The following is a 56,862-nucleotide window of genomic DNA, read 5'->3' as shown; positions in this document are numbered from 1 at the left end:
CCGAAAGCATCGGCAACCTGGCGAAAATGGCCAGTCAGTTGCGTCGTTCGGTGTCCGGTTTCACCTTGCCGGATGCCAAGGCGCAGGTTGTGGACAAAGCTTGAACCGCCCATGGGTATCTGAATTGTGATTGGAGTGGTTATGGGTGATCGGCACGACTATGTGGCCCTCGAGTGGGTCAAGGGCGAGATTGCCGAAACGCTGAAACAGGCTCATCACGCGATCGAAAACCTGCTCGATGACCCGCAGGCGACGCAGGCGCTGGATGATTGCCTGGCGTGCATCCATCAGGTCCACGGCAGTCTGCAGATGGTCGAGTTCTACGGCGCGGCGCTGCTCGCCGAAGAGATGGAACAATTGGCCATGGCCTTGCAGGGTAACCGTGTCAGCCATCGCGACGAGGCGCTGCACCTGCTGATGCAGGCCCTTGGGCAACTGCCGATTTATCTGGACCGGGTGCAAGGCGCGCGCCGCGACTTGCCACTGGTGGTGTTGCCACTGATCAACGACCTGCGCAGCGCCCGGGGCGAAAGCCTGCTGTCGGAAACCAGCCTGTTCAGCCCGCAATTGCCCGAGTTGCCGGCGCTGGACGCAGAAACGCTGGCGCAGCTGGAACCGGACGAATTGCCCAATGTGTTGCGCAAGTTGCGGCAAATGCTGCAGCTGGCGCTGGTCGGATTCCTGCGTGAGCAGGACAACGACACCAACCTCGATTACCTGGCCAAGGTCTTCACCCGCCTCGAAGCGCTGTGCGGCAATGCGCCCCTGAGCCCGTTATGGCAGGTGGCATCGGCGCTGGTCGAAGGCATGCAGGGCGGTGTGATTGCCAATAGCCCGGCCTTGCGCAGCCTGTTCAAGGATGCCGACAAGGAACTCAAGCGCCTGCTCGAACAAGGCATGCACGGCATCAACCAGCCGGCCCCGCCGGAGCTGCTCAAGAGTTTGCTGTTCTACATTGCCAAGGCCGAACATCCCACTGGGCAGATGCTGACCATGAAAGAACGCTACTCACTGGACGACGCGCTGCCCGACAGCGCGATGGTCGATGAAGAACGCGCGCGGCTGGCCGGTCCCGACCGCGACGCCATGCGCTCGGTGCTGGCAGCGCTGTGCGAAGAGCTGGTGCGGGTCAAGGAACGTCTGGATCTGTTCGTGCGCAGTGACCGCCAGCGCACCTCCGACCTCGACAGCCTGTTGGCGCCGCTGCGGCAGATTGCCGACACTCTGGCGGTCCTGGGCTTCGGCCAGCCGCGCAAGGTGATCATCGATCAATTGGCGGTGGTACTCAGCCTCGTTCAGGGCCAGCGCGAACCCAATGATGCCATCCTCATGGATGTTGCCGGGGCCTTGTTGTACGTCGAAGCGACGCTGGCCGGCATGGTCGGTACCGTGGAGCCGGAGAGCCAGGACGACAACCGCCTGCCGACTACCGACCTGACGCAGATCCACCAGATCGTGATCAAGGAGGCCCGCATCTGTTTGCAGCAGGCCAAGGACATGATCGTCGACTACATCGACGCCGATTGGGACCGCCAGCATTTGCAGGCGCTGCCGGCCTTGCTGACCCAGGTGCGCGGCGCGCTGGCGATGATTCCGCTGAGCCGCGCGGCGAGCCTGGTCGAAACCTGCAATCACTTCATTCGCGAGCACCTGTTGCTCGAACCGGGTCAACCGGGCTGGCAGGAACTGGACAGCCTGGCCGACGTGATCACCAGCATCGAGTACTACCTCGAGCGCCTCAGCGACGACCCGCAAGCGCAGGGCGAAAACCTGCTCGATGTTGCGGAAAAGAGCCTGGCGAGCCTCGGGTTCTTCCCCAGTGAGCAGCATGTGCCAGTGCTTGATGATGTGCTCAACCCGAGCGAAGCGCAGGTGATGCAGATGATGCAGGAGCTGGATGATCCACAGATCGTCCAGACTCTGGCCGATGTGCTCGCCAGCCCGGTTTCGAGCCTCAACCCGCCCGCGCTGAACACCCCGGGCAGCCTGCTGCCGCCGCCTTCAGGCGAAGAGCCGGTGGACGAGGAACTGCGCGAGGTGTTCCTCGAAGAAACCGACGAAGTCCTGGAAATCCTGCGCGAGTACTTGCCACGCTGGTCGGTCAACCCTGACAACCGCTCGGCCTTGAGTGAGCTGCGCCGCGCCTTCCATACCCTCAAGGGCAGTGGTCGCATGGTGCGCGCCCTGGTGCTGGGCGAGCTGGCCTGGGCCGTGGAAAACCTGCTCAACCGCGTACTGGAAAACAGCGTGGAGCCGGGCGCTACGGTGCAGCAACTGATCGGTGATGTGCTGCATCTGCTGCCGGAGCTGGTGGCAGAATACGCCGCCAATGCCCAGCGCCAGCGCAACGATGTCGACCAGTTGGCCGCCCGCGCCCATGCCCTGGCCAAGGGCGAGGAACCGGTGTCCGATGAGGATACGCAAGATGTCGCGGCCCTCGACCCGCTGTTGCTGGAGATCTTCCGCAAAGAGGCCGAAACCCACTTGGGCAGCCTCAATCGGTTCCTCGATCAGGCTGCCGAACATATGCCGTTGCAGGCCAGCGACGAATTGCAGCGCGCCTTGCACACCCTCAAGGGCAGTGCCTACATGGCCGGTGTCCTGCCGATTGCCGAACTGGCCGCCCCGTTGGATCAGCTGGCCCGGGAATACAAGGCGCACCTGATCACGCTGGATCTGGATGAAGTCGAGTTGCTGCTGGAAGCAGAGGGACTGTTCCGCCTCGGTTTGCGTCAGCTCAAGAAAGATCCGCTGGCGGAAATTCCCGGTGCCCGGGGTTTGACCGAGCGAGCCAGGGCGCTGCTGACCGAGCGCCTGGAAAACCTCCTGAGCACACCGAACACGGGGCTGCGGATCAAGCGCGACCCACAGTTGATCAACAATTTCCTCGCCCAGGGTATGGACATCCTGCTGGACGCCGAAAGCCTGTTGCAGCGTTGGCAGCAGCACCCCGGCGAACGTCAGGAGCTCAGCGCGCTGCTGGACGAATTGACCACCCTCGGCGAAGGTGCCCATCTGGCCGATCTGCACCCGGTGGACGAGTTGTGCGAAGCGTTGCTCGACTTGTACGGTGCCGTGGAAGAAAGCAGCCTTGCGGTCAGCGAGCGGTTTTTCCATGAAGCCCAGCATGCCCACGAAGCGCTGATCAACATGCTCGATGAATTGGCCGCCGGCCAGGAAGTCAGCCCGCAGCCGCAACGGATCAGGGCCTTGCGCGAGCTGCTCGACGAGAGCCTTGACCCGTCGGCCATGGGCCTGATCCGCAGCGATGGCAGCCGGAGCCTGAGCATCCGCGAACTGGGTTCTGCCACCGAGGAACTTGAGCGCACGCAACCCCCTGTAGGAGCGAGCTCGCTCGCGATGGACTCAAATGCGCCGCGCTTATCCAATGACAACGCGTCATCGTTAACGCCCATCGCGAGCGAGCTCGCTCCTACAGGAGAGGGGCGCGAGCTGGACGATGAAATTGTTGCGATCTTCCTGGAAGAAGCGGTGGATATCCTCGAAAGCGCCGGTCAGGCCTCGCAGCGCTGGTTGCGCGACTCGGACAACGCCGCGCCGCTGTCATCGCTGCAACGGGATTTGCACACCCTCAAAGGCGGCGCGCGCATGGCCGGGGTCGGACCGGTCGGCGATCTGGCCCATGAACTGGAAAGCCTTTACCAAGGCCTGCTGGACCGTCGTTACGCCTTCAGCGATTCACTGGCAGTGCTGCTGCAACAGAGCCATGACCGACTGGCGTTGTACCTTGAACAGTTGCACCTCAACCAGCCGCTGGACGATTCCCGTGAGCTGATCGAAGCCATTCGTGCCTACCGCCAAGGTCATGCGGGAGTCGCCGAGGCGGCCCGGCAAGCGATCGACAGCGACTCGGCTGCGCACGATCCGGAATTGCTGGAGATCTTCCTCGAGGAAGGTTTCGACATCATCGAAAGCTCCGGGGCGGCGCTGGAGCGCTGGCAGGCCCAGCCTTCGAATCGCCAGGAAGTGGAAACCCTGCTGCGCGACCTGCACACCCTCAAGGGCGGTGCGCGCATGGTGGAAATCGCCGCGATCGGTGATCTGGCCCATGAATTGGAGTTCCTCTACGAAGGCCTGTCCACCGGTGTGCTGCAACCGACGGAGCCGTTGTTCACGCTGTTGCAGCGCAGCCATGACCGCCTGGCGCAGATGCTCGACGCAGCCCGCGCCGGTGAGCCCATGCCGCCCGCCGACCGCTTGATCGATGCGATCAAGAACTTCAGCCACCCGGTTGTGCCCGAAACCCCCGCGCCGGTGGCGCCGTCGACCACGCCCAAGGCCGAGCCGCTGGCGCCGCCGTCCGATACCGGGGCGGACATGGTCAAGGTCTCGGCGGAGCTGCTCGACGATCTGGTCAACCTGGCCGGTGAGACGTCGATCTTCCGGGGGCGGATCGAACAACAGGTCAACGATGCACACATCGCCCTGAGCGAGATGGAAACCACCATCGAGCGCATGCGCGACCAGTTGCGCCGTCTCGATACCGAAACCCAGGGGCGGATCCTCAGCCGCCAGCAAGTCGACGCCGAACGTCTGGGCTACGAAGAGTTCGACCCGTTGGAAATGGACCGCCACTCGCAGTTGCAGCAACTTTCCCGGGCGTTGTTCGAATCGGCCTCTGACTTGCTTGACCTCAAGGAAACCCTCGAACGCCGCAATCAGGATGCGGAAAACCTGTTGCAACAGCAGGGCCGCATCAACACCGAATTGCAGGAAGGCCTGATGCGCACGCGCATGGTGCCGTTCGAACGCATGCTCCCGCGTTTGCAGCGCATCGTTCGGCAGGTGTCCAGCGAACTGGGCAAGGAAGTGGATTTCATCGTCGATAACGCCGAAGGCGAGATGGATCGCAACGTCCTCGAACGCATGGCCGCGCCGCTGGAACACATGCTGCGCAACGCCGTCGACCACGGCCTGGAATCCGTCGACGTGCGGCTGGCGGCGGGGAAACCGGCCAAGGGCAAGATCACCCTCGATCTGCTGCGTGAAGGCGGCGACATCATTTTCGACATCCGCGACGACGGCGCCGGTGTGCCGCTGGACGCGGTGCGGCGCAAGGCGATCAAGCGCGGCTTGCTGGCCCCGAACAGCGTCATCAGTGATCACGATGTGTTGCAGTTCATCCTGCAACCGGGGTTTTCCACCGCCGAGAAAATCACCCAGATTTCCGGTCGCGGCGTCGGCATGGACGTGGTGCACGAAGAGGTGCGGCAACTGGGCGGCACCATGAGCATCGACTCGGTGCCCGGGCAGGGCGTGCATTTCCGCATTCGCCTGCCGTTTACAGTATCGGTCAACCGGGCGCTGATGGTGCAGTGCGGTGAGGACCAGTACGCCATCCCGCTCAATACCATCGACGGCATCGTTCGCGTCCTGCCCAACGAGCTCGAAGGCTATTTCCGTTTCGATTCGCCCACCTACGAATACGCCGGGCAACGTTACGAGCTGTGCTATCTGGGTGAGCTGCTGAAAACCGGCCCGCGCCCGAAACTGTTGGGCCAGAGCCTGCCATTGCCGGTGTTGCTGGTGCAGTGCAACGAGCGGCATATCGCCGTTCACGTGGATGCCATGGCCGGCACTCGCGAGATCGTGGTCAAGAGCCTCGGGCCGCAGTTTGCGGCGGTGCAAGGGGTGACCGGGGCGACGATTCTCGGGGACGGCCGGGTGGTGTTGATCCTGGATTTGCTGGCGCCGATCCGCGCCATGCAGGCCCGTATCCCCCAGCGTCCGGCGGGCCAGGAAGTCGAAGCCGAACCGCATCGTCCGCTGCTGGTGATGGTGGTCGACGACTCGGTCACCGTGCGCAAGGTCACCAGCCGCTTGCTCGAACGCCACGGCATGAACGTGCTGACCGCCAAGGACGGGGTAGATGCCATGTTGCTGCTGGAAGAACACATGCCCGACCTGATGCTGCTGGACATCGAGATGCCACGCATGGATGGCTTCGAAGTCGCGACCCAGGTGCGCAACGACGAACGCCTGCAACACCTGCCGATCATCATGATCACCTCGCGCACCGGACAGAAACACCGCGATCGCGCCATGGCCATCGGCGTCAACGACTACCTTGGCAAGCCGTACCAGGAATCGGTGCTGCTCGAAAGCATCGCCTTGTGGAGCAAGACCCATGCTTGAGCACCGCACCAGCAACCTCACCGGCCTGCTGTTGCCATTGGCCGACCGCAATCTGATCCTGCCCAACGTCGCCGTGGCCGAGCTGATCGATTACCAGCAGCCGGGGACTTTCGACCTCGACACACCGCCGTGGTACCTGGGGCTGGTGACATGGCGCGACCGGCAGATTCCGCTGCTGAGTTTCGAGTCGGCATGCGCACAGAAAGTCGTCATCGGCGAACGCGCGCGGATCGTCATCCTCAACACACTCGGCGGGCGACCCGAGCTGAAATTCATCGCGCTGCTGGTGCAGGGGATTCCGCGCTCCTGCAAGCTCGATAGCCAGTTGAGCTACGTGGATGTGCCGTTGTGTCCGCTGGAGCAGGCGGCGGTGCAGGTGGGCGAGCAAGTGGCCAAGGTACCGGATTTGTTGGCTCTGGAGAACTTGTTGGTGGATGCCGGGTTGATCGACTGATCCCGATTCAGCGGTGATCTGACTGACGCCTTCGCGAGCAAGCCCGCTCCCACAGGGTTTTGTGTTCACCACAGATCAACTGTGGGAGCGGGCTTGCTCGCGAAGAGGCCAGCATGAACGACGCCAATCTTGATCATTAACCTGAGCGTAACGATCCACCGCTCTGCTTGATTGATGCCCCCACTCAACACTCCTAAGGTGACTCCCACGACAGCGAACCCGTGGAGTGGTCATGACAACAACAATATCCCCCGACTCGCGATGGACGCGGCGGCGCAGCGAAAAGCAGCGACGCCTCGAGCTGGTGCGAGGTCTTGCCGACGGCGTGGTGTTGCCCACCGACAACATCGTCGCGGCGCTGGAGGCGTTGATCCTGCCCGGCGACCGTGTGGTGCTCGAAGGCAACAACCAGAAGCAGGCGGATTTCCTTTCGCGTTCCCTGGCCAAGGCCGACCCCGCGAAGCTGCATGACTTGCACATGATCATGCCCAGCGTCGGCCGCGCCGAGCACCTGGACCTGTTCGAACGCGGCATCGCCCGCAAGCTCGACTTCTCTTTTGCCGGCACCCAAAGCCTGCGCATCAGCCAGTTGCTCGAAGACGGACTGCTGGAAATCGGCGCGATCCACACCTACATCGAACTCTACGCACGGCTGGTGGTGGACCTGATTCCCAACGTCGTGTTGTCGGCCGGGTTCATGGCCGACCGCGCCGGCAACATCTACACCGGGCCGAGCACCGAAGACACCCCGGCGCTGATCGAACCGGCGGCCTTCAGCGACGGCATCGTCATCGTCCAGGTCAACCAGTTGGTGGACGACGTCAGCGACCTGCCGCGCGTAGACATTCCCGCCTCCTGGGTCGACTTCGTGGTGGTGGCCGACAAGCCGTTCTACATCGAACCGCTGTTCACCCGCGATCCACGGCACATCAAGCCCGTGCACGTGCTGATGGCGATGATGGCGATTCGTGGCATCTACGAAAAACACAATGTGCAGTCCCTCAACCACGGTATCGGTTTCAACACCGCTGCCATTGAACTGATCCTGCCGACCTACGGCGAATCCCTCGGCCTCAAGGGCAAGATCTGCCGCAACTGGACGCTCAACCCGCACCCGACCCTGATTCCGGCGATTGAAAGCGGCTGGGTCGAAAGCGTGCATTGCTTCGGCACCGAGCTTGGGATGGAGAACTACATTGCGGCGCGGCCGGATGTGTTCTTTACCGGGCGCGACGGTTCCCTGCGTTCCAATCGGATGTTCAGCCAACTGGCCGGGCAATACGCCGTGGACCTGTTCATTGGCGCAACTTTGCAGGTCGATGGCGATGGTCATTCCTCCACCGTGACCCGTGGGCGCCTGGCCGGTTTCGGCGGCGCGCCGAACATGGGCCACGACCCGCGCGGTCGTCGTCACGGCACGCCAGCCTGGCTCGACATGCGCAACACCGACGTGGCCGAGCCGATGCTCGAGCGCGGTAAAAAACTCGTGGTGCAGATGGTCGAGACCTTTCAGGAGGGCGGTAAGCCGACCTTCGTTGAAACCCTCGATGCGGTTGATGTGGCGAAGAAAAGCGGCATGCCCCTGGCACCGATCATGGTCTACGGCGACGACGTCACCCACCTGCTGACCGAAGAAGGCATCGCCTATCTGTACAAGGCGCGCTCGCTGGAAGAACGCCAGGCGATGATCGCCGCCGTCGCCGGGGTGACCGCCATCGGCCTGCGTCACAACCCCAAGGATACTGCACGCATGCGCCGTGAAGGCCTGATCGCCTTGCCCGAAGACCTCGGCATCCGCCGCACCGACGCCACTCGCGAACTGCTCGCGGCGAAAAGCGTGGCCGATCTGGTGGAATGGTCCGGTGGCCTCTACAACCCGCCTGCCAAGTTCAGGAGCTGGTAATGCACGCACTTAACCTGCAAACCAAAGCCCTGAGCCTGGCCGAACGGCTGGCGGACCTCGCGGTTGACGCGCTGATCGACGAGGCAGATCTGTCGCCGAAACCGGCACTGGTCGACCGTCGCGGTAATGGCGCCCACACCGATTTGCACCTGGGGCTGATGCACGCTTCGGCGCTGTCCTTGTGGCCGGCCTTCAAGGAAATGGCTGAAGCAGCCATCGAGTTCGGCGAAGTCGGGTTGCCGCTGCGCGAAGCCGTTGGCCGCATCGGTCGAGAGGGCGAGCAAGCGATGCTCGACACCACCGGCGGCGTGAACACCCACCGAGGGGCGATCTGGGCCTTGGGCTTGTTGGTCACGGCCGTTGCGCTGGACCCCAAGTCCTCGGCTGCAAGCAGCGTATCGATTCGTGCCGCGCGCCTGGCGCTGCTCGACGACCGTCACGCGCCGCGCCCGCTGAGCCACGGCGCTCAAGTCGCCCAGCGTTTCGGTGCACGGGGTGCCCGTGAAGAAGCGCAACTGGGCTTCCCGGCGGTGATCCAACGTGCGCTGCCGCAACTGCGCCGCAGCCGTGATGAAGGGCATGGCGAGCAAAATGCCCGGCTCGATGCGCTGTTGGCGATCATGACCAATCTGGCCGACACCTGCGTGCTTTACCGCGCCGGCGAAGAAGGGCTGCACACCATGCAGCGGGGCGCCCGGGCGGTGCTCGATGCGGGTGGCAGTGCCAGCCTCGGCGGACGTCGCCGCCTGTATGAACTGGACCAACAACTGATCGCGTTGAATGCCTCGCCCGGTGGTGCTGCGGACCTGCTCGCCGCCTGCCTGTTCATCGACCGTATCGAGTCGGACGACGGCCTCATCCTCTGCCATTCAAGAAGGGAAGTGTTTTGATGGAAACTTTATCCTTTGAATTCCCCGCCGGGCAGCCACCACGCGGCCGTACGCTGGTGGGTTGTGTCGGCTCGGGCGATCTGGAAGTGCTGATCGAACCGGGTCAGGCCGGCAAGCTGACGATCAACGTGCAGACCTCGGTCAATGGCAGCGAACAACGCTGGCAGCATCTGTTCGCACGGATGTTCGACGGCCAGACGCCGCCGGCGATGGCCATCGACATCCATGATTTCGGTGCGACACCGGGCGTGGTGCGCCTGCGTCTGGAACAGGGCTTCGAGGAGATCGGCCATGACTGACAGCGCATCCCTGCTGAACAAGCACAGCTTCGTCGAACTCGGTGCCCGGCAACGGGCCAAGGCCCTGCTCGACGCCGGGACCTTCCGCGAATTGCTCGACCCGTTCCAGCGCATCATGTCGCCATGGCTGTCGCGCCAGGGCGTGGTGCCGCAGGCCGACGACGGCGTGGTGATCGCCAAGGGCAGTCTCGCTGGCCTGCCCGTGGTGGTCGCGGCCATCGAAGGTGCGTTCCAGGGCGGCAGCCTCGGTGAGGTCGGCGGAGCAAAAATTGCTGGCGCACTGGAACTGGCCGCCGAAGACAACCGCAACGGCATCCCGACCCGCGCCGTACTGCTGCTGGAAACCGGCGGCGTGCGGTTGCAGGAAGCCAACCTCGGCCTGGCGGCGATTGCCGACATCCACGCCGCGATTGTCGATTTGCAGCAGTACCAACCCGTGGTCGGTGTCGTGGCGGGCAGCGTCGGGTGCTTTGGCGGCATGTCGATTGCCGCCGGGTTATGCAGCTACCTGTTGGTGACCCAGGAAGCGCGGCTCGGCCTGAACGGCCCGCAGGTAATCGAGCAGGAAGCCGGACTCGAGGAATACGACTCCCGCGACCGGCCTTTCATCTGGAGCCTGACCGGTGGCGAGCAGCGCTTTGCCAGCGGTCTGGCGGACGGCTATGTCGCTGACGACGTGGTGCAGATTCGCCAGCAGGTCGGTGAATGGCTCAAGCAAGGTTTGCCGGCGCAACCCCGCAGCCGTCAGGCCGGGTTGTTCCTGCAGCGCCTGGCGCGTCTGGACGCCGAACCGCAAATCGAGCCGTCGGTGGTTCGCGATCTGTACCAAGGAGAACGCCCATGAGTTCGTATTCCCTGCGTGGTTTGAACTGGTTCAACGCCTTGAGTGACGGGGCGAAACCGGTCGAGGGCTTGCCTGTTTCGCTGAAGGTCGCGGACGGTGTACTGGGCGATCAGCCTGTGCGTTTCATCGCCGTGGTGGCTGACCCCGAAAACCGCTTCGTCCGCGCACGCAACGGCGAAGTGGGTTTGCTCGAAGGCTGGGGCCTGGCCAAGGCCGTGGATGAAGTCATTGCTGCCGATCAGAACAAGGCACAGAAACGCGCCCTGATCGCCATCGTCGATGTGCCGAGCCAGGCTTACGGTCGACGCGAGGAAGCCCTTGGCATTCATCAGGCGCTGGCCGGTGCGGCGGACAGTTATGCCCGTGCCCGTCTGGCCGGTCATGCGGTTATCGGTTTGCTGGTGGGCAAGGCAATGTCGGGGGCGTTTCTGGCCCACGGCTATCAGGCCAATCGCTTGATCGCCCTGCGCGATCCGGGCGTGATGGTACATGCGATGGGCAAGGCATCGGCAGCGCGGGTGACCTTGCGCAGCGTTGAAGAACTCGAAGCCTTCGCCGCCAGCGTGCCGCCGATGGCCTATGACATCGACAGCTATGCCAGCCTCGGGCTGCTGTGGGAAACCTTGTCGGTGGAACAGATCGAGCAGCCGACTTCGGCGGATCTGGCGCGGGTGGCCGAGTGCCTGGGTCAGGCGATGGGTGATATCGCCGAGAAGGGCGCTGATCTCAGCGGTCGTCTTGGTGCGGCCAACCGTGCGGCGTCGAGCAAGGTTCGCCAATTGCTGAGAGCGCAGTGGTGAAAGGGCTTCTGGCTCACGACCTGCTGTGGGGCATGACCCCGCAGCAGTTGCCTGCGGATGTGCCTGTGTGGGTGATCGAGTCGATCAGTGCCGGCCAGCCGGTGGTGGTCCGTCGCGCCTTGAGCGCGGCGGGGCAGGTGGCGGTGGGCGTGCGTGGACCGTTGCGCGAACAGCGATTTGCCGCGCAGATGGAAGTTGCCGCCATCACGCGACGGGTACGACCGGAAGAACTGTGCGATGTGCAAGGCCAGCGTGATTTCCCGGCGTTGCGAGCCTTGGCGCAGCTGCGCCCGCACCTCGATGACAGTGGTTGGACCTGGGGTGTCAGTGGCAGTGCCGGGTTCGAGTTGGCCAGCGGGTTTGCCGCATTGCACGAGGGCAGCGATCTCGATCTGATCCTGCGTACACCACGTCCGTTGAGTCGTGTCGACGCGCAGGCGTTGGTGGTCATTCTGGACACGGCCGTGTGCCGCGTTGACCTGCAATTGCAGACACCGTCGGGCGCCATCGCCCTGCGCGAGTGGGCCGGTGCTTCGTCGCGGGTCTTGTTGAAAAGTGCCACTCAGGCCCGCCTGGTCAGCGATCCGTGGAATCCACAGGAGCAAGCGGCGTGAGCAGCTTGCTGGTGTTCCCTGGCCAGGGCGCGCAACAACCCGGCATGCTGGCGCGTTTGCCTCGGGAAACGTTGAACGAGGCGAGCGACCTGCTCGGTGAAGAAGTGACGCAGCTGGATTCTGCCGAGGCGTTGCAGTCGACGAGGGCGGTTCAGCTTTGCCTGCTGATCGCCGGCGTCGCCGCTTCACGCCAGTTGGGCATGACTCCGGATTACGTCGCTGGCTTGTCGATCGGTGCCTACCCGGCTGCAGTGGTGGCCGGTGCCCTGAGTTTCAGTGATGCGCTGCATCTGGTCAGCCTGCGCGGTGAGCTGATGCAACAGGCTTATCCACAGGGCTACGGCATGACCGCCATCATCGGCCTGGACCTGGCCACGGTGGAAGGATTACTGGCCCGGGTGCACAGCGCAGAAATGCCGGTTTATCTGGCCAACATCAACGCCGATAACCAGGTGGTGATTGCCGGTAGCGACGCGGCGATGAAGGCGGTGGCCGAGTTGGCGAAAGGTTGTGGAGCCGGCTTGGCCAAGCGTCTGGCAGTGAGCGTGCCGTCACATTGCCCATTGCTTGAGGCCCCCGCGCAACGACTGGCCGACGCCTTCGCCAACGTGTCACTGAATACACCGAAAATCGGTTATCTGAGCGGCAGCCGTGCGCGTCCGCTGATCAAGCCCGAAGCCTTGCGTGACGACCTGGCCTTCAACATGTGTCGCATCGTTGATTGGCGGGGCACGGTACAAAGCGCTTACGAGCGCGGCGTACGCCTACAGATCGAACTGCCGCCTGGTGCGGTGTTGACCGGGCTGGCGCGCCGGGTGTTCGAGCAGGGCACCGTGATTGCCTTCGACGGTGCGCGGCTCGATACGCTTCAGGCGCTGATGCGTGAGGAGGGAAGCCGTCACTCTTAAATCGCCGACTCAGGCTTCGAACAACAAAAACAACATTCGAAATGCACTTTGAGGACTACAACAATGATTATTTACGGTGTGGCGCTGTTGGCGATCTGTACGCTGGCAGGGGTGATCATGGGGGACATGCTCGGTGTGCTGCTGGGCGTGAAGTCAAACGTCGGCGGTGTCGGGATCGCGATGATCCTGCTGATTTGCGCACGGTTGTGGATGCAAAAGCGTGGCGGCATGACCAGGGATTGCGAGCTGGGCGTCGGTTTCTGGGGTGCCATGTACATCCCGGTGGTGGTGGCGATGGCGGCGCAACAAAACGTGGTCACGGCGCTGCACGGTGGTCCGGTGGCGGTGCTGGCGGCGATCGGTTCGGTGGTGGTCTGCGGTTGCACCATTGCCCTGATCAGCCGGACCCACAAAGGCGAACCCTTGCCCGATGAACCGGCGGATGTAACGGCTGTTGGCGCACCGGCAGGAGGTCGCTGATATGTGGGATCTCATCAAGAACGGCCTTGAACACAACGGCCTGGTCACTGCTTTCGCTTTCGTTGGCGTGATCATGTGGGTGTCAGTGGTGATCTCCAAGCGCCTGACCTTCGGGCGTATCCACGGCTCGGCGATTGCCATCGTCATCGGCCTGGTGCTCGCCTGGGTCGGGGGCACAATGACCGGTGGGCAAAAAGGCCTGGCGGACTTGACGCTGTTTTCCGGCATCGGGTTGATGGGCGGTGCCATGCTGCGGGACTTCGCCATCGTCGCCACGGCATTCGAGGTGCAGGCCACTGAAGCGAAAAAAGCCGGCTTGATCGGCGTGATCGCGCTACTGCTGGGCACGGTGCTGCCATTTATTGTCGGCGCGTGCATGGCCTGGGCATTCGGCTACCGCGATGCGGTGAGCATGACCACTATTGGCGCCGGAGCGGTGACTTACATTGTCGGGCCGGTCACCGGAGCGGCCATTGGTGCCAGTTCCGATATCGTGGCGCTGTCGATTGCCTCCGGCCTGATCAAGGCGATTCTGGTGATGGTCGGTACGCCGATGGCGGCGCGCTGGATGGGCCTGGATAACCCGCGCTCGGCGATGGTGTTCGGTGGGCTGGCCGGGACGGTCAGTGGCGTGACCGCCGGTTTGGCGGCGACGGATCGGCGGTTGGTGCCTTATGGGGCTTTGACCGCGACATTCCACACCGGGTTGGGCTGCTTGCTGGGGCCTTCACTGTTGTACTTCATTGTTCGCGGGATTGTTGGGTAGATTCTCCGAATTTGCTAATGGTCGCCTCCACATTTACCGAGTTTCATGAGCTGCTCGGTGAAATGTGGAGTTATACAAATATAACCTTCACAAAGTTGGAGGCGGCTCAAATTGGCGTGGCTGAAATTTTATGTGGAAGTGAAATGTTTGTTTGATGTCATTTGGAGGTTTTTGTTGTGGCTCGGATAAGAGTTGTGGTTAGGTAATATGCCATCATAAGTGCAACTAGGCCATAACTTAGGCCCTCAATTATCCTCTCAGGATTAAAAATAAAACTGCTCGCAGTGATGATCAGTATGATGGTTAATGTTGTGGCAAGTTCGCTGACAAGAAAAAAAGATACTGCATCGCTATCGTTTGCGTTATGGAAAACTTCATTTGATGTTAGTCGGGTAAATATTGTTCCGATCACCACGCCTAATAGACAAAAAAAAGCTAGCGATAAAAAGAACGTAATGTCCTTGTTGGTTAGTACCAGCAGTAGAGATGTGATAACAGTCGCAATCAAACAGGAAGTTGCGAGTGTGGTGCTGGATTTGCTGATGATAAGTCTGGATGTCACAAGCCTCCCTAATACGGTAGATGACAAAAAGACCATGTACGCAATCGCTGAGCTTCCTAACCAAGAAAATTGCTGGGCTAAGCCCAAGAGGTTGCTATGCCGATAGAGCAAACCTATTGCGTACATAAATACCAAAGATTCAAATACGTTTCCCGCAACATAGCCAGTTATTTGCACTGGATATTTCGCGGCAACAGTGAAATGCTTAAAATATGCATGCCGGCTTGAATGTATTAAAGTGGTTCTGCTTGTGTCGGCGGGTCGTAGATCACTGTTTGATATGTATATTTGCGCTGATCTGAGTAATAGCAGCATCGACATTATTGCTGTTGTGGCATATAAATATGAGGTGAAATTTATTACAAGGGAGGCCGTCAGTAATAAAGTAAAAGGAGTTCCAATTCGAATGTATAGAAGATGATTGAATGCTTTGATGTAATCAGCGGTCTGGCCAGTCATTTTTATATGTAAGGCATTATAAGCTGGCCGGAAAGATGCTTTTAAACAGCCTGTTCCTGCTGAGTCGCATACGAAAGCAATTAGAATTAAGCTCCAGCCTGTGTACCAATATTCAAGCAATGCTGCCCAAAATCCCAATGTCAGGAAAATAGCGCATGCCAGTTTGAATATAAAGCCATAGATGGTGGTATTGGCAATGCCTAGTCTACATACAAAGTAGTGTCCAATGTAAAATTCCACAATCAAGGAAATGATTAACTGCGTTGCAAGCGAGAATTCCAACGAAAACTGGCCTAAATTTGGATTGCTTGCAATTAAGGCTAGTTCGAGAATTGTTGCTCCCATTGCAACGCCACCATACAAGGCATCTGCTCTCGCGATTAGTGTGTGTGCACTTTTCATTCGTTTACTCTATAAGTTTTACCGGGCTCTAGAATAAGGTTTACATATAGAGCGGACGGCGCGTAGGCGCGACCGTAAAACATCAGTGTCGTATATATTGAATCAAGATCGTAAGGGATTAGTGTGGATCTCTCTAAAGGTTGCTTAGTGGTGTATGCTGAACTTCTAGCTTTTCCATTTCTAAAGTCTTCGTAAAGTAATAACTCGAAATCAATATTTGAGTTTTTAGCGGTATTGTTAAAAAAAATACCACAGGCTGCATCATTGAGGTTTCTGTAGGTGCTCCCGGTCGTATCAATTTGTTCAAATACGTTAGTTAATATGTCATCTCCATAGATTGATTGTAGGTATCTAATCGTATAAGGCCATCTTCTATTTAAATGCCGAGATATGTCTAGGTATCGTCTAACGCATTCAAATGTGAAATGTTTATCGCATGCAGTGGTTGGGGAACTGAGAATATTTTTAGATTTATATATTTCAGTGAAAATCAAGTCGATAGTATCAGTGTTTTTTATTATCATTTTCTGATACCTCTGCGAGCGATTTTTTTACGAGATCAATGTTGCTTCGCTCAACTTCAATGGATGATCCCTCCATTTCTAGCAAAATATTTTCCGTATTGTATGCCTGGGAGATGGTTGGCTTGAAAGCTTCCATCAGTTCAATATTGAAGGGGTCTGAGTGTTGGTCGAGCCACACGGGAATACCATTCCACATCCAGGATTTTATTCCTGAAATATGTAACGTCTTGATGAGGCACCATATTTCATGTTTGGCGTCAGGTATAGCGAAAGCAAGATCTTTGCTTTTGCAATAGCCCAAGTAATGTCCTATGTCAAAGGCCATGGAGCAACCAGACTGAATGCATAGCTCTAAATAGAAGTCCCAAAACGGTATGCTTCCGAACTCGCTGTATACGGGAGGATTCTCTAAAAGTATGGGTAACTCAAGAAAATGCTTTACCATTTTGGCGTTAATTATTGTTGTTTGTAATGATTTTTTGTTTAAAGGTGGATTGGTCTGATGGGCGCCTAGAAAAAGATTGCCATTTCTCCATATGCCTATGTCTTCTTCGATGTAACTTACCGGGAGAGTATCAACTATTTTTTTCAGATTTGCTAACTCTGCCATGTCGATCACGCCAGAGAAGTTTATATCTACTGGGTGTACGGAAATAGTGAAGTCAGCAGTTGCACAAAAATCAATAATTGAGTTCTCCAACCTATCCCAGGGGCGCACGCCCAGGCTGAAGTGCTTGATCGGGGCACCACGGTAAACGCTATTGGTGCTTGTATGTAAATAAATAAATTGTTTTAGCTTATTTATATCGCCACTCACACCTAGACTTATCGAATTGATGTCCATAAAATTTACCTGCTCGAACGATAGTTATGCAGACTTTCCGATTAATTCACCTTTTCTACCGCCAACACCAAGCGTAAAGGTTTCTAAAGCGACTCGTTTCGGCGAGTTATTTGGTTCTTTGCCGTGCAAGGTTTTTTTTAAGATAGAGGTATATGTTAGGAACTCTTTTCCTGTAAATATCGCCGTTCGCTCCCCCGTCCGCTGACAGAGCCCCCACAGAATTTTGAATGGCATATGTCTTAGGTAAATATTTAGCAAGGATAGGTGCGCAATTTCTCGTGGCGAGGTGCTTTGTGAGATTTTTTCTATATTTATAGAAATTGCGTTCTCTAGAGAGTTTAGGAGAGGTTTTGCAAAATAATCTATATAGGCGTCGTAGATTTCCTTCACCTCTTGATTCTCTATAAGCTGTCTGCTGTTAGGTAAGTCGATCAAGTTGAACTTAATGCCCATTTTCCTTTCAAGATTATCTCTAACAGGCGTTCCTGGATATATCATCATGATATTGAAATAATGATCAAAGGATTCATGTTCAGTCATTCCAGAGTTGAGCAGAAAACTTAGATTTTCTATAATTTCTCTTTTTTGTTGGTCATGATAGAACATGATAAAGTCGAGGCCGACGTCAATGCCATTGATCTGTAAGGCCCTAATTGCGTCTATATTATTCTTTACTGTGACTCTCTTGTTCATGTAATCGAGCTGAGTTTGCGAGCCAGACTCAATACCCATTTCGACCAGTCTTAATCCTTGCGTAACTAATTTTGGCAATTCTGTGCGTAACTTAAGCAGGTATCCTACTGTAGAAGAACTGCTCCATGTAACCTCGCCACCGAACAGCTTGTATAGTTTTTCAGAGAACTCCAGTACTCTGTCTTTTCGTACAAAAAAATTAGCGTCCATCATGTAAATATGTTCAAAAGAGTATTGTTTGTGAGCCTCTACAATCCAATTGACAAGAGTGGTTGCGTCGACAGCACGCCACTTAGGACCATCTTTATCTGCCGCAACGATAGCGCAGAATGAGCACGCTAAAGGGCAGCCACGGCTACTGGTGAGAGCTATTGATCTTCTTTTCTTACCATCTCGCCTGTCCGTGAAATAGAGGTTTTGTAAACGCTCGGAACAATATTCCAATAATGGATTTTCCCACTCGGTTGCGGGTAATTGTATCTTCTGTTTATATGTTTCGTACGTTTTCCCGGTTGCGGAGATCCAAGCTGCATTTGGTATGTATTGTAAGTGGTTATCTATAAATATTTGTTTTGGTGTAAAGTTTTTATTGGTGTTCTCTGTGGGCTGAGAGGGTGGGGCTTCCTCGCGCGATTTATTGAATAACTTTAGTAGTGTGGCTGTTGAGTGTTCTCCTTCACCATAAAGTGCCAGTTCAAAAATACCATTTGATACACGTAAAAAATCTTTCGCTGCAAGGCTTATATGCGGGCCGCCGCAAAATAATACTGCCTCAGGTAGTGCGTTTTTAATTAATTTCCCCCAGGCGATCGCTGCTTGAACATGGCTGCTGTAAATAGATATTCCTACCAGGGCAGGTTGCCAGTCTATCAAGTCTTTTAACTCGTGAGTGTCTGAGGTATATAAGTCAGAATAATCAAATATTTTGCAATTTACATGTGCTACATGTTTTTTTACGTAGGCTGATATGTTCTGCAGTCCCAGAGGCATTACTTTTTGCGGACCTTCGCCGTATGGCAGCGAAACTAACGCTAGTCGAGTAGAATCATAAATGTCACTGTCATTGTTTAGTGAATTCCAGCACGCTTCGTTCATACGCACTCCTTGCCTCTTTGGCCTCAGACATATTGAAAAAAGCTGGATACCGCTCTGTTAGCGCCAAGGATTTTTCATGGGAATCCATTGCTTCAATAAACTTTTTTTTCGGAATTTTCAGGAGGTGTGTGCCATTGTGGAAAAAACAATATCCGAGTTCTGTTAAGCATAGAACACCTTCATTGATTGTAGCTCTCATGTGTTGGCAGCCTTGGATTTTAGAAGTGGGCATCGTTAAACGATGCCCTGGTTATTTCATCAGAACTCTGGCGCTGTTTTTCCAGCAACCATGTCATACGTTCCATCTGGAACAGGAGTCATAACCTCAACATCGGAGGCTAAATCATCTAAGTTGTTTTCATCATAAATTATTTCGTCATTCATACCTTTCTCCTTCTGAAATGTGACAGCTAAGTCACAGGATATCTCCGGTTTGACAACGTTGAAGTTAGAACTCGGCAGATATATAGCTGTGCACAGTTGAGTGTCTAACCTCCTGCCACTGATGGATAGCTATCTGTGACGGTTTCATATAAGTATCGAATCAGATTGCAGTCAAATAAAAATTAAAACTTCCGAAATTTCCTAGGATGCTTGTGGCTTTGTAGGTCGTATCCTACTTTAAGGGAATTATCCTACAAGTAAGTGGTGAATATAGATTTTTGGGTCTGCCGCTTTGATGCGATGCGTAAATCAACTTCTCGACTTTATGTCTAGAAAACAGCGCGTTAAATTAGTTTGTGGGTCGTTTTGAAGTTGAGGTTTTTTTTTTCATTGCTGTGCAGTGACCAATAATATGGATTCAGCGCGCTGGATGGGCCTGGATAACCCGCGCTCGGCGATGGTGTTCGGTGGGCTGGCCGGGACTGTCAGTGGCGTGACTGCCGGGTTGGCGGCGACGGATCGGCGGCTGGTGCCTTATGGCGCGTTGACTGCGACGTTCCACACCGGGTTGGGCTGCTTGCTGGGGCCTTCGCTGTTGTACTTCATTGTTCGCGGGATTGTGGGTTAGTCCGCTACTTCATCATTGAATGTTCCGGCGTCATCGCGGGCAAGTCGAATCGTCGCACCGCCGCTCCCACAGGGACAGCGCAATTCCTGTGGGAGCGTGGCTTGCCCGCGATGAAGGCGCCACGGTTTCAAACCTGCCGATTGGCATACATCCGACACTCCGCCAGCAACGCCAGCAGGTTCGGATCCCGCTCCTTGGCCTTCAGGAACACCACGCCAATGTGCTGCTGCAAGCGGTACTTTTCCTGCAACGGGATCAGTTTCACCCGGTTCTCGTACACCGCGGCAATCCGCCCCGGCAGCAACGCATAACCTACGCCTGAACTGACCATGCTCAGCAGGGTGAAGATGTCGTTGACCTGCATCGCCACCTTCGGCTCGAACCCTGCCTGCTCGAATACCCGCTTGCCGTCCTGGTGGGTGGCGAAGCCCTGGGTCAGGGTGATGAAGGTTTCGTCGCGGACCTCGGCCAGGTCGACTTCGGTGCGCTGGGCAAACCTGGAGTCGGCGGGCGTGGCGAGGAAGATATCGTCGGAGAACAGCGGGATGTGCTCGCAATCCGGATCGTTGACGCTGTCGTCCAGTGACACCAGGGCCGCATCGACTTCCATGTTCTTGAGCTTGTAGAGCAGGTCGATGTTGGAGCCCAGGATCAGGTCGATGTTGAGCTCGCTGCGGCGGATCTTCAAACCCATGATCAGCTGCGGCACGGTCTTCACCGTCAGTGAATACAGCGAGCCCAGTTTGAAGCGTTCGGCCGAGAACCCGGCGGCCTCGCGGGTCAGGCGCACAGTTTCGACGACATCCTGAATCAGCTTCTGCGCCCGTTCTTCCAGCACATAGGCACTTTCCAGTGGCGTCAGGCTGCGCCCTTCGTGCTTGAACAACGGGCAGCGCAGGGCGCTTTCCAGGGAATGGATCGCCCGATGCACGCTGACATTGCTGGTCTGCAGCTCGGCAGCGGCGCGTGCCAGGTTGCCGGTGCGCATGAAGGCCAGGAACACCTCGAGTTTTTTCAGGGTCAACTCTTCATCGATCAGCATGGGCCGGACTCTTTTTGGAATGACTCGATTGTGCCCAATTACGCCGGGCCCGTCGTACAGAAACATTGCGCTTTTACGCTCCAGGCCTGAGCCTTGCGCGTTGCGGTAGTGAGATTCGAGGTGAGCAACACATGTATCACGGGGAACGATTGAATGCCTGGACGCATCTGGTCGGGGCAGTGGCGGCGTTTGTCGGAGGGGTGTGGCTGATTGTGCTTGCCAGCCTCGACGGCAACCCGTGGAAGATTGTCAGCATGGCGATCTATGCCTTTACCCTGCTGGTGCTTTACAGCGCATCGACTGTGTACCACAGCGTGCGCGGGCGCAAGAAAGCGATCATGCAGAAGGTCGATCACTTTTCGATCTATCTGTTGATTGCCGGAAGCTACACGCCGTTCTGCCTGGTGACCCTGCGCGGGCCGTGGGGCTGGACGTTGTTCGGGATTGTCTGGGGGCTGGCGCTGATCGGCATCCTGCAGGAGATCAAGCCGCGTTCGGAAGCGCGGATTCTGTCGATCGTGATTTACGCGGTGATGGGCTGGATTGTGTTGGTGGCAGTCAAGCCGTTGCTCGCGGCGCTGGGCGGCGCCGGATTTGCGTGGCTGGCATCAGGTGGGGTGTTGTACACGGTGGGGATTATCTTTTTTGCCCTGGACGACCGGCTGCGGCATGCCCACGGGATCTGGCATCTGTTTGTCATCGCCGGGAGCCTGCTGCACTTTGTGGCGATCTGTTTTTATGTGCTTTAAGGCTGTACCGGGACCAGGCGATCCAGCTGCTCCCGGGCTCGACGGCTGAATACCTGCAACAGGTCGTTCAAGGTGTGGGGCAGCGGTTCAGCGGCGCGGGTCACCGCGTAGAGGGTGATGGGTAGCGGCGGTGCCAGGGGGCGAATCGTTGTGGTGGCGGGAGAGGCGCCAAGGGCGGTGAACGGATCGATCACCGCCAGGCCCGCGCCAGATTCCACCATCGCCCGTGCCAGGGAATAGGTTTGCACGGCGATGTGTACCCGGGGCGGGGGTTCGACCGCTTCCAGGTAACTGTCGAGCCGCGCGGCCAGCGGATCGGCGCTGGATAAACCGATCAGCGGCGCGTCCGCCAGTGCCATCAGCGGCAACGGTTTGCCCGCATCTTCCTGAGGCCAGTAACCACTCGGCGCCAGTGCCACCAGCACGCCGGACGCCAGCGCCTGGGCCTTGAGCCCCGGGTGATCCGGGCGTTGCAGGGTCAGGGCGACATCCACTTCGCGCATCAACAGATTCTGCACCAGTTCGCGACTGTGGGCGCTGGAGAGTTCGCAAACGATGTCCGGGTAACGCCCGGTCCATTCGTGAATGGCCGGCGGCAGCAATGACAGTGCCAGCGCCGGAGTGGCACCGATGCGCAGGCTGTGGCCAGGCTCGCGGCGCAGGCTCTGCGCCAGGCGTCGCACGCCTTGCAGGCTTTCGCTGACCTTGTCCACTTCGCGCTCCAGCTCCAGCGCTTCCGGGGTCGCCTGCAACTTGCCGCGCACCCGCAGGAACAACGGGAAGCCCAATTGCTGCTCGGCGTGCTGCAACACCTTGCTCACCGCCGGCTGCGAGACGTGCAGCAATTGTGCGGCAGCGCTGATTGAGCCGGTCTGGCGAATGGCCTGGAAAATCTCGATATGGCGAAGGCGCATGGCAAGTCCATAACCTTTGTTTATGGGTTTACCATCTTTATGCATTGTTCAACGTCTGTCACCTGGCTCTAACCTCGGCCTCGTCTTCACTACGGTTTTAAGGACGGACATGGCTCAGCGTGTGTGCATCATCGGTGGCGGCGTGATTGGCCTGGCAACGGCCTATGCGCTGGTGCGCGACGGCTTCGAGGTGACGGTGGTCGAGGCACGGGACTCGCTGGGCAGCGAAACCAGCTTCGCCAACGGCGGCCAGTTGTCCTATCGCTATGTCGCGCCCCTGGCCGACGCCGGTGTGCCTTTGCAAGCCATCGGCTGGATGTTGCGCGGCGACTCACCGCTGAAGCTGCGCCCGCGCTTCGACCTGGCCCAGTGGCGCTGGATGGCGTCGTTCCTCGGCGCCTGTCGCCGCTCGGTCAACCGCGAGAACGCCGCGCACTTGCTGCGCCTGGCGCTGTTCAGCCAGGACACATTGAAGTCCTGGCGCGAGGACGATGGGCTGGCGGGATTCCAGTGGCGGCGCAATGGCAAGCTGGTGACTTTCCGCCAGAACAGCAGCTTCGAGCATGCGCGCCAAGGCCTGGCCGACCCGCAGCAACAGCAGGTGTTGTCGCCGGCCGAATGCGCGCAACTGGAACCGGCCCTGATCGATGCCCCCTTTGTCGGGGCGATCTACACCCCGGACGAAGAGGTCGGCGACTGCCACGGTTTCTGCCAGCAACTGGCCGCACGACTGAAGGCGTCTGGCCGTTGCGAATTTCTCCTCGGGCAAGCGGTGACCGGCATTCGCCACAGCAACGGCAGTGTCAACGCGATCGAACTCGGCGAGCAATTGCTGCCGGTCGATCAACTGGTGATCGCCGCCGGCCACCGCAGTCCGCTGTTGGCGCTGCCCGGACTGCAACTGCCGCTTTATCCGCTCAAGGGCTACAGCCTGACCGTGCCCATCGGCACCGGTCACCGGGCGCCGGACGTGAGCATCACCGACTACGACCGCAAGATCGTCTACGCCCGCATCGGCAAGCAATTGCGGGTGGCGGCGATGGTCGACATCGTCGGCTTCGACCCTGCGCCGGACCCCAGGCGCCTGGCACTGATCAAGCGTCAGGCCCATGACACCTTTCCAAATGCCGGCGCCTATGACGAAGCCGTCGAGTGGGCCGGCATGCGCCCGGCCACCCCCAGCGGCGTGCCGTTGCTGGGCGCGACGGCGTATCGCAACCTGTGGCTCAACCTCGGCCACGGTGCGTTGGGTTTCACCCTGGCATGCGGCAGCGGGCGCTTGCTCAGTGAACTGATCGGCGAGCGCCGGCCTTCCATCGACCTGCAGGGTTTCAACCATCGGGTCGCCTGAATACTGATTTCCGAGGAGGACATTGCAATGACCATTACCCGACTGCACAGCAACCCGCGCCTGTCTGGCGCCGTGACTTTTGGCGACCTGGTGTTTCTCTCCGGGCAGGTGCCTGGCGATGCCCAGGATGCAAGCGGCCAGACCCGCGAAGTGTTGGCGAAAATCGATACCCTGCTGGCCGAGGCGGGCAGCGACAAGGATCATCTGCTGAGCGCGACCATTTACCTGAAGGACATCACCGGGGATTTCGCCGCGATGAACGAGGTCTGGTCGGCCTGGCTATCGCCGGGACAGGCGCCGAGCCGCACTACCGTGCAGGCCGAACTGGCCCGCCCGCAGGTGCTGGTGGAAATCACCGTCATCGCTGCACGCGTCTGATAAACCAACACCCACAACGGAGAATAACAATGCAGAAAATCACGTTGCTCGCTTGTACGCTTGGCCTGTTGCTCGGCAGCCAGGTTCAGGCCAATGAGGCGCCGCTGACCGGTACCTTGAGCAAGATCGCCAGCGCCAACAGCATCACCCTGGGCTATCGCGATGCTTCGGTGCCGTTCTCCTACGTGGGTGATCACAGCGGCAAACCGATGGGTTACTCGGTGGATCTGGCGGGCAAGATCGTCGAGCGCATCCGGCAGCAACTGGCGCTGCCGGACTTGAGTGTGAAGTACAACCTGGTGACCTCGCAGACCCGCATTCCACTGGTGCAGAACGGCACCGTGGACCTGGAGTGCGGCTCCACCGGCGTGACCGCCGAGCGGCAGAAGCAGGTGGCGTTCTCCTACGGTTTCATCTACGTCAAAGGCCAGTTGCTGACAGCCAGGGACAGTGGGATCAAGAGCTTCGCCGACCTGCGCGGCAAGAATGTGGTGACTACCGCCGGCACCACCAACGAGCGCTTCCTGAAAAGCTACAACATCGATCACAAGATCGACATGTTCGTGATCAGCGCCAAGGACCACGGCGAAGCCTTCCAGATGCTGCAATCGGGCCGGGCAGCAGCGTTCTACATGGACGACGCGCTGCTCTACGGCGAGCGGGCCAAGGCCCATGACCCGCACAAGTGGGTGGTGGTCGGGGAGGAGCAATCGCGGGAGATCTACAGCTGCATGGTGCGCAAGGATGATCCGCAGTTCCTGGCGCTGGTCAACGCAGCGCTGGCGGATCTGTACAGCTCGGGTGAGATCAATGGCATCTACAAACGCTGGTTCGAGCAGCCGATCCCGCCGAAGGGGTTGAACCTTGAGTTCCCGATGACCAGCGAACTCAAGGCGATCATTGCCAAACCGGTGAGTGATCCGGTGCAGTAGCCTAGAAATCACCCCAGAGTTGCTGGGCCACCGCCAGTGCAACAACCGGCGCGGTTTCGGTGCGCAGCACCCGTGGACCGAGGCGGGCGGCGTGGAAGCCGCTGGCCTTGGCCTGATCGACTTCGGCATCGGACAAACCACCCTCCGGACCGATCAGGAATGCCAGATTTGAAGGTTTGGCGTGGCTCACCAACGGTTCGGCCACCGGGTGCAGCACCAGTTTCAACTCGGCTTGTGCCTGCTTGAGCCAGTCGACCAACAGCATTGGCGGATGAATCACCGGCACCCTTGAGCGCCCGCATTGCTCGCATGCGCTGATCGCCACCTGGCGCCAATGCAGCAGACGCTTGTCGGCGCGCTCGTCCTTGAGCCGGACTTCGCAGCGTTCGGTGAAGATCGGGGTGATTTCAGTGGCGCCCAGTTCCGTGGCTTTCTGAATCGCCCAGTCCATGCGCTCGCCTCGGGACAGGCCTTGGCCGAGATGGATTTGCAGCGGCGACTCGATCTGCCCGGCAAAGCTTTCATCGATCTGCACCACTACGCGCTTCTTGCCGACTTCGACCAGGGTGGCGCGAAACTCGTGGCCGGAACCATCGAACAGTTGCAGCGCATCGCCTTCGGCCATGCGCAGGACGCGGCCGATGTAGTGGGCCTGGGCTTCGGGCAACTCGTGCTCGCCGGTGCTCAGGGGGGCGTCGATGAAGAAGCGGGACAGTCTCATGCTGGATCTCTGGAAAAATGTGAATCAGTTAAACCGGTGTTGACTTCATTCGCGAGCAAGCCCGCTCCCACAGGGTATGCGGTGCCAACTGTGGGAGCGGGCTTGCTCGCGAAGAGGCCGGCCCGGACACCACAGAATCTCAACCGAACGAATCAGCCCGGATCACGGAACCCCGGATGGAAGTCCTTCGGCACGGCCACGCTGACACTGTCACGGGTCGCAATGTCGATCCCTTCGCTGGCCACTTCGGCGAGGAAGTCGATCTGCTCCGGAGTGATCACATACGGCGGCAGGAAATACACCACGCTACCCAATGGACGCAGTAAAGCACCACGCTCCAGGGCGTGCTGGAACACCTTCAGGCCGCGACGTTCCTGCCACGGCCAAGCTTCTTTGCTGGCCTTGTCCTTGACCATCTCGATGGCCAGCACCATGCCGGTCTGGCGCACTTCGGATACGTTCGGGTGGTCGACCAGATGTGCCGTCGACGCAGCCATGCGCTGCGCCAGGGCCTTGTTGTTCTCGATGACGTTGTCTTCTTCGAAAATGTCCAGGGTCGCCAGGGCCGCCGCGCACGCCAGCGGGTTGCCGGTGTAGCTGTGGGAATGCAGGAACGCGCGCAGGGTCGGGTAGTCGTCGTAGAAGGCGCTGTAGACCTCGTCGGTTGTCATGCACGCCGCCAGCGGCAGATAGCCGCCGGTCAGGGCTTTGGACAGGCACAGGAAGTCAGGGCGGATGCCGGCCTGTTCGCAGGCGAACATCGTCCCGGTGCGACCGAAGCCGACGGCGATTTCGTCGTGGATCAGGTGCACGCCGTAGCGGTCGCAGGCTTCGCGCAGCAGCTTGAGGTACACCGGGTGGTACATGCGCATGCCACCGGCGCCCTGGATCAGCGGCTCGACGATCACCGCCGCGACCGTGTCGTGGTTTTCGGCCAGGGTCTGCTCCATGGCCGCGAACATGTTGCGCGAATGCTCTTCCCAGCTCATGCCCTCGGGGCGCAGGTAGCAGTCCGGGCTCGGCACCTTGATGGTGTCCAGCAACAGCGCTTTATAGGTCTCGGTGAACAGCGGCACGTCGCCCACCGACATCGCTGCCATGGTTTCGCCGTGGTAGCTGTTGGTCAGGGTGACGAAGCGTTTCTTGTTCGGCTGACCGCGATTGAGCCAGTAGTGAAAGCTCATTTTCAGCGCGACTTCGATGCAGGACGAACCGTTATCGGCGTAGAAGCACCGGGTCAGGCCTTCCGGTGTCATCTTCACCAGGCGCTCGGACAGTTCGATCACCGGTTGATGGCTGAAACCTGCAAGGATCACATGTTCGAGCTGATCGACCTGGTCCTTGATGCGCTGGTTGATCCGCGGGTTGGCGTGCCCGAACACATTGACCCACCAGGAGCTGACCGCATCGAGGTAGCGTTTGCCTTCGAAGTCTTCCAGCCACACGCCTTCCCCGCGCTTGATCGGGATCAGCGGCAGTTGTTCGTGATCTTTCATCTGGGTGCAGGGATGCCACAGCACGGCGAGATCGCGTTGCATCCACTGATTATTCAGGCCCATTTTCACTCTCCTGGAGGCGGTCCGTTACCTGCGCGGACAAACAATCGCGCAAGCCTATGCAATGCGTGCCACGGGGACAACCCATTGTGTTGAATCAGCTACTTTATCCAGGCCGAAAGACGTTGCTGGCGGGTGTTTGAAGGCTGACGTATCCTTCGCGGTTCTTGAGCCGCCTGGCTCGCAAAAACTGCTGTTTTCCTCGTGTAATTCCGGAGTTCGCTGAATGTCTGTCGGTTGGCTGCGCGCCTGTGCGCTGGTGATGTTGGGGCTGTTCAGCGTGTCTGCGCTGGCCAAGGATAAAACCGCGATCGTGATCGGCGGCGGCCTGTCGGGTCTGACTGCCGCATACGAGCTGCAGAACAAGGGCTGGCAGGTCACTCTGCTGGAAGCCAGGTCGAGCCTGGGCGGCCGTTCCGGCATGGCCACCAGTGAGTGGATCGGCAATGACAAGGCCCAACCGGCGCTGAACAAGTACGTATCGAACTTCAAACTGAGCACCACGCCGGCCCCTGAGTTTGTGCGGACTCCCGGCTACCTGATCGATGGCGAGTATTTCTCCGCGACCGATCTGGCAACGAAGCAACCGGCCACCGCCGAGGTGCTCAAGCGCTTCGACAAGACCGTGGACGATCTGGCGCGCTCGATCGACGATCCGCAGAACCCGGCTGCCAACAACACGCTGCACGCGCTGGATCAGATCAACGTGTCGAGCTGGCTCGACAAGCAGAACCTGCCGGCCACCGCTCGCCAGTTGATCAACCAGCAGATCCGTACCCGCTACGACGAACCTTCGCGCCTGTCGCTGCTGTACTTCGCGCAGCAGAGCCGCGTTTACCGTGGCGTCTCCGATCGTGACCTGCGTGCATCGCGCCTGGTCGGTGGCAGTCCGGTGCTGGCCCAGGCCCTGGTCAAACAGCTGAAAACCATCAAGACCAGCTCCCCGGTCTCGGCGATCATTCAGGACAAGGATGGTGTGACCGTCAAAGTCGACAACGTCAGTTATAAGGCTGACTACGCCGTGCTGGCCGTGCCGCTGCGCGCCCTGAACAAGATCCAGATGACCCCGGCGCTGGACGCCCAGCACCTGGCGGCGATCAAGGGCACCAACTACGGCTGGCGCGACCAGATCATGCTGAAGTTCAAGACGCCGGTGTGGGAGTCCAAGGCGCGCATGTCTGGCGAAATCTACAGCAACACCGGCCTGGGCATGTTGTGGGTCGAACCTGCCCTGAAGGGCGGTGCCAATGTGGTGATCAACCTGTCCGGCGACAACGCGCGGGTGATGCAGGCTTTCGGCGACAAGCAGATGGTCGATCAGGTGCTGATCCGCCTGCATGCGTTCTATCCGCAGGCTCGCGGTTCGTTCACCGGCTATGAGATCCGTCGCTACAGCACCGATCCGTCGACTGGCGGTGCCTACCTGGCCTTCGGCCCGGGCCAGATCAGCAAGTTCTGGCGCCTGTGGGAACGTCCGGTCCAGCGTGTAGCCTTTGCCGGCGAACACACCGACACCCTGTACCCTGGCACTCTGGAAGGCGCGCTGCGCACTGGTCAGCGTGCGGCCAGCCAGGTTGAAGACCTGGCGGCGGGCAAGTCGTTGGAACCCGCGAAAGTGGTCCCGGCAGCTGCTGCTGCGGGCGCTGGTGCGGTGGCGGCGAAGAAAGGCAATTTCTTCAGCAACCTGTTTGGCGGCTCGGATGACGAGAAGAAGCCAGAGCCGGTCAAGGCACCTGAACCCGTTGCGCCGCCAGCGCCTGCTCCGGCGCCAGCCCCGGTCGTCGCGCCGGCCCCGGTGGAAGCACCGAAGCCTGCGACCCCGGTAAAAGCCGAGCCAGCCAAAAAGGCTCCGGCCAAACCGGCAGCCAAGACCGAGGCGAAAAAAGCCCCGGCCAAGGCGCCGGTCAAGAAGGCTGAACCGGCGAAGAAGCCAGCGGCTAAATCGACGGCGACTCCGACAGCGGATGCCAAGACGCAGTAACGTTCAGGCGTAAAAAAGCGCGGCCCAAGGGCCGCGTTTTTTTTGCCTGAAGAAAAACCGGGAACAGAAATCGAATAAATCTTTTGATACAGGTGTTCTCTGGTTTGTATGCACTTTTTCTTACAATTTCGACTTAATCTTTCCTTAACTCGTTGGCTTTAGACTCTTAATCGCATTTTTCGATATTTCAAAGCGAAATTTTCGGCTTTAATTCGATAGATAACTCGATAGTCTTGGGCCAGCACTTACAGGGATCTAGGCAATGCAGCTACGTAACTCTACCTCCCGCTACGGCTGGGTCAGCATCTTCATGCACTGGGGCGTGGCACTGGCCGTATTCGGTTTGTTCGCCCTCGGGCTGTGGATGGTTGGCCTGGGTTATTACGACCCATGGCGCAAGGACGGACCGGATCTGCACAAGAGCATCGGCTTGATCTTGCTGGGCGTCATGGTGCTGCGCGTGTTGTGGCGTTTCATCAGCCCACCACCACCGGCCCTGACCAGCTACAGCCGCATGACGCGTCTGGGCGCCATGCTCGGCCATTTGTTTCTGTATATCTGTCTGTTCGCTGTGATGATTGCCGGTTACCTGATTTCCACCGCAGAAGGTGCCGGGATTCCGGTGTTTGACTGGTTTGAAGTGCCTGCCCTGATTTCCGGACTGCCGGACCAGGCAGATAACGCCGGTGCGATTCACCTCTATCTGGCGTGGGTGCTGGTAATTTTTTCCGGCCTCCACGCGTTGGCAGCATTGAAACACCACTTTATCGACCATGATGCGACCCTCAAGCGAATGCTGGGTCGCAAAGCCTGAAGTTCAACCTCGACTCCCAAGGAAAATAAAGCATGTTGAAAAAGACTCTCGCCGCTCTGGCAATCGGTTCCGCTCTGCTGTCCGCCAACGTGATGGCGGCTGACTACGTTGTAGACACAACCGGCCAGCACGCCTTCGTCAACTTCAAGATCAGCCACCTGGGCTACAGCTACATCACCGGTACCTTTAAGACTATGGACGGCAAGTTCAGCTTCGACGCTGCCAAGCCTGAAGACAGCAAGATCGAGTTCAACGTAAATCCTGCCAGCGTTTTCACCAACAACGCTGAGCGTGACAAGCACATCTCCAGCAAAGACTTCCTGAAAGTGGCTGATTTCCCTAAAGCCACGTTCGTGTCCACCAGCGTCAAATCCACCGGCAAGAACGCCGCTGGCAAAGACACTGCCGACGTGGCAGGCGACCTGACTATCGCTGGCGTAACCAAGCCAGTCGTGGTCAAGGCCACTTTCCTGGGTGAAGGCAAGGATCCATGGGGCGGCTACCGTGCAGGCTTCGAGGGCACTTTCAACATCAAGCGTTCCGATTTCGGCAAGATGATGGACCTGGGTCCAGCGTCCGATGCGGTTGAAATGTACGTCTCGTTCGAAGGTGTCAAAGCGAAGTAATTTTCGCGCCTGACAAAAAACGCCCGCTGCTCATACGAGCGCGGGCGTTTTTTATTGCCTATGCATAGCCTCCCGTAGGAGCGAGCTTGCTCGCGAGAAACCCGAGAACACCGCGGGGTGTCAGGTTTCCAGCGTTATCGTTGACCACCATCGCGAGCTCGCTCCTACAGGTCATTTGCGACGCATAAAAAATGCCCCGGCTCTTTCGAACCGGGGCATTTTTATTGCAGCGATAACTCAGCGATTGCGGGTCAGCAGCGCTGGTTTCTCACCACGAGGACGGCTTGGCAGTTGATCCAGTTGCTCAGGTGTCGGGAAGCGGTCGGCTTTCGATTCCTTGTGCATGATCTTCGGCGCAGGGCCGCGCGGGTTCTGCACGGCCGGCTCGGAGCGCGACTGGTCGTCACGGGCCGGGCGGCGATTGCGCGAGTCTTCGCGACGGGCCTGGCCGTCGCGCGGTGCGCCACTGCGTGGACCGTTGCGCTTGGCCGGTGGGGTGCCAGTGCTGGCGCCATCGCTGTTGCGCGGACCGCTCTGGCGACCCTGTGGCTTGCCGGAACGTGGAGCACCCGAACCTGCTGCGGTGCCTTGTGCCGGAGCACCCGGGCGGCGGCCACGGCCTTGCGCGGGTTTCTGCTGCGGCACGTAGTCGACGCGGTTACCGAAGTTATCGATATCGTCGTCCAGGAACTCGTCCGGGGCACGATCAGCGGCGGCGCGTGGCGGTTGGCTCGGACGCTGTTCGCGGGCCGGAGTACCTTCGCGAGGCTTTTGCTGACGGGCCGGACGCTCACCACGTTCACCTGCCGGTTTTTCCTTGCCCTTGTCCTTGCCTTTGTCCTTGCGACCGCCACCGCTGCCGTTCGGACCGTCGCCGCGCGGGCCACGCGGATTGCGTGGGTTACGCATGTCCGGACGCTCGCGCACTTCAGGTTTCTCGGCTTCCACGGCGCTGGCATCGAAGCCCATCAGGTCGCCATCGGCGATTTTCTGTTTGGTCATGCGTTCGATGCTTTTCAGCAGTTTTTCTTCGTCCGGGGCTACCAGCGAAATCGCTTCGCCCGAACGACCGGCACGGCCGGTACGACCGATACGGTGCACGTAGTCTTCATCGACATTCGGCAGTTCGAAGTTGACCACGTGTGGCAACTGGTCGATGTCCAGGCCGCGGGCGGCGATGTCGGTGGCCACCAGGATGCGCACGGTGCCGGCCTTGAAGTCGGCCAGGGCTTTGGTGCGGGCGTTCTGGCTCTTGTTGCCGTGGATCGCGACGGCGCTCAGGCCGTGTTTGTCCAGGTACTCGGCCAGGCGGTTGGCGCCGTGCTTGGTGCGGGTGAACACCAGCACCTGTTCCCAGGCGCCAGCGGTGATCAAGTGGGCCAGCAAGGCACGCTTGTGGCTGGCGGCCAGGCGGAACACACGCTGTTCGATGCGCTCGACCGTGGTGTTCGGCGGAGTGACTTCGATGCGTTCCGGGTTGTGCAGCAGCTTGCCGGCGAGGTCGGTGATGTCCTTGGAGAAGGTCGCCGAGAACAACAGGTTCTGGCGTTTGGCCGGCAGACGCGCCAGCACTTTCTTCACGTCATGGACGAAGCCCATGTCGAGCATGCGGTCGGCTTCGTCCAGCACGAGGATTTCCACGTGGGACAGATCGACGCTGCCTTGGCCGGCCAGGTCGAGCAGGCGGCCAGGGCAGGCCACCAGCACGTCAACGCCGCGGGACATGGCCTGAACCTGCGGGTTCATGCCGACGCCGCCGAAGATGCAGGCGCTGACGAACTTCAGGTCACGGGCATAGACCTTGAAGCTTTCATGCACTTGCGCGGCGAGTTCGCGAGTCGGGGTCAGGACCAGTACGCGCGGCTGGCGCGGGCCGTGACGCTGGGATTTGTCCGGGTGACCGTTGGGGAACAACCGCTCCAGGATCGGAAGGGCGAAACCGCCGGTTTTACCAGTACCTGTCTGTGCCGCAACCATCAGGTCGCGACCTTGCAACACGGCGGGAATGGCCCGCTGTTGCACCGGAGTAGGCTCGGTATAGCCCGCCGCCTCGATGGCGCGGACTAAAGCCTCGGAGAGACCGAGGGAAGCAAAGGACATGAGAAATCCTGTTTTAGTTAGGGCTTGGCCCAATGGGAGTCTTGCCTGGCGCGAATGGCGTTTAAGAAGACGCTATCCCGTCCGGTCCTGCTGGGTCTCGAAGGCTCGCCTGCAAGCGCTCGCGCGGGCTGTGAAGCTGCGCAGTAGCGGGGTTGAGATGCCTTGAACGATTCCGAGCGTCCGGGCGTGAGCCTGGCGGGAAGGCCGGAGTATAACAGAGCAATCACTGTGCGCTGCTTTCCTGCTGCTCAACGGTTTTTTCCGTGGCGGCCGTGGCCTTTTCAGTCTTCACGCTGACGGCCGGTTCCGCACCATAGCGGGCGCTCAGTTCAGCGTAGGCGGGTTCGCGCTTGAAGCGTTTGAGTTCGGCACCGAAACGCTGCACGAGCAGGTCCATGCCCGCATTGCGCCGCACTGCGAGAAACTGGCTTTGCTGGCTGATGATCGTGGGATTTTCGGTGATCTTGTCGCGGATGCCCAGTTCATCGAGCAAATGCTGGCCGACCCGGCGGTCGGTAATCAACAGGTCGATCCGCCCGCGCACCAGTTTGCCGAAGTTGGCTTCATGGGTGGGGGCCGGCTCGCGGGTGAACAGCGTCGAATCGCTGAAGTCCTTGCTGTACAGGTAGCCTGGCGATGTGCCGATGGTCAGGCCGCGCAGGTCATCAAGGGTGCGAAACGGATGGGGCCGGGCATTGGCGTAGAACATCACGAACTGGACTTCAGACAGTGGTTCGCTGGGGTAGAGCAGGGTGGCATCACGCTCATCGCTGTGAAAGATGTCCAGCGCGCCGTCGGCCTGGCCTGATTCAAGCATCGACAGGCAGCGTTTCCATGGCAGGAACTGCCATTCCACTTCGATGCCCAGGCGCTTGAAGACAATGGCGGTGGTTTCGTAGTCCAGGCCCAGTGATTTGCCGTTGTCTTCATACACATAAGGCGCCCACGGCTCGGTGACAATGCGCAGCTTCTCGCCCCAGGCGGCGAAGCTCAGGCAAGTGAAGACAAGCACGGCGGTCAATTGCGTGATCAAAGGCATGTGCTTGAGATTACGACGAGAAACCGGAAAGAGCCAGAAACTGACTGCAGATGCTCTAACTCCGTGGATTGCCGCACATTAATGGTGCGTTGAAAGCAAAAGATCGCAGCCTGCGAAAGCTCCTGGAGGAGCTGCCGAAGAATGCGATCCATTGATCTTGCTTGTAGCTTTCAGCTTTGAACTGGCCGTTGCTTCAACGCGGCAACTTCAGGTTATTCCACACCGCCAGGCTCGCTTCAGCCTGGTTCAGCGTGTAGAAGTGCAGCCCTGGAGCGCCGCCTTGCAGCAGTTGTTCGCACATCTCGGTGATGACCTGTTCGCCAAAGCGCTGAATGCTCTGGGTGTCGTCGCCGTAGGCTTCCAGTTGCTTGCGGATCCAGCGCGGGATTTCCGCACCGCAGGCATCGGAGAACCGCGCCAGCTTGCTGTAGTTTGTGATCGGCATGATGCCCGGCACGATCGGAATGTTCACACCCAGCGCCCGCACGCGTTCCACGAAGTAGAAGTAGCAGTCGGCGTTGAAGAAGTACTGGGTGATCGCACTGTCGGCGCCAGCGTTGGCCTTGCGCACGAAGTTGGCGACATCCTCTTCGAAATTGCGCGCTTGCGGATGCATTTCCGGGTAAGCAGCAACTTCAATGTGGAAATGATCACCGGTTTCTTCACGAATGAATTCAACCAGGTCATTGGCATGGCGCATTTCGCCACTGGCCATGCCCATGCCGGAAGGCAGGTCACCGCGCAGGGCAACGATGCGCTTGATGCCGGCGGCCTTGTACTGGGCCAGCAGACCGCGCAGGTCGTCTTTGCTGTCGCCCACGCAGGACAGGTGCGGAGCGGCAGGGATTTTGACTTCGCTTTCGAGCTGCAACACGGTGTTCAGCGTGCGATCACGGGTCGAACCGCCGGCGCCGTAGGTGCAGGAAAAGAAATCGGGGTTGTAGGCAGCCAGCTGGCGAGCAGTGGCGAGCAGTTTTTCTTGCCCGGCATCGGTCTTCGTAGGGAAGAACTCGAAGCTGTAGCGACGTTCTTGGGACATGGTCATATCCTTGGAAACACGTAAAGCGGACGCTGACCCCTGTAGGAGCGAGCTAGCTCGCGAAAAACGCAAGAACAACGCATTTATCCAGACAGCACGCGTTTTCGTTAACGTCCATCGCGAGCAAGCTCGCTCCTACACAGGAGGAGCCGGCCGATCAGTAGCGGTAGGCGTGCGGCTTGAACGGACCTTCGACGGTCACGCCGATGTAGTCGGCCTGGGTCTTGGTCAGTTGAGTCACTACGCCGCCGAAGCCACGGACCATTTCCAGGGCCACTTCTTCGTCGAGTTTCTTCGGCAGTACTTCAACGGTCAGGCGCTCGGCTTTCTGGGCTGGCGACAGGTCGGCGTACTTCTGGCCGAACAGGAAGATCTGAGCCAGAACCTGGTTGGCGAACGAACCGTCCATGATGCGGCTTGGGTGGCCAGTGGCGTTGCCCAGGTTAACCAGGCGGCCTTCGGCCAGCAGGATCAGGTAGTCGTCGTTCTGTGGGTCGAAATCACCAGCGCCGGTACGGTGGATCTTGTGCACCTGTGGCTTCACTTCTTCCCATGCCCAGTTCTTGCGCATGAAAGCGGTATCGATTTCGTTGTCGAAGTGACCGATGTTGCAGACAACGGCGCGCTTTTTCAGGGCCTTGAGCATGTTCGAATCGCAAACATTGACGTTGCCGGTGGTGGTCACGATCAGGTCGATCTTGCCCAGCAGTGCCTTGTCGATGCTTGCTTCGGTGCCGTTGTTGATCCCGTCGATGAACGGCGAAACCACTTCGAAACCGTCCATGCAGGCTTGCATGGCGCAGATCGGGTCGACTTCGGAAACTTTGACGATCATGCCTTCCTGACGCAGGGACTGAGCGGAACCCTTGCCCACGTCGCCGTAGCCGATCACCAGCGCTTGCTTGCCGGACAGCAGGTGGTCGGTGCCACGCTTGATCGCATCGTTCAGGCTATGACGGCAGCCGTACTTGTTGTCGTTCTTGCTCTTGGTCACCGAGTCGTTGACGTTGATGGCCGGGATTTTCAGCTCGCCTTTGGCCAGCATGTCCAGCAGGCGGTGAACGCCGGTGGTGGTTTCTTCGGTCACGCCGTGGACGCGATCCAGCACCTGTGGGTACTTCTTGTGCAGCAGCTCGGTCAGGTCGCCGCCGTCATCGAGGATCATGTTGGCGTCCCATGGCTGGCCATCCTTGAGGATGGTTTGCTCCAGGCACCACTCGTACTCTTGTTCGGTTTCACCTTTCCAGGCGAAAACCGGGATGCCGGCAGCGGCGATGGAAGCGGCGGCCTGATCCTGAGTCGAGAAAATGTTGCAGGACGACCAGCGCACTTCGGCACCCAGGGCAACCAGGGTTTCGATCAGCACGGCAGTCTGAATGGTCATGTGGATGCAGCCGAGGATCTTCGCGCCCTTGAGCGGTTGCTCTTCGGAGTACTTGCGACGCAGACCCATCAGGGCCGGCATTTCCGACTCGGCGATGATGGTTTCGCGACGGCCCCAGGCAGCCAGGGACATGTCGGCAACTTTGTAGTCGGTAAAATCTGCAGGCGTGATAACAGCGCTCATGATGAGCCTCCATTCGTAATGTATGCGAATGGGCGCCGTTGTGCGTTTAGTGTCGGGCCGGTCAAGGCCTGGCAACGCCCCATCCGAGCCTGACAGGTCTAGCCTGCTGCAGCGCCCCTCGGACAGGTGGCGGGAAAACGGTATCAAGTAGAGGTTACCGTTTTGAAACGGGGGCGATTATAGCGGGCTATGCTGATCTTCCAAAGCGTTTCTGTCAGTCAATGTCCGAACGGTAATCGCGACCATAGTCGAAGCTTGATAGAGCTCTAGCCCGGGCTCTGCCATGATGCCGGGCATCAATCGGCAAGATGGTCAGGAGTGAATATGAATTTCCACACCCGCAAATGGGTAAAACCCGAAGACCTCAACCCTAACGGCACTTTGTTCGGCGGTAGCCTGCTGCGCTGGATCGACGAAGAGGCGGCGATCTACGCCATCGTCCAGTTGGGCAACCAGCGTGTAGTGACCAAGTACATTTCCGAAATCAACTTCGTCAGCGCCTCTCGCCAGGGCGACATCATCGAACTGGGCATCACGGCTACCGAATTTGGCCGCACCTCGATCACCCTGACGTGTGAAGTGCGCAACAAGATCACCCGCAAAAGCATCCTCACCGTTGAAAAAATGGTGTTCGTGAACCTCGGTGAAGACGGCTTGCCGGCACCTCACGGCCGGACCGAGATCAGGTACGTCAAGGACCAGTTCAAGGATGACGCCGGCGTGTAGGAGCGAGCCTGCTCGCGATGGTCGTTAACGATAACACTGGGCACCTGACACCCAGTGGTGCTCTCAAGTCCATCGCGAGCGTGCTCGCTCCTACAGAGCGGAATACCCGTGGCAACGGTCGTAGCTAAATGACCCGCCACGGGTGATGTTCAACCCGCCACATCAAGCACAGCCGCAGCGCGCCGCTGACGATAGATGAAGAACAGTGCAGTCGACACGGTCAGCCCGCTGACCAGCGCACCGGTCCATGGCAAGTCCGCCAGATCCGCGCCGCTGGCCACCACCAGTCCGCCAATCCATGCCCCGGCGGCGTTGCCGAGGTTGAAGGCGCTCTGGTTCAAGGTCGAGCCCAGGTTCGGTGCTTCATGGGCCTGATCGATGATCAGCAGTTGCAGGATCGGGCACAGAGCAAAGGCAAACGTTCCCCACAACACCAGTGTGATGGCCGCCGGGATCACCGAATGGCTGGTTTGCGTGAATGCCGCCAGCACCACCAGCACCGCCAGCGCCATGCCCACCAGCGAAGGCAGCAAGCGACTGTCTGCCAGACGGCCACCGAGCATGCTGCCGGCGGTCAGGCCAACGCCGAATAGCAGCAGCATGATGGTGACGCCGTGGGGGCTGACGCCGGTGATGTCCTGCAGGATCGGCGCGATGTAGGTAAACACACTGAACAGGCTGGTGGAGGCCAGCACGCTCATGCCCAGGGCCAGCAGTACGTTGGCCTTGCCCAGCACCTTGAACTCGCTGGCCAGGTTGGCTTTATCCATCGCGATGTTTTTCGGCAGCCAGACCCATTGCGCAATCGCGGCCAGCACACCGATCACCGACACCGCCCAGAAGGTCGAGCGCCAGCCTGCGTATTGCCCGAGTGCGGTGCCCAGCGGCACGCCGAGCACGTTGGCCAGGGTCAGGCCGGTGAACATCAAGGCAATCGCCTGCGCCCGTTTGTTGGTGGCCACCAGTCCGGCGGCCACCACGGAACCAATTCCGAAAAATGCGCCGTGGCACAGTGCCGTGATCACTCGCGCGGCCATCAGCGTGGCGTAATTCGGCGCCAGCGCGCAGAGCATGTTGCCGAGGATGAACATTAGCGTCATGCCCAGCAGGGTGGCCTTGCGCGGCATGTTGGCGGTGCCGACGGCGAGGATCGGTGCGCCGAACACCACGCCCAGGGCATAGCCGGTGATCAGCAGGCCGGCGTCGGGAATGCTCACGCTGAGGTCGCGGGCAACGTCGGGCAGCAGGCCCATGATGACGAATTCGGTGGTGCCGATGCCGAAGGCGGCAACAGCGAGGGCAAGTAAAGCGAGTGGCATGCGCAAGGTCTCTGTCGGTAGTCTTGACGCTGTGATCAGGCATACGCAGGCCGACGGCCGTTCTCGACGAGAGCGGGCCGGGCAGAATTTTTATTGGAGTTAGTCTGTGCGCAACTGAGTGCGGCGTGGTCGCTTGCAGTATAAACAGCCACTGAAATATGGCGAATCAATTCTCTATTGCCTTTGTAGGAGCCGGCTTGCCGGCGATGGCGTTCTTAAGGTCGTCATCGCCGGCAAGCCGGCTCCTACAAGGGGCGGGACAAAATAAGGAGTAGGCCGTGCTTGCAACGGCGTTGGTGTTGGTGGCAGCGCTGTTGCATGCGGCGTGGAATACCCTGATCAAGTTCAGTGCGGAGCGGCTGTTGGTGGTGGCCTGCATGGACAGCGTGGCGCTGCTATTTGTCGCGCTGATGTTGCCGTTCCTGGCCGTGCCGCCGCTGGAGATCTGGCCGTGGATCCTGGCATCGGCGGCATTCGAGTTGCTCTATCGCTATTTGCTGATCCAGGCCTATCGGGTCGGCGACCTCGGGCTGGTTTATCCGCTGATGCGCGGTCTTTCACCGTTGGTGGTGTTGGCGCTGACACTAATCTTTGCCGGAGAAGTGCTGACCCATCAGCAGATTTTCGGAATCCTCCTGATCCCGTTCGGCATGCTGTGCCTGCTCTGGCAGGGTGGCGGCGGTGCGCGTTTGCCGTGGTCGATGCTGCCGGTGGTGGCGTTGATCGGCTTGTGCATCGGTTGCTACACCTACATCGACGGTCAGGCGTTGCGGCGTTGGTCCCATCCGCTGGATTACCTGGTCTGGGTCACGTTGCTGAGCGCCTGGCCGTTTCCATTGCTGGCCTGGGTGCGCAAGCGCCCGGCATTCAAGTTGTTCTGGCGCGAGCAATGGCGGCTGGGCCTGGCGGTCGGGTTCTGCGTGTTGTTCAGCTACGCTTTGGTGCTGTGGGCGATGCAGATGGGGTCGATTGCCGAGGCCGCAGCGCTGCGTGAGATCAGTGTGATCCTGGTGGTGCTGTTCGGCATGCGCTACTTGAAGGAACCATTCGGCCGGCCGCGGCTACTGGCTTGCGGGCTGGTACTGATCGGCATGCTGGTGATGAAGTTTTGATCGCCCCGATGGAATTCGACTCTCTGTAACCTGAAGAAAGGACGGCGTTATGACGGTGGCTCTGTGGTGCATTCTGATCGCGATTTTCCTGCCGTATGTGTGCACGTGGATCGCCAAGCTCAGTGGCGGGTTCAGGCTGAAAGACAATCATGACCCTCGGGGCTTTCTCGACAATCTGGAAGGCGTCGGCAAGCGGGCGAATGCCGCACAACTGAACAGTTTTGAAGTGATCCCGGCGTTCGCCGCTGCAGTGATCGTGGCGCATCTGGCCGGCAATGCCGAACTGGTGACGATCAATGTGCTGGCTGTGCTGTTCATTACCAGCCGCCTGCTCTACATCATTTGCTACCTGGCGGACTGGGCGACGCTGCGGTCGCTGGTGTGGTTCGTGGGGATTGCGTTGATTGTGAGTTTCTTTGTGGTGTCGGTGTAAACGAACTTCGCTGACAAAGTAGACCTGTATGAGCCGGCTTGCTGGCGATAGCGGGGTGTCAGGCAACATCGTTGCCGATTGATCCGCCGCCATCGCCGGCAAGCCGGCTCCTACAGATGCTCAGGGCTTGGTTTTCTCTGCATCAGCCACCTGCGGCACTTGCGGCAGCGCAGCACCCTTGGGCCAAAGCATCCAGATCTGCCCCTGTTGTTTCATGTCCCCGGCCAGTTGCCCGGCCGCATCGCCGGTGCCCCAGAACAGATCCGCCCGCACCTCGCCGGCAATGGCGCCGCCGGTGTCCTGTGCTGCCACGGGGCGAACCAGGGCTGTGCCGTCCGGCCTGGTGGTGGACAGCCACAGCAGGCTGCCCAGCGGAATCACCTTGCGATCCACCGCCGCGCTGTAACCGGCGGTCAACGGTACGTTCAGCGAGCCGCGCGGACCTTCGTTGCTGTCCGGGTTGCGGGTAAAGAACACGTAGCTGGGGTTGCTGCCGAGTAGTTCGGGAATCCGCGTCGGATTGGCCTTGGCCCAGGTGCTGATGGCACCCATGGTCACGTCTTCTTTTTTCAATTCGCCCTGTTCCACCAGCCAGCGGCCGATCGGTCGATACGGATGGCCGTTCTGATCGGCGTAGGCAATACGCAACTGGCGGCCATTGTCGAGCTGGATACGACCCGAACCCTGGATTTGCAGGAACTGCAGGTTCATCGGATCGGTCAGCCAGGCCACGACCGGCGCCTTGACCCCTTTGCTTTCGATGGTCGCCGCATCGTCGTATGGCTTGAGTACGCGACCTTCGAGTCGACCGCGCAGGCGTTTGCCCTTGAGTTCCGGGTAAATGCTGTCGAGGGCGACGACGATCATGTCTTCGGGGATGCCATAGACCGGGACATTGGCAGCGCTGGTCTGGGTCAGGCTGCCGGGATAGACCGGTTCGTAGTAGCCGGTGATCAAGCCGTCGGGATTGTCGTTGGCGGCGCGCAGGCCATAGACGTCGAGGTTCTGTTTGAGAAAGCCGCGAATGTCGCTGGCGGTTTGCGGCACGTTGGCAGCCGCTGCGCAGGTGCCGCCCCAGACCGGGTCGGCCTTGAGTCGGGTGCAGGCGCTACGCCACGAACCGAAGCCGGCGACCAGGTCGTTGTCGGACACTGCCGGCAGTGCTTCCCATGTGGCAGTGGAGTAGGTGGCCAGGGCATGGGTTTTCGGTTGTTTATTGTCGCCACCGGTGCAGCCTGCGAGCAGGGCCACCATTGGCAGGGTCCAGGCCAGGCTGTGACGCCATGCCTTGAAACGGCTGTTCATGGAGTGATTCCTTTGCCGGTTGCCTGAGCGCTCCATGCGCTCAAACAACCCTTATTGATAATAGGGCTATTGGTCTTTGCCGATGACGCGAGGATACTGGCCGCCGTTTCCCGTGACTTGAAGCCTCCATGACTCTTAAAAGACTTTCTGTTGTATTGCTGGCCTGCCTGACGTTGTCCGCTTGTGGCGGCGTCGACCCCAATTCGCCGCTCGGCCAGCGCAAGAGCATTTTCAAGCAGATGCTCAAGACTGGCGAAGACCTGGGTGGCATGCTGCGTGGGCGCATTCCGTTCGATGGCCCGAAGTTCGCCGATGGCGCGGTGAAACTCGATGTGCTGTCCCGTGAGCCGTGGCAACATTTTCCGCAGGTCCGCGAGGAAGATCACACCAGCGCCAAGAGCGATGTCTGGGAGCAGCAGGCGCGTTTCCAGGCAATGGCCCGTGACCTTGAATCCGCCACCGGTGAACTGGTGATCGCCAGCCAGGTTCAACCCTACAAGGCCAGCAACCTGGGGCCGGCGGTGCAGAAAGTCGAAGATGCCTGCAGTGCGTGTCATAAGGCGTTTCGGGATCATTGACTGGCGTTGCCCGGTCTGACGTCTTCGCGAGCAAGCCCGCTCCCACAGGGAATTTGTGCCACACGACAAATCCCCTGTGGGAGCGGGCTTGCTCGCGAAGGCTGCTTCGGCAACACCGAAGACCTCTGTTCGTTACCAGTGATTACTTATCCAGCTCATCCAGAGCTTCCTGCAATTCCTTGCGGGCATCGGCGAGCTTGTCTTTGCGCTTGTTGATCTTGTCGGGGTCGCCTTTGCTCATGGCCTTGTCGAGGTCTGCCTGACGCTTGCTGACTTCGTGCCTGGCGTCGAGCACCTTGTTTTCCCGTTCCTTCTTCAGCGAGGCATCGGTGCAGTTCGCTTCGACTTCGCTCAGGGCTTTTTCCAGGCCTGCCTGCTGGTCGGCGTTGCCGTGGACCTTGGCCAATTCGATCTGGTTGACGATACCTTGCTTCTTGGCGGCGCAACCGGTCAGCCCAGGCGCTTCTTCATCTGCCATCAACGGGGTGGCCAGTACGCTGCAAAGGGTCAACAGGGCGAGCGGTGAAAGAAGTTTCATAAAAGCTCCATGTAAGAATGCAAGCGGGCCGGTGTGGCGATGGCTTGTTGGAGCCCGGCGGTCCCCCTTGGGTTCCCGCTGGGCGCAGGGCCGGCAGCTAAAAGCCGTCAATCCCCGCATCACGTAACGTTTTACTCAAGGCCAGGACCTGCGGATCGCGGAAAAAAGCGTTCAGCTGCGCCGCGCGTCCTGGCCCAATACCAGCCTCGGCCCGCCATTGTTCGATGTCTCGCTGCGCCAGGGCCTGCCATGAGTCGCCAGGGTGTGCCTGACCTGTCGGCGGCATTCCGAGGGCTTTCAGCCAGTGCGCGAACGGGCGTTGCCGGGCCTGGTTGAAACTGTCTGCAAGGCGAGCCGCGCTGCGCTCGCCGAAACCGTCAATGGTAGCAAGCTCTTGGACATCGAGGGTCAACCAATCCAGCAGACCGTTCAGGCGACCTGTTGCAAGAAGTTTTTCCCAAGTCCCCGGACCCACATTAGGCAGCGCCAGCCCCTGTTTGCTGCTGAGCCAGGTCAGGCGCGCGAGAAACTGGCTTTCACAGCCTGGCGTCGGTTGCCAGCAACTCAATGAATGAAAGTCCGCCGCCAGCGGTGCGTTCATTTCGGCGCGCTCGCTGCTACGCAATACAACGCTATCGAGCCTGGGAATGGTCAGCCCGGCCAGGCTGATGGCGACCTGATCACCCGGACGTATGTCCAGTGTCTGCCAGCGCTGTAACGAGCTGACGCTGACGCGTTTGATCTGCCGGTCGTCGAGCGTCACCGGGGTCAGCTCGAGTACCGGAGTGATCCTCCCGGTCCGGCCGATCCTGAAGTGAACATGGCGGACTTCGGCCAGTGCCTGGGCGAAGGGGTATTTCCAGGCGATGGCCCAGTAGGGCGACCGCGCCTGCCAGCGTTCGGCGGCGGGGCGCTGGTTCTGGCGCAGGACGATGCCGTCGCTGGCAAAGGGCAGGGGGGAGCGATACCAGTGTTCACGCCAGCGCTCGGCCTCGATGACGGAGGTGATCGGCTGGCTGTATGCCGTGGTACTCGGGAAGCCCAACACACTCAGTGCGGCGGCACGCGCGGGCACGCTCGCCGGCCCTTGGGGCCAGTCCCAGACAAACAGATCGATTTCGGCGGCCTGTTCGGGGCTCAAGACCTTGCGCGCCATCAGGCCCGCCACCGTGCCGCGAGCGTTGAGGCTGCCGGCCTGGGCTTGCACATGATCGGTCAGGCGCCAATACAGTTCGCCTTGCACGAGCAAGTCCCGGGTCTGCGACAGGCGTTGCGGGATGGCCGGAATCTGCCGTGCCGGAACCGTCCAGTCCTGACCGCTTTTGCCGTCGCCACGGCTGATGGCCTGGGCCAACAGGCCGTTGCGGTAAACCAGGGTCACCGCCACGCCATCGATTTTAGGCTGGGCCCAGACGTCCACCCGGTCACTCAGCCATTTTTCGACGGCGGGGCGATCGTGCAGTTTGTCCAGGCCGGTGTGGACGATGGGGTGGGGCAACTTGCCGCGTGCAGTGCGCAAGGGGTCTGCGGGCGGGCTCAGGTTGAAGCAGTGGCGCCATTGGGTGAGTCGCGCGCGGGACTGGTCATAGAGTTCATCGGCGACCAGTGAGCGTCCCAGGCGGTGGTAGCTGTCGTCCCAGAGATCGATTTGCTGTTGCAGTGTGCCGACTTCGTTCAGGGCGCGTTCGGGTGGCCAGTCCGGGCAGTCGGCGGCGCTGGCGGTCAGGTGGGCAAGGGTCAGTAGAGTGGCGAAAAACAGGCGCAGGTCCGGAAGCATCTTGAGCGTCCTTGCTCGGTGAGGTGCGTGAAGGCTAGGTCAGTATCAGTTGGCGCAGAGAAGGGGTGTTTTGCCGGGTATTTCTGGTGGCTTTGCCGGCCTCTTCGCGAGCAAGCCCGCTCCCACAGGGTTATGAGTTGGTCAGAACGCCGCCGTCTACTGTGGGAGCGGGCTTGCCCGCGAAGGCTGCGACGCGGTGTAAAGCGAATGCCAATAAAAAGCCCCGCAGGGCGCGAACCGTGCGGGGCTTCGGGTGTTGCGGGGAAGTCTTACAGGCCGGCAGCAGCGCGCAGGGCGTCGGCGCGGTCGGTTTTTTCCCAGGTGAACGTGGTGAAGGTGTCTTCGCCAACGGTCTTGGTTGCCGGGGTGCGACCGAAGTGGCCGTACGCAGCGGTTTCCTGATACATCGGGTGCAGCAGGTCGAGCATGGTGGTGATCGCGTATGGACGCAGGTCGAACACTTCGCGGACCAGCTTGATGATCTTGTCATCGCTGATCTTGCCGGTGCCGAAGGTGTTCAACGAGATCGAAGTCGGCTGGGCAACGCCGATGGCGTAGGACACCTGAATCTCGCAGCGCTCGGCCAGGCCGGCGGCAACGATGTTCTTGGCCACGTAACGACCGGCGTAGGCGGCCGAACGGTCAACCTTCGATGGATCTTTACCGGAGAACGCGCCACCGCCGTGACGGGCCATGCCGCCGTAGCTGTCGACGATGATCTTGCGACCGGTCAGGCCGCAGTCACCCACCGGGCCGCCGATGATGAACTGGCCGGTCGGGTTGATGTGGAACTGGGTGTCTTTGCTCAGCAGTTCGGCAGGAAGCGCGTGCTTGACGATCAGCTCCATCACGGCTTCGCGCAGGTCTTTGTACGAGACTTCAGGGTTGTGCTGGGTCGACAGGACTACCGCGTCGATACCGACAACCTTGCCGCCTTCGTAACGGCAGGTGACCTGAGACTTGGCATCCGGACGCAGCCAAGGCAGCAGGCCGGATTTACGGGCTTCGGCCTGGCGCTGTACCAGCTGGTGCGAAAAGGTGATCGGTGCTGGCATCAGCACGTCGGTTTCGTTGCTGGCGTAGCCGAACATCAGGCCCTGGTCGCCGGCGCCCTGATCTTCAGGCTTGGCACGGTCGACGCCCTGGTTGATGTCAGGGGACTGCTTGCCGATGATGTTCATCACGCCGCAAGTGGCGCCGTCGAAGCCGACGTCGGAACTGGTGTAGCCGATATCGCAAATCACATCACGAACGATCTGCTCCAGGTCGACCCAGGCACTGGTGGTCACTTCACCTGCAACAATGGCCACGCCGGTCTTGACCAGGGTTTCCACCGCTACGCGAGCGTGTTTGTCCTGGGCAATGATGGCGTCCAGCACTGCATCGGAAATCTGGTCGGCGATTTTGTCCGGATGCCCTTCAGACACGGACTCGGAGGTGAAGAGGGAGTATTCGCTCATCTCGATGTTTTCCTGAATTTACCGATGGTGAGTGTCGCCAGCCGGTCGCTGAAAATGGCGGACCTGGATCTGGAAACCATTGCGTAAGCCTACATAGAGGCTTTCCCCGGGAGCGAGTCCCGCAGCGGTGGCCCAACGGGCCAAATCGTCCTGTTCAAACCCCAGCCAGAGATCACCGCAGGCCTCCTTGGCCCAACTCTGGTTGTGGCTACATAACTCTGTCACTAACAGGCTACCGCCAGGTTGCAGCAAGTGGGCCATGTGCTTGAGCGCATCGGCCGGCGCGGCAAAATGGTGCAGCACCATGTTCAGCACCACGCAATCGGCCTTGAGGCTGACGCCGTTCAATGCATCGGCCAGTTGCAGGCTAACGTTAGTCAGTTTGTCGCGTTCGCAGACCTGGCGCGCCAGTTCGAGCATCGCGGTGCTGTTATCCAGCGCCGTGACTTGCGAGAAGCGGCGCGCCAGTTCCGGCAGGAATGCGCCATCACCGGGGCCGACTTCAATGGCCGTGGCGTCTTTGTCAAAGCCCAGCTTGTCGAGCAGGGCCACCACGCTTTCGCGGTATTGCGGCAGGCCGGCGATCAAGTCTTGCTGGGCGCGAAACTTCTCCGCTACCCGTGAGAAAAAGTCCTGGCTGGCGGCCGCGCGTTGCCCATGGACCTGGGCGATGCGCGACTGTACGTCGGTCGGCAGCGTCAGGTTGTCCACTTCTTCGAGCAGGGCTGCGTGCAATTTGCCGCCCAGCAGCTCGGTGTGGGGCAGGGCGCGACGGTAGAAAATCGCGTTGCCTTCGCGGCGCGTTGCCACCAGGCCGGCCTGGGCCAGTACCTTGAGGTGGTGGCTCATGCCTGACTGGCCGATGCCGAAGATCTGCGCCAGCTCCAGCACGCCGAACGAGTCGTTGGCCAATGCGCGCAAAACATTCAACCGCAGGGGATCGCCGCCAGCCTTGCACAAGGCCGCCAGCTCATCGCAATCGTCATGTTGAATGGAGGGCACGCGTAAATTCATAAGGCCGGCAGTCTAGTCACGGGTCGAAGGCATCGCAAGAGCAATATCAAAAAGTTTTGATATTGCTCGATGGATGGCACTTCCTGACGTTAGGTTCAGTCAACTAAGTCAGAGCAGAAAGGTTTCATCACGTTAATACGTCGTTATCCATTGGAAAAACGCCTCCAGATGACTATCTGTCATTGCCCCGAGGCGGCCCGGTGAGGGAAAATGCTCGCCTTTTTTCCGTTTCGTTTTATTCAAGCCCCCAGGAGAACAGCGATGCCTAGCCGTCGTGAGCGTGCCAACGCCATTCGTGCCCTCAGCATGGATGCCGTGCAAAAAGCCAACAGCGGCCATCCCGGTGCCCCAATGGGTATGGCGGATATCGCCGAGGTACTTTGGCGCGACTACCTCAAGCACAACCCGAGCAATCCATCGTTCGCCGACCGTGACCGCTTCGTGCTGTCCAACGGCCACGGCTCGATGCTGATCTACTCGCTGCTGCACCTGACCGGCTACGACCTGTCGATCGACGACCTGAAACAATTCCGCCAACTGCACAGCCGGACCCCGGGCCACCCGGAACTCGGCTACACCCCGGGCGTGGAAACCACCACCGGTCCACTGGGCCAAGGCCTGGCCAACGCCGTGGGTTTTGCCCTGGCTGAAAAAGTCATGGCGGCGCAGTTCAATCGTCCTGGCCACAACATCGTCGACCACCACACCTATGTGTTCCTGGGTGATGGCTGCATGATGGAAGGCATTTCCCACGAAGTCGCTTCCCTGGCCGGCACCCTGGGCCTGGGCAAGCTGATCGCCTTCTACGATGACAACGGCATCTCCATCGACGGCGAAGTCGAAGGCTGGTTCACCGACGATACGCCGAAGCGTTTTGAGTCCTACAACTGGCAAGTGATCCGCAATGTCGACGGTCACGATCCGGAAGAGATCAAGACTGCGATCGATACGGCACGCAAGAGCGCGCAGCCAACCCTGATCTGCTGCAAGACCACCATCGGCTTCGGTTCACCGAACAAGCAAGGCAAGGAAGATTGCCACGGCGCCCCGCTGGGTGACGCGGAAATCGCCCTGACCCGTGCGGCGCTGAAATGGAACCACGGTCCGTTCGAAATCCCGGCCGATATCTACGCCGAGTGGGACGCCAAGGAAGCCGGTCGCGCTGTGGAAGCCGAGTGGGACCAGCGTTTCGCGGCCTACTCCGCAGCATTCCCGACCGAAGCCAACGAACTGATTCGTCGTCTGAGCGGCGAGCTGCCGGCCGACTTCGCCGAGAAGGCCGATGCCTATATCGCCGAAGTCGCTGCCAAGGGCGAAACCATCGCCAGCCGTAAAGCCAGCCAGAACGCCCTGAACGCGTTCGGCCCGCTGCTGCCAGAGTTCCTCGGCGGTTCGGCTGACCTGGCCGGTTCCAATCTGACCCTGTGGAAGGGTTGCAAAGGCGTCACCGCCGAAGACGCCAGCGGCAACTACATGTACTACGGCGTGCGCGAGTTCGGCATGACCGCGATCATGAACGGCGTTGCCCTGCACGGCGGCCTGGTGCCTTACGGCGCGACCTTCCTGATGTTCATGGAATACGCCCGCAACGCGGTGCGCATGTCGGCCCTGATGAAGCAGCGCGTGATCCACGTCTACACCCACGACTCCATCGGTCTGGGCGAAGACGGCCCGACTCACCAGCCAATCGAGCAACTGGCCAGCCTGCGCTGCACGCCGAACCTCGATACCTGGCGTCCGGCCGATGCCGTTGAATCGGCGGTATGCTGGAAGTACGCACTGGAGCGCAAGGACGGTCCTTCGGCCCTGATCTTCTCGCGTCAGAACCTGCAGCACCAAACCCGCAATGCGATTCAGATCGAAGAGATCGCGCGTGGCGGTTACGTGTTGAAGGACTGCGCAGGCGAGCCTGAACTGATCCTGATTGCCACGGGTTCCGAAGTGGGTCTGGCGGTTCAGGCTTACGACAAGCTGACCGGGCAAGGCCGCAAGGTGCGCGTGGTTTCCATGCCGTGCACCAGCGTGTTCGATGCCCAGGACGCCGGCTACAAGCAATCGGTCCTGCCGTTGCAGGTCAGCGCCCGTATCGCCATCGAAGCTTCCCATGCCGACTACTGGTACAAGTACGTCGGCCTGGAAGGTCGCGTGATCGGCATGACCACCTACGGCGAGTCGGCGCCTGCGTCGGCCTTGTTCGAAGAGTTCGGCTTCACCCTGGAAAACATCCTGGGTCAGGCTGAAGAGCTGCTGGAAGACTAAGCACCGTGCGGTGGTCTCACGACCGCCGCCGTCCCCTGTAGGAGCGAGCTTGCTCGCGATGGTCGTTAACGATAACGCTGGCTGTCTGGATGAACGCGTTGTCCTGAAGTCCATCGCGAGCAAGCTCGCTCCTACAGGAGGGTGTTGTTAACGAGAATTCGTTTGCCTGCGTCTATCGAGAACCCCATGCCTCAACCGCGTCCCTACAAAGTTGCACTCAACGGCTACGGCCGGATTGGTCGTTGCGTCTTGCGTGCGTTGTTCGAGCGAGGCGACAAGGCCGGGTTCGAGATTGTCGCGATCAACGATCTGGCCGACATGGCCAGTATCGAATACCTGACACGCTTCGACTCCACCCATGGCCGGTTCCCCGGTGAAGTGAAAGTCGACGGCGATTGTCTGCATATTAATGGCGACTGCGTGAAGGTCCTGCGCAGTGCCACCCCCGAAGGCATCGATTGGGCATCCCTGGGCATCGATCTGGTGCTCGAGTGCTCCGGTGCTTATCACACTCGCGAAGACGGCCAGCGTTTCCTCGACGCCGGCGCCCCGCGTGTGTTGTTTTCCCAGCCGATGGCCAGCGAGACGGACGTCGACGCGACCATCGTCTATGGCGTGAACCAGGATTGCCTGACCGGCGACGAGTTGCTGGTGTCCAACGCGTCCTGCACGACCAACTGCGGCGTGCCGCTGCTGCGCCTGCTGAATCAGGCCATTGGCCTGGATTACGTGTCGATCACCACCATCCACTCGGCCATGAACGATCAGCCGGTCATCGATGCCTATCACCACGAAGACCTGCGCCGCACCCGTTCGGCGTTCCAGTCGGTGATTCCGGTGTCCACCGGTCTGGCGCGTGGCATTGAACGCCTGTTGCCGGAACTTGCCGGACGAATTCAGGCCAAAGCCGTACGGGTGCCGACGGTCAACGTGTCCTGCCTCGATATCACGATGCAGACCGCCACCGCGACCGACGCCACCGAGGTCAACCGGATACTGCGCGAAGCCGCCACCAGCGGCCCGCTCAAAGGCCTGCTGGCCTACACCGAGTTGCCTCACGCAAGCTGTGATTTCAACCATGATCCACATTCGGCGATCGTCGATGCCAGTCAGACCCGAGTTTCCGGCCCGCGGCTGGTGAACATCCTGGCCTGGTTCGACAACGAATGGGGGTTTGCCAACCGAATGCTCGACGTTGCAGAACACTATCTGCAAATAGCTTCATCCAAAAAAACTGCTCTCTAAACAGCTACCCAGGAAATGCGACCCATGACCGTGTTGAAGATGTCCGACCTCGATCTGCAAGGTAAGCGCGTATTGATCCGCGAAGACCTCAACGTCCCAGTCAAGGACGGTGTTGTCACCAGCGATGCGCGTATCCTGGCCTCGCTGCCGACCATCAAGCTGGCCCTGGAAAAAGGCGCGGCCGTGATGGTCTGCTCGCACCTTGGCCGTCCGACCGAAGGCGAGTTCTCGGCCGAGAACAGCCTCAAGCCAGTCGCCGACTACCTGAGCCGCGCCCTGGGCCGCGAAGTGCCGCTGGTGGCCGACTACCTGGGCGGCGTTGACGTCAAGGCCGGCGACATCGTGCTGTTCGAAAACGTGCGCTTCAACAAAGGCGAGAAAAAGAACGCCGACGAACTGGCTCAGCAATATGCTGCCCTGTGCGACGTGTTCGTGATGGACGCCTTCGGCACCGCGCACCGTGCCGAGGGTTCGACCCACGGCGTGGCCAAGTTTGCCAAGATCGCCGCTGCCGGCCCGCTGCTGGCTGCTGAACTGGATGCACTGGGCAAGGCCCTGGGCGCTCCGGCCCAGCCAATGGCTGCCATTGTTGCCGGCTCCAAGGTGTCGACCAAACTCGACGTACTGAACAGCCTGAGCCAGATCTGCGACCAGTTGATCGTCGGCGGCGGCATTGCCAACACCTTCCTGGCCGCTGCCGGTCACCCGGTCGGCAAGTCGCTGTACGAGCCGGACCTGCTCGACACCGCTCGCGCCATCGCCGCCAAAGTCAGCGTACCGCTGCCAGTGGACGTGGTGGTTGCCAAGGAATTCGCTGACAGCGCCGCTGCAACCGTCAAGTTGATCGCTGACGTCGCTGCCGACGACATGATCCTCGACATCGGCCCGCAGACCGCCGCGAATTTTGCCGAGCTGCTGAAATCGTCGAAAACCATCCTGTGGAACGGCCCGGTTGGCGTATTCGAATTCGACCAGTTCGGTAACGGCACCAAAGTGTTGGCCCAGGCCATCGCGGACAGCGCGGCGTTCTCTATCGCTGGCGGTGGCGACACCCTGGCTGCCATCGACAAGTATGGCGTGGCCGAGCAGATCTCCTACATTTCCACCGGTGGTGGCGCGTTCCTCGAGTTCGTCGAAGGCAAGGTCCTGCCAGCCGTCGAAGTCCTGGAAAGCCGGGCCAAGGCCTGAGGGTCGCCCGTTTGACCAGGCAAGGGAGTGTTGACATGGTCAAGACGTTAGCGCTGTTGATCGTCGCGGGTTCACTGGCGGCTTGCGGGAGCAGCCCGAAAGCCACGCCGGAGCCCGAGGCGCCGGCGTCACGCAACGGCTGTTATCAGGCGGACTGGCAGGCGGAAACCAACCCGGTGCTCAACAAGCGCTCCGGGCCCGAGGGCCTGGACAAATACGAGACCCAGGCACCCGCCAAGGAACATGGCTGCCCTTGACGGGTCTGACTCTTTACTCAGGGCTGGCGGCGTGCGCCGTCAGCCGAGGGACACGGATGAAAGGTTTTATCGCCGTTACGGCGCTGGCGCTGTTGGCTGGTTGTGCTCAGCTGAACCTGTTCCAGTCGTCCGCACCTGTGGATAACTGGACCACCTGGACCTGCGACAGCCAGGCCAAAGTGCTGTGGCGTTACACCGACGACAGCCGCAAAGAAGTCGACGTGCGCCTGGGCGGTGCGGATCAGGTCTACCGTTTGAAGCAGGAACCGGGTGCGTCGGGTTCGCTGTACAGCAATGACATGCTGGCGTTTCACATAAAAGGTGAGGAAGGCCTGGTTTACTGGGTCGCCACCAATGATTTGATTGGCCGCGGTTGTAAGGCGCAATAACTGAAACACCACGGACCCCATGTGGGAGCGGGCTTGCTCGCGAAAGCGGTGGATCAGCTTGCATGAATGTCGAATGTTAAATCGCATTCGCGAGCAAGTCGAAACGTCGCACCGCCGCTCCCACAGTTGTTTTGTGTTGTGATTAAGATTGATGCAACACCAAATTCGCAGCCCGGGCTTAACCCCCGATCTGCAATAACTTGAATAGCCGCCGCCGCTCCGGCAGGCTGGCACGATTAACGACCCTCAACCGGGAGAGATACATACAATGGCACTTATCAGCATGCGCCAGATGCTGGACCACGCAGCCGAGTTCGGCTACGGCGTTCCAGCCTTCAACGTCAACAACCTTGAGCAGATGCGCGCCATCATGGAAGCCGCTGACAAGACTGACTCCCCGGTGATCGTCCAGGCTTCGGCCGGTGCTCGCAAATACGCCGGTGCACCGTTCCTGCGTCACCTGATCCTGGCAGCCATCGAAGAATTCCCGCACATTCCGGTGTGCATGCACCAGGACCACGGCACCAGCCCTGACGTCTGCCAGCGCTCCATCCAGCTGGGCTTCAGCTCGGTGATGATGGACGGCTCCCTGGGTGAAGACGGCAAGACCCCGACCGACTACGACTACAACGTCCGTGTGACCCAGCAGACCGTGGCCATGGCTCACGCCTGTGGCGTTTCGGTAGAAGGCGAGCTGGGCTGCCTGGGTTCGCTGGAAACCGGCATGGCCGGTGAAGAAGACGGCATCGGCGCCGAAGGCGTTCTGGATCACAGCCAGATGCTGACCGACCCGGAAGAAGCCGCTGACTTCGTAAAACGCACTCAGGTTGATGCCCTGGCCATCGCCATCGGCACCAGCCACGGCGCCTACAAGTTCACCAAGCCGCCTACCGGCGACGTGCTGGCGATCGACCGCATCAAGGAAATCCACAAGCGCATTCCGAACACTCACCTGGTGATGCACGGTTCGTCTTCGGTTCCGCAAGAGTGGCTGGCGATCATCAACCAGTACGGCGGCGACATCAAGGAAACCTACGGCGTACCGGTTGAAGAAATCGTCGAAGGCATCAAGCACGGCGTGCGCAAGGTCAACATCGACACCGACCTGCGCCTGGCATCCACTGGCGCAATGCGTCGCCTGATGGCCACCAACCCGAGCGAATTCGACCCGCGTAAATTCTTCGGCGCCACCGTGACCGCCATGCGCGACGTGTGCATCGCTCGCTACGAAGCCTTCGGTACTGCCGGCAACGCTTCGAAGATCAAGGCGATCTCGCTGGAAGGCATGTATCAGCGTTACCTGAAAGGTGAGTTGAACGCCAAGGTCAACTAAGCCTTTCGCGTTTGAGCCCCATAAAAAACCCGCCGAGACAGGCGGGTTTTTTATGGGCGAAGATCCATGGTCGACGCGGACAGTGTGGGAGCGGGCTTGCTCGCGAAAGCGGTGTGTCATTCAACATTAATGTCGTCTGACACTACGCCTTCGTCGGAACGCCGCCCGGAGCAAGCCCGCTCCCACAAGGTCAACAGTGCCTCGATATCAATTGTTGTGATCGATATCCAGCTTGCTGAAGGTCACTTTCCCGCCTTCAGTGGTGTACCCGGTGTTGTCCTGCACATAGACCCCGGCCTTGAAGTACAGCGGTTTGTCGCGCCAGGTTGTGCTGATTTGCGTATCCCAGTTATAGCCCGCCGCGCTGATGCCCAAGGCGCCACCGGGGCTGAGGTGAATGAGATAGTTGAACTGCTGATCGAGTTTCACCCCCGTCGCAACAATGATCACCCGACCCTCATCGTCATCCGGATGCATCCGGACCTTGGCGACGATGTTGCCGGTGGCTGTACTTGTCTTGTATTGGTATTCGACCTTCACCAGCGGTTTCTGGCTTTGATAGGCATGAATCTGGCCGATGACGATTTTCCCGGAACTGGGCACCTGGTTAACGGCCAAAGTGGCATGCAACAAGTTGTCGGCGTCCGGGTAGTACCAGTTTTTCAGTGTGCCGTTGCTGTAGGTTTCACGCAGTTCGGTGCGTGGATAAATCGCGTTTTCGGTACGGGAACCGGTCACGGGCGACCAGAAAAACAAGGTGCCGGTGTCGGAATGGAAGTATTGATCCTTGAAGCCATTCACCAGCTTGGAGGTTTCAACGGTGTACGGCGGGCTGCCGACGGGGACGCTGAGGTTCCAGGTTGCAAGATCGATCATGTCGGTTCTTCCACTTGATTCATGCTGCACGGACGTGCCAGAAGCTCTAGCCCGCACCTTCGGGGGCGGCCTTTATAAGCGTAGCGGGAGATTTTGTTAACGCCTGTCTGACGGGTGGCTGACGTCAACATCCTGTCGAAACGCCATCTTTCCCGGTTTCCATCGCCTGAACCATCGACCGTTAGTCGGTAAAAAGACACTATGATTAAATGATGGCTCACTGACACCTTCTGCTTTTGCAGAACCGGGTCTAGAGTGAAAGCACAGTATTTGTCCGGTTTTCACGAGAAACCGGTCTGACGCCCCGCAATAAGAGAAGCAGCATGGAATGCGCGCAACCCACGCCAGTAGAAGGCGGCTCAACCCTTTTAGTCGTCGACGATTACCCCGAAAACCTGATCAGCATGCGCGCGTTGTTACAGCGCCAGGACTGGCGGGTCATTACTGCCGCCTCGGGCTTCGAGGCCCTCGGCTTGTTGCTTGAACACGATATCGACCTGGTGCTGCTGGACGTGCAGATGCCGGGCATGGATGGTTATGAAGTCGCGCGCCTGATGCGCGGTAGCCAGCGGACCCGTCTCACGCCGATCATTTTCCTGACCGCCAACGAACAGTCCCTGGACGCGGTGATCAAGGGCTATGCCAGCGGTGCGGTGGATTACCTGTTCAAGCCGTTTGACCCGCAGATCTTCACGCCCAAGGTCCAGGCATTGCTCGAACACCAGCGAAATCGCCGGGCCTTGCAGCGCCTGAGTCATGATCTGGAATCCGCTCGTGCCTTTAATGCGTCGGTGCTGGATAACGCCGCCGAAGGCATTCTGGTATTGGGTGAGGACGGTCTGATTCGTTTTGCCAATCCGGCCATGTCGCGGCTGCTCAATGCCACGGTGCAGGAACTGCAAGGCAAGGAGTTTCTGGACTACCTGCAAAAACCGCATATCCCGATCTGGGCCGATTCCGAGTTGCTGGCCGGATACAAACGCGGTGAAACCCTGCGCCTGCACGATGCCCTGCTGCGTACGGCGCCCGGCCAGCAGGTGCCTGTAGCCTTGTCCTGCGCACCGTTGCCTGCCGAGCAACATGCGATGGTAGTGACCGTGCTGGACATGTCGGTGGTGCGTCATCTGCATCAGCAGCTGGAATTTCAGGCGGTCACCGATCCGCTGACCGGGTTGCTCAACCGCCGGGGTTTTTACCAGACCGTAGAGAACCTGCTGTTGCGCGGTGAGCGTTCCGACAGTGCATGGGTCTTGATGTACCTGGACCTCGACGGCTTCAAGCGCGTCAATGATTCGCTCGGGCACGATGCCGGCGATCGGGTGTTGCGTTGGGTCTCCGAACAGTTGAAGGCCTGCCTGCGACCCTTCGACATTCTGGCGCGGATGGGCGGCGACGAATTCACCGCGCTGCTGGATCTGGAGTTCCCCGAGCAGGCGGCGAAGATTGCCGAGAAGCTCATCGAGCGAGTGTCGATCTGTCAGCAGATCGACGGCCTCGATATCGCCCTGGGTGCCAGCATCGGCATCGCCACATTCCCTGATTGTGGTGCCAATCTCGACGGGATGCTGCGTGCGGCCGACATCGCCATGTACGAAGCCAAGCGTGCCGGTCGCCAGCAATATCGCTTCTACGATCACGATATGAACGGTCGGGCGCGTACGCGGTTGATGCTGGAAGAAAGTGTGCGCACAGCCATCGAGAACCGGGATTTCAATCTGGTGTATCAGCCTCAGGTTGCGATTGCCGACGGGCGGATTCGTGGCTTCGAGGCCTTGTTGCGCTGGCAGCATCCGAGCGTTGGCGATGTCCCCCCGGGGCTGTTTTTGCCGCTGCTGGAAGAGGCGCGGCTGATCAGTCGTCTGGGGAGCTGGATCTATCATCGCAGCGCCGGGCAACGCAAAGCCTGGGAATCCCTGTTTACCGAGGACCTGGTGCTCGGCGTCAGTTTGAGCAGTACGCAGTTCGGCATGCCCAACCTGGTCACTGAGTTGCGCCAGGTGCTGGAGCGTCATGGCTTGCAACCGCATCATCTGGAAGTCGAGGTCACGGAAGAGGCCTTGATGCGCAACCCCGAAGAAACCCGCAAGCAATTGCGTCTGCTGCACAATCTGGGCGTACGCGTGGCATTGGATGACTTCGGGGCCGGACCGTGTTCCCTGTCGCACTTGCGCGACCTGGAGCTGGATACCCTCAAGATCGACCGGCATCTGATCGCCCGGTTGCCGGAGTCGGTACGGGATGCGGCGCTGGTGCGCAGTGTGATCGACCTGTGCAAACAGTTCGGGATGCTGGTGATTGCCGAAGGGGTGGAAACCGTCGCGCAGTATGAATGGTTGAAGGCCAATGGCTGTGAATATGTGCAAGGCTTCCTGGTGGCCAGGCCGATGATGGCCGAAGACACCGGACGGTTTGTCCAGCCGTTTGACTGGAGCGCGTTACCCTGCTGAATTCGCTACACTGGCGACCTTTTAGTGACGTGTATTGCCGCCCCGATGACCGTGTTGAAATATCTCCAGGCCTATCCTGCTACCTTGCAGGC

At 59.6% G+C, this 56,862-nt stretch carries 50 protein-coding genes, 1 pseudogene and 1 riboswitch (2 of these 52 cut by a window edge); of the genes and pseudogenes, 32 read left to right on the top strand and 19 right to left on the bottom strand.

What is annotated here, in order from left to right; translation table 11 throughout:
* The 12 genes from AC06G5_RS28445 to madM all read left to right on the top strand — a co-directional run.
* Nucleotides 1–104: the 3' portion of a methyl-accepting chemotaxis protein gene (locus AC06G5_RS28445; RefSeq protein ID WP_413703879.1), read on the top strand. The gene continues 1,957 nt to the left of window position 1, outside the view; the window shows 104 of its 2,061 coding nt (coding positions 1,958–2,061); its start codon lies off the left edge, out of view; its stop codon occupies nt 102–104.
* Nucleotides 105–141: 37 nt separating this feature from the next.
* Nucleotides 142–6,156, top strand: coding sequence for an Hpt domain-containing protein (locus AC06G5_RS28440; protein WP_480458630.1), 6,015 nt, complete (start codon nt 142–144; stop codon nt 6,154–6,156).
* A complete protein-coding gene (locus AC06G5_RS28435) occupies nt 6,149–6,610 on the top strand; it encodes a chemotaxis protein CheW (protein ID WP_413427656.1) in 462 nt (153 codons plus the stop codon). Before AC06G5_RS28440 ends, AC06G5_RS28435 begins: the two co-directional genes overlap by 8 nt.
* Before the next feature lie 232 nt (nt 6,611–6,842).
* Nucleotides 6,843–8,513 carry a malonate decarboxylase subunit alpha gene (gene mdcA, locus AC06G5_RS28430; RefSeq protein WP_007987781.1) on the top strand — a complete coding sequence of 557 codons (1,671 nt, stop codon included), beginning with the start codon at nt 6,843–6,845 and terminating at the stop codon, nt 8,511–8,513.
* On the top strand, nt 8,513–9,403 hold the full coding sequence (locus AC06G5_RS28425) for a triphosphoribosyl-dephospho-CoA synthase (RefSeq protein WP_413427655.1): 891 nt from the start codon (nt 8,513–8,515) through the stop codon (nt 9,401–9,403). Before mdcA ends, AC06G5_RS28425 begins: the two co-directional genes overlap by 1 nt.
* The gene (locus AC06G5_RS28420) at nt 9,403–9,702 is read left to right on the top strand and encodes a malonate decarboxylase subunit delta (protein ID WP_008001147.1); all 300 of its coding nucleotides are present in this window, start codon (nt 9,403–9,405) and stop codon (nt 9,700–9,702) included. Before AC06G5_RS28425 ends, AC06G5_RS28420 begins: the two co-directional genes overlap by 1 nt.
* Nucleotides 9,695–10,546 carry a biotin-independent malonate decarboxylase subunit beta gene (locus AC06G5_RS28415; RefSeq protein ID WP_413427654.1) on the top strand — a complete coding sequence of 284 codons (852 nt, stop codon included), beginning with the start codon at nt 9,695–9,697 and terminating at the stop codon, nt 10,544–10,546. Before AC06G5_RS28420 ends, AC06G5_RS28415 begins: the two co-directional genes overlap by 8 nt.
* Complete coding sequence (gene mdcE, locus AC06G5_RS28410; protein ID WP_413427653.1) at nt 10,543–11,346, top strand: biotin-independent malonate decarboxylase subunit gamma; 804 nt, start codon at nt 10,543–10,545, stop codon at nt 11,344–11,346. Before AC06G5_RS28415 ends, mdcE begins: the two co-directional genes overlap by 4 nt.
* A complete protein-coding gene (locus tag AC06G5_RS28405; RefSeq protein WP_413703882.1) occupies nt 11,340–11,960 on the top strand; it encodes a malonate decarboxylase holo-ACP synthase in 621 nt (206 codons plus the stop codon). Before mdcE ends, AC06G5_RS28405 begins: the two co-directional genes overlap by 7 nt.
* Nucleotides 11,957–12,868, top strand: coding sequence for a malonate decarboxylase subunit epsilon (gene mdcH / locus AC06G5_RS28400; protein ID WP_413427651.1), 912 nt, complete (start codon nt 11,957–11,959; stop codon nt 12,866–12,868). Before AC06G5_RS28405 ends, mdcH begins: the two co-directional genes overlap by 4 nt.
* A 63-nt stretch (nt 12,869–12,931) precedes the next feature.
* A complete protein-coding gene (gene madL / locus AC06G5_RS28395) occupies nt 12,932–13,348 on the top strand; it encodes a malonate transporter subunit MadL (RefSeq protein ID WP_008019933.1) in 417 nt (138 codons plus the stop codon).
* A gap of 1 nt (nt 13,349) precedes the next feature.
* Nucleotides 13,350–14,114: a malonate transporter subunit MadM gene (gene madM / locus AC06G5_RS28390; RefSeq protein WP_480458629.1), complete on the top strand. Its 765-nt coding sequence runs from the start codon at nt 13,350–13,352 to the stop codon at nt 14,112–14,114.
* A 157-nt stretch (nt 14,115–14,271) separates the two neighbouring features.
* On the opposite strand, the gene AC06G5_RS28385 is transcribed toward madM, so the two are convergent.
* The 4 genes from AC06G5_RS28385 to AC06G5_RS28370 form a co-directional block, all read right to left on the bottom strand.
* A complete protein-coding gene (locus AC06G5_RS28385; protein WP_413427650.1) occupies nt 14,272–15,537 on the bottom strand; it encodes a hypothetical protein in 1,266 nt (421 codons plus the stop codon).
* A gap of 504 nt (nt 15,538–16,041) precedes the next feature.
* On the bottom strand, nt 16,042–16,905 hold the full coding sequence (locus tag AC06G5_RS28380) for a multinuclear nonheme iron-dependent oxidase (RefSeq protein ID WP_480458628.1): 864 nt from the start codon (nt 16,903–16,905) through the stop codon (nt 16,042–16,044).
* A gap of 24 nt (nt 16,906–16,929) precedes the next feature.
* The gene (locus AC06G5_RS28375) at nt 16,930–18,693 is read right to left on the bottom strand and encodes a B12-binding domain-containing radical SAM protein (protein WP_413427648.1); all 1,764 of its coding nucleotides are present in this window, start codon (nt 18,691–18,693) and stop codon (nt 16,930–16,932) included.
* A 258-nt stretch (nt 18,694–18,951) separates the two neighbouring features.
* Nucleotides 18,952–19,077, bottom strand: coding sequence for a hypothetical protein (locus AC06G5_RS28370; RefSeq protein WP_413427647.1), 126 nt, complete (start codon nt 19,075–19,077; stop codon nt 18,952–18,954).
* 418 nt (nt 19,078–19,495) lie between these two features.
* Between AC06G5_RS28370 and AC06G5_RS28365 the strand changes: the two are divergent.
* Nucleotides 19,496–19,705: pseudogene (locus tag AC06G5_RS28365) on the top strand (malonate transporter subunit MadM); the annotation flags it as partial.
* A gap of 127 nt (nt 19,706–19,832) precedes the next feature.
* Here the strand turns inward: AC06G5_RS28365 and AC06G5_RS28360 are convergent.
* Nucleotides 19,833–20,747 carry a LysR family transcriptional regulator gene (locus AC06G5_RS28360; RefSeq protein ID WP_413427646.1) on the bottom strand — a complete coding sequence of 305 codons (915 nt, stop codon included), beginning with the start codon at nt 20,745–20,747 and terminating at the stop codon, nt 19,833–19,835.
* Nucleotides 20,748–20,878: 131 nt separating this feature from the next.
* Between AC06G5_RS28360 and trhA the strand changes: the two genes are divergently transcribed.
* Nucleotides 20,879–21,496: a PAQR family membrane homeostasis protein TrhA gene (gene trhA / locus AC06G5_RS28355; protein ID WP_413427645.1), complete on the top strand. Its 618-nt coding sequence runs from the start codon at nt 20,879–20,881 to the stop codon at nt 21,494–21,496.
* On the opposite strand, the gene AC06G5_RS28350 is transcribed toward trhA, so the two are convergent.
* Nucleotides 21,493–22,410, bottom strand: a complete 918-nt coding sequence (locus tag AC06G5_RS28350) for a LysR family transcriptional regulator (RefSeq protein WP_480458627.1) — start codon at nt 22,408–22,410, stop codon at nt 21,493–21,495. The genes trhA and AC06G5_RS28350 overlap by 4 nt on opposite strands.
* A 109-nt stretch (nt 22,411–22,519) precedes the next feature.
* Between AC06G5_RS28350 and AC06G5_RS28345 the strand changes: the two genes are divergently transcribed.
* The 3 genes from AC06G5_RS28345 to AC06G5_RS28335 are packed head-to-tail and all read left to right on the top strand — an operon-like array spanning nt 22,520 to nt 25,071.
* Entirely contained in the window at nt 22,520–23,761 is a 1,242-nt protein-coding gene (locus AC06G5_RS28345; protein WP_480458626.1) for a D-amino acid dehydrogenase, read from the top strand.
* Nucleotides 23,762–23,788: 27 nt separating this feature from the next.
* Nucleotides 23,789–24,139 (top strand): RidA family protein, encoded by a 351-nt coding sequence (locus AC06G5_RS28340; protein WP_413427642.1) that lies wholly within the window; start codon nt 23,789–23,791, stop codon nt 24,137–24,139.
* A 29-nt stretch (nt 24,140–24,168) separates the two neighbouring features.
* Nucleotides 24,169–25,071, top strand: coding sequence for a transporter substrate-binding domain-containing protein (locus AC06G5_RS28335; protein ID WP_413703889.1), 903 nt, complete (start codon nt 24,169–24,171; stop codon nt 25,069–25,071).
* Nucleotide 25,072: 1 nt separating this feature from the next.
* On the opposite strand, the gene AC06G5_RS28330 is transcribed toward AC06G5_RS28335, so the two are convergent.
* On the bottom strand, nt 25,073–25,792 hold the full coding sequence (locus AC06G5_RS28330) for a 16S rRNA (uracil(1498)-N(3))-methyltransferase (RefSeq protein WP_413427640.1): 720 nt from the start codon (nt 25,790–25,792) through the stop codon (nt 25,073–25,075).
* Nucleotides 25,793–25,944: 152 nt separating this feature from the next.
* A complete protein-coding gene (locus AC06G5_RS28325) occupies nt 25,945–27,351 on the bottom strand; it encodes an adenosylmethionine--8-amino-7-oxononanoate transaminase (RefSeq protein ID WP_413427639.1) in 1,407 nt (468 codons plus the stop codon).
* Nucleotides 27,352–27,574: 223 nt separating this feature from the next.
* Between AC06G5_RS28325 and AC06G5_RS28320 the strand changes: the two genes are divergently transcribed.
* From AC06G5_RS28320 to AC06G5_RS28310, 3 genes are all read left to right on the top strand, one after another.
* The gene (locus tag AC06G5_RS28320; protein WP_480458625.1) at nt 27,575–29,329 is read left to right on the top strand and encodes a flavin monoamine oxidase family protein; all 1,755 of its coding nucleotides are present in this window, start codon (nt 27,575–27,577) and stop codon (nt 29,327–29,329) included.
* A 262-nt stretch (nt 29,330–29,591) separates the two neighbouring features.
* Nucleotides 29,592–30,143 carry a cytochrome b gene (locus AC06G5_RS28315; protein WP_413427637.1) on the top strand — a complete coding sequence of 184 codons (552 nt, stop codon included), beginning with the start codon at nt 29,592–29,594 and terminating at the stop codon, nt 30,141–30,143.
* A gap of 32 nt (nt 30,144–30,175) precedes the next feature.
* Nucleotides 30,176–30,769: a YceI family protein gene (locus tag AC06G5_RS28310; protein ID WP_413427636.1), complete on the top strand. Its 594-nt coding sequence runs from the start codon at nt 30,176–30,178 to the stop codon at nt 30,767–30,769.
* A gap of 237 nt (nt 30,770–31,006) precedes the next feature.
* Here AC06G5_RS28310 and rhlE2 read toward each other — a convergent pair whose 3' ends face one another.
* The 4 genes from rhlE2 to ahcY all read right to left on the bottom strand — a co-directional run bounded on the left by rhlE2 (nt 31,007) and on the right by ahcY (nt 36,514).
* Entirely contained in the window at nt 31,007–32,869 is a 1,863-nt protein-coding gene (gene rhlE2 / locus AC06G5_RS28305) for an RNA helicase RhlE2 (protein WP_413703891.1), read from the bottom strand.
* Nucleotides 32,870–33,092: 223 nt separating this feature from the next.
* Complete coding sequence (locus AC06G5_RS28300) at nt 33,093–33,908, bottom strand: substrate-binding periplasmic protein (protein WP_413426351.1); 816 nt, start codon at nt 33,906–33,908, stop codon at nt 33,093–33,095.
* Between the two features lie 193 nt (nt 33,909–34,101).
* Nucleotides 34,102–34,947 carry a methylenetetrahydrofolate reductase [NAD(P)H] gene (metF, locus tag AC06G5_RS28295; RefSeq protein WP_413426353.1) on the bottom strand — a complete coding sequence of 282 codons (846 nt, stop codon included), beginning with the start codon at nt 34,945–34,947 and terminating at the stop codon, nt 34,102–34,104.
* 157 nt (nt 34,948–35,104) lie between these two features.
* Entirely contained in the window at nt 35,105–36,514 is a 1,410-nt protein-coding gene (gene ahcY, locus AC06G5_RS28290; RefSeq protein WP_007975450.1) for an adenosylhomocysteinase, read from the bottom strand.
* A 23-nt stretch (nt 36,515–36,537) separates the two neighbouring features.
* Nucleotides 36,538–36,640: riboswitch (S-adenosyl-L-homocysteine riboswitch) on the bottom strand.
* Nucleotides 36,641–36,838: 198 nt separating this feature from the next.
* Here ahcY and AC06G5_RS28285 point away from each other — a divergent pair.
* Nucleotides 36,839–37,240, top strand: a complete 402-nt coding sequence (locus AC06G5_RS28285) for an acyl-CoA thioesterase (protein ID WP_413426355.1) — start codon at nt 36,839–36,841, stop codon at nt 37,238–37,240.
* A 149-nt stretch (nt 37,241–37,389) separates the two neighbouring features.
* Here the strand turns inward: AC06G5_RS28285 and AC06G5_RS28280 are convergent, their stop codons facing one another.
* Nucleotides 37,390–38,559: an MFS transporter gene (locus AC06G5_RS28280; protein ID WP_480458624.1), complete on the bottom strand. Its 1,170-nt coding sequence runs from the start codon at nt 38,557–38,559 to the stop codon at nt 37,390–37,392.
* 278 nt (nt 38,560–38,837) lie between these two features.
* Between AC06G5_RS28280 and AC06G5_RS28275 the strand changes: the two genes are divergently transcribed.
* Together AC06G5_RS28275 and AC06G5_RS28270 are read left to right on the top strand one after the other, a co-directional pair.
* Nucleotides 38,838–39,671, top strand: a complete 834-nt coding sequence (locus AC06G5_RS28275; protein ID WP_480458623.1) for an EamA family transporter — start codon at nt 38,838–38,840, stop codon at nt 39,669–39,671.
* Between the two features lie 49 nt (nt 39,672–39,720).
* The gene (locus tag AC06G5_RS28270; protein ID WP_480458622.1) at nt 39,721–40,104 is read left to right on the top strand and encodes an MAPEG family protein; all 384 of its coding nucleotides are present in this window, start codon (nt 39,721–39,723) and stop codon (nt 40,102–40,104) included.
* A 120-nt stretch (nt 40,105–40,224) separates the two neighbouring features.
* Here AC06G5_RS28270 and mltA read toward each other — a convergent pair whose 3' ends face one another.
* The gene (gene mltA / locus AC06G5_RS28265; RefSeq protein WP_480458621.1) at nt 40,225–41,409 is read right to left on the bottom strand and encodes a murein transglycosylase A; all 1,185 of its coding nucleotides are present in this window, start codon (nt 41,407–41,409) and stop codon (nt 40,225–40,227) included.
* Nucleotides 41,410–41,537: 128 nt separating this feature from the next.
* Here mltA and AC06G5_RS28260 point away from each other — a divergent pair, with 128 nt between their 5' ends.
* Nucleotides 41,538–41,987, top strand: coding sequence for a c-type cytochrome (locus AC06G5_RS28260; protein WP_480458620.1), 450 nt, complete (start codon nt 41,538–41,540; stop codon nt 41,985–41,987).
* A 142-nt stretch (nt 41,988–42,129) separates the two neighbouring features.
* Here AC06G5_RS28260 and AC06G5_RS28255 read toward each other — a convergent pair whose 3' ends face one another.
* The 4 genes from AC06G5_RS28255 to AC06G5_RS28240 all read right to left on the bottom strand — a co-directional run bounded on the left by AC06G5_RS28255 (nt 42,130) and on the right by AC06G5_RS28240 (nt 46,776).
* The gene (locus AC06G5_RS28255; RefSeq protein ID WP_480458619.1) at nt 42,130–42,525 is read right to left on the bottom strand and encodes a DUF1090 domain-containing protein; all 396 of its coding nucleotides are present in this window, start codon (nt 42,523–42,525) and stop codon (nt 42,130–42,132) included.
* A gap of 97 nt (nt 42,526–42,622) precedes the next feature.
* Entirely contained in the window at nt 42,623–44,302 is a 1,680-nt protein-coding gene (gene ligB / locus AC06G5_RS28250; RefSeq protein ID WP_480458618.1) for an NAD-dependent DNA ligase LigB, read from the bottom strand.
* Between the two features lie 269 nt (nt 44,303–44,571).
* Nucleotides 44,572–45,762: a methionine adenosyltransferase gene (gene metK, locus AC06G5_RS28245; protein ID WP_057398198.1), complete on the bottom strand. Its 1,191-nt coding sequence runs from the start codon at nt 45,760–45,762 to the stop codon at nt 44,572–44,574.
* A gap of 18 nt (nt 45,763–45,780) precedes the next feature.
* Nucleotides 45,781–46,776 (bottom strand): ArsR/SmtB family transcription factor, encoded by a 996-nt coding sequence (locus AC06G5_RS28240; RefSeq protein WP_413426372.1) that lies wholly within the window; start codon nt 46,774–46,776, stop codon nt 45,781–45,783.
* 261 nt (nt 46,777–47,037) lie between these two features.
* Here AC06G5_RS28240 and tkt point away from each other — a divergent pair, with 261 nt between their 5' ends.
* From tkt to fba, 6 genes are all read left to right on the top strand, one after another.
* Nucleotides 47,038–49,035 carry a transketolase gene (gene tkt / locus AC06G5_RS28235; protein ID WP_413703895.1) on the top strand — a complete coding sequence of 666 codons (1,998 nt, stop codon included), beginning with the start codon at nt 47,038–47,040 and terminating at the stop codon, nt 49,033–49,035.
* 186 nt (nt 49,036–49,221) lie between these two features.
* Nucleotides 49,222–50,280, top strand: a complete 1,059-nt coding sequence (gene epd, locus AC06G5_RS28230; protein WP_008019900.1) for an erythrose-4-phosphate dehydrogenase — start codon at nt 49,222–49,224, stop codon at nt 50,278–50,280.
* Between the two features lie 24 nt (nt 50,281–50,304).
* Complete coding sequence (locus AC06G5_RS28225) at nt 50,305–51,468, top strand: phosphoglycerate kinase (protein WP_413426378.1); 1,164 nt, start codon at nt 50,305–50,307, stop codon at nt 51,466–51,468.
* Between the two features lie 35 nt (nt 51,469–51,503).
* Nucleotides 51,504–51,725: a hypothetical protein gene (locus AC06G5_RS28220; protein ID WP_008019897.1), complete on the top strand. Its 222-nt coding sequence runs from the start codon at nt 51,504–51,506 to the stop codon at nt 51,723–51,725.
* A 56-nt stretch (nt 51,726–51,781) separates the two neighbouring features.
* Nucleotides 51,782–52,114 (top strand): MliC family protein, encoded by a 333-nt coding sequence (locus tag AC06G5_RS28215; protein WP_413426380.1) that lies wholly within the window; start codon nt 51,782–51,784, stop codon nt 52,112–52,114.
* 268 nt (nt 52,115–52,382) lie between these two features.
* Nucleotides 52,383–53,447 (top strand): class II fructose-bisphosphate aldolase, encoded by a 1,065-nt coding sequence (gene fba / locus AC06G5_RS28210; RefSeq protein WP_007981624.1) that lies wholly within the window; start codon nt 52,383–52,385, stop codon nt 53,445–53,447.
* A 207-nt stretch (nt 53,448–53,654) separates the two neighbouring features.
* Here the strand turns inward: fba and AC06G5_RS28205 are convergent, their stop codons facing one another.
* Nucleotides 53,655–54,323 (bottom strand): polysaccharide lyase family 7 protein, encoded by a 669-nt coding sequence (locus AC06G5_RS28205; protein WP_413426383.1) that lies wholly within the window; start codon nt 54,321–54,323, stop codon nt 53,655–53,657.
* 323 nt (nt 54,324–54,646) lie between these two features.
* Here AC06G5_RS28205 and AC06G5_RS28200 point away from each other — a divergent pair, with 323 nt between their 5' ends.
* The gene (locus AC06G5_RS28200) at nt 54,647–56,770 is read left to right on the top strand and encodes a putative bifunctional diguanylate cyclase/phosphodiesterase (protein WP_413426385.1); all 2,124 of its coding nucleotides are present in this window, start codon (nt 54,647–54,649) and stop codon (nt 56,768–56,770) included.
* 45 nt (nt 56,771–56,815) lie between these two features.
* Nucleotides 56,816–56,862: the beginning of a M48 metallopeptidase family protein gene (locus tag AC06G5_RS28195; RefSeq protein ID WP_413426387.1), read on the top strand. It continues 442 nt past the right edge of the window; 47 of the gene's 489 nt are visible here — the first part of the coding sequence; its start codon is at nt 56,816–56,818; its stop codon lies off the right edge, out of view.

The organism is Pseudomonas sp. WT-JTC (assembly GCF_056711565.1).
Note: the sequence above shows the minus strand (reverse complement) of the source record. Positions and strands in the feature narration are given on the sequence as shown.

What these genes read in the sequence shown, in the direction of transcription:
- AC06G5_RS28360 (WP_413427646.1), bottom strand. Translation starts at nt 20,747, where the DNA reads ATGCTGATCGATGAAGAGTTGACCCTGAAAAAACTCGAGGTGTTCCTG.
- AC06G5_RS28255 (WP_480458619.1), bottom strand. Translation starts at nt 42,525, where the DNA reads ATGAAACTTCTTTCACCGCTCGCCCTGTTGACCCTTTGCAGCGTACTG.
- AC06G5_RS28375 (WP_413427648.1), bottom strand. Translation starts at nt 18,693, where the DNA reads ATGAACGAAGCGTGCTGGAATTCACTAAACAATGACAGTGACATTTAT.
- AC06G5_RS28310 (WP_413427636.1), top strand. Translation starts at nt 30,176, where the DNA reads ATGTTGAAAAAGACTCTCGCCGCTCTGGCAATCGGTTCCGCTCTGCTG.
- AC06G5_RS28240 (WP_413426372.1), bottom strand. Translation starts at nt 46,776, where the DNA reads ATGAATTTACGCGTGCCCTCCATTCAACATGACGATTGCGATGAGCTG.
- metF (WP_413426353.1), bottom strand. Translation starts at nt 34,947, where the DNA reads ATGTCCCAAGAACGTCGCTACAGCTTCGAGTTCTTCCCTACGAAGACC.
- AC06G5_RS28285 (WP_413426355.1), top strand. Translation starts at nt 36,839, where the DNA reads ATGAATTTCCACACCCGCAAATGGGTAAAACCCGAAGACCTCAACCCT.
- AC06G5_RS28415 (WP_413427654.1), top strand. Translation starts at nt 9,695, where the DNA reads ATGACTGACAGCGCATCCCTGCTGAACAAGCACAGCTTCGTCGAACTC.
- trhA (WP_413427645.1), top strand. Translation starts at nt 20,879, where the DNA reads ATGTATCACGGGGAACGATTGAATGCCTGGACGCATCTGGTCGGGGCA.
- madM (WP_480458629.1), top strand. Translation starts at nt 13,350, where the DNA reads ATGTGGGATCTCATCAAGAACGGCCTTGAACACAACGGCCTGGTCACT.
- AC06G5_RS28315 (WP_413427637.1), top strand. Translation starts at nt 29,592, where the DNA reads ATGCAGCTACGTAACTCTACCTCCCGCTACGGCTGGGTCAGCATCTTC.
- AC06G5_RS28260 (WP_480458620.1), top strand. Translation starts at nt 41,538, where the DNA reads ATGACTCTTAAAAGACTTTCTGTTGTATTGCTGGCCTGCCTGACGTTG.
- metK (WP_057398198.1), bottom strand. Translation starts at nt 45,762, where the DNA reads ATGAGCGAATACTCCCTCTTCACCTCCGAGTCCGTGTCTGAAGGGCAT.
- madL (WP_008019933.1), top strand. Translation starts at nt 12,932, where the DNA reads ATGATTATTTACGGTGTGGCGCTGTTGGCGATCTGTACGCTGGCAGGG.
- AC06G5_RS28325 (WP_413427639.1), bottom strand. Translation starts at nt 27,351, where the DNA reads ATGGGCCTGAATAATCAGTGGATGCAACGCGATCTCGCCGTGCTGTGG.
- AC06G5_RS28425 (WP_413427655.1), top strand. Translation starts at nt 8,513, where the DNA reads ATGCACGCACTTAACCTGCAAACCAAAGCCCTGAGCCTGGCCGAACGG.
- AC06G5_RS28385 (WP_413427650.1), bottom strand. Translation starts at nt 15,537, where the DNA reads ATGAAAAGTGCACACACACTAATCGCGAGAGCAGATGCCTTGTATGGT.
- AC06G5_RS28205 (WP_413426383.1), bottom strand. Translation starts at nt 54,323, where the DNA reads ATGATCGATCTTGCAACCTGGAACCTCAGCGTCCCCGTCGGCAGCCCG.
- AC06G5_RS28215 (WP_413426380.1), top strand. Translation starts at nt 51,782, where the DNA reads ATGAAAGGTTTTATCGCCGTTACGGCGCTGGCGCTGTTGGCTGGTTGT.
- AC06G5_RS28270 (WP_480458622.1), top strand. Translation starts at nt 39,721, where the DNA reads ATGACGGTGGCTCTGTGGTGCATTCTGATCGCGATTTTCCTGCCGTAT.
- AC06G5_RS28435 (WP_413427656.1), top strand. Translation starts at nt 6,149, where the DNA reads ATGCTTGAGCACCGCACCAGCAACCTCACCGGCCTGCTGTTGCCATTG.
- AC06G5_RS28380 (WP_480458628.1), bottom strand. Translation starts at nt 16,905, where the DNA reads ATGGACATCAATTCGATAAGTCTAGGTGTGAGTGGCGATATAAATAAG.
- AC06G5_RS28330 (WP_413427640.1), bottom strand. Translation starts at nt 25,792, where the DNA reads ATGAGACTGTCCCGCTTCTTCATCGACGCCCCCCTGAGCACCGGCGAG.
- AC06G5_RS28225 (WP_413426378.1), top strand. Translation starts at nt 50,305, where the DNA reads ATGACCGTGTTGAAGATGTCCGACCTCGATCTGCAAGGTAAGCGCGTA.
- mltA (WP_480458621.1), bottom strand. Translation starts at nt 41,409, where the DNA reads ATGAACAGCCGTTTCAAGGCATGGCGTCACAGCCTGGCCTGGACCCTG.
- ligB (WP_480458618.1), bottom strand. Translation starts at nt 44,302, where the DNA reads ATGCTTCCGGACCTGCGCCTGTTTTTCGCCACTCTACTGACCCTTGCC.
- rhlE2 (WP_413703891.1), bottom strand. Translation starts at nt 32,869, where the DNA reads ATGTCCTTTGCTTCCCTCGGTCTCTCCGAGGCTTTAGTCCGCGCCATC.
- tkt (WP_413703895.1), top strand. Translation starts at nt 47,038, where the DNA reads ATGCCTAGCCGTCGTGAGCGTGCCAACGCCATTCGTGCCCTCAGCATG.
- AC06G5_RS28440 (WP_480458630.1), top strand. Translation starts at nt 142, where the DNA reads ATGGGTGATCGGCACGACTATGTGGCCCTCGAGTGGGTCAAGGGCGAG.
- AC06G5_RS28420 (WP_008001147.1), top strand. Translation starts at nt 9,403, where the DNA reads ATGGAAACTTTATCCTTTGAATTCCCCGCCGGGCAGCCACCACGCGGC.
- AC06G5_RS28200 (WP_413426385.1), top strand. Translation starts at nt 54,647, where the DNA reads ATGGAATGCGCGCAACCCACGCCAGTAGAAGGCGGCTCAACCCTTTTA.
- AC06G5_RS28280 (WP_480458624.1), bottom strand. Translation starts at nt 38,559, where the DNA reads ATGCCACTCGCTTTACTTGCCCTCGCTGTTGCCGCCTTCGGCATCGGC.
- AC06G5_RS28220 (WP_008019897.1), top strand. Translation starts at nt 51,504, where the DNA reads ATGGTCAAGACGTTAGCGCTGTTGATCGTCGCGGGTTCACTGGCGGCT.
- mdcE (WP_413427653.1), top strand. Translation starts at nt 10,543, where the DNA reads ATGAGTTCGTATTCCCTGCGTGGTTTGAACTGGTTCAACGCCTTGAGT.
- ahcY (WP_007975450.1), bottom strand. Translation starts at nt 36,514, where the DNA reads ATGAGCGCTGTTATCACGCCTGCAGATTTTACCGACTACAAAGTTGCC.
- AC06G5_RS28300 (WP_413426351.1), bottom strand. Translation starts at nt 33,908, where the DNA reads ATGCCTTTGATCACGCAATTGACCGCCGTGCTTGTCTTCACTTGCCTG.
- epd (WP_008019900.1), top strand. Translation starts at nt 49,222, where the DNA reads ATGCCTCAACCGCGTCCCTACAAAGTTGCACTCAACGGCTACGGCCGG.
- fba (WP_007981624.1), top strand. Translation starts at nt 52,383, where the DNA reads ATGGCACTTATCAGCATGCGCCAGATGCTGGACCACGCAGCCGAGTTC.
- AC06G5_RS28345 (WP_480458626.1), top strand. Translation starts at nt 22,520, where the DNA reads ATGGCTCAGCGTGTGTGCATCATCGGTGGCGGCGTGATTGGCCTGGCA.
- AC06G5_RS28350 (WP_480458627.1), bottom strand. Translation starts at nt 22,410, where the DNA reads ATGCGCCTTCGCCATATCGAGATTTTCCAGGCCATTCGCCAGACCGGC.
- AC06G5_RS28370 (WP_413427647.1), bottom strand. Translation starts at nt 19,077, where the DNA reads ATGAATGACGAAATAATTTATGATGAAAACAACTTAGATGATTTAGCC.
- mdcA (WP_007987781.1), top strand. Translation starts at nt 6,843, where the DNA reads ATGACAACAACAATATCCCCCGACTCGCGATGGACGCGGCGGCGCAGC.
- AC06G5_RS28335 (WP_413703889.1), top strand. Translation starts at nt 24,169, where the DNA reads ATGCAGAAAATCACGTTGCTCGCTTGTACGCTTGGCCTGTTGCTCGGC.
- AC06G5_RS28340 (WP_413427642.1), top strand. Translation starts at nt 23,789, where the DNA reads ATGACCATTACCCGACTGCACAGCAACCCGCGCCTGTCTGGCGCCGTG.
- AC06G5_RS28320 (WP_480458625.1), top strand. Translation starts at nt 27,575, where the DNA reads ATGTCTGTCGGTTGGCTGCGCGCCTGTGCGCTGGTGATGTTGGGGCTG.